General features: G+C 66.3%; 48 protein-coding genes and 1 tRNA gene (2 of these 49 cut by a window edge). 29 read left to right on the plus strand and 20 right to left on the minus strand.

Going from position 1 to position 56,857, the window contains the following annotated elements:
• Positions 1–347 carry the 5' end (the start) of a TonB-dependent siderophore receptor gene (locus tag ACCQ04_RS07125; protein ID WP_039528224.1) on the minus strand. Its footprint begins 1,798 nt before the window's first position, so 347 of the gene's 2,145 nt are visible here — the first part of the coding sequence; the start codon lies at positions 345–347; the stop codon falls past the left edge of the window.
• Between the two features lie 222 nt (positions 348–569).
• A complete protein-coding gene (locus ACCQ04_RS07130; protein ID WP_226426603.1) occupies positions 570–2,972 on the minus strand; it encodes a penicillin acylase family protein in 2,403 nt (800 codons plus the stop codon).
• A gap of 146 nt (positions 2,973–3,118) precedes the next feature.
• Here ACCQ04_RS07130 and bfr point away from each other — a divergent pair, with 146 nt between their 5' ends.
• A complete protein-coding gene (gene bfr / locus ACCQ04_RS07135; protein WP_039511630.1) occupies positions 3,119–3,604 on the plus strand; it encodes a bacterioferritin in 486 nt (161 codons plus the stop codon).
• A gap of 279 nt (positions 3,605–3,883) precedes the next feature.
• Here bfr and ACCQ04_RS07140 read toward each other — a convergent pair whose 3' ends face one another.
• The 3 genes from ACCQ04_RS07140 to ACCQ04_RS07150 all read right to left on the minus strand — a co-directional run bounded on the left by ACCQ04_RS07140 (position 3,884) and on the right by ACCQ04_RS07150 (position 8,293).
• Entirely contained in the window at positions 3,884–4,540 is a 657-nt protein-coding gene (locus ACCQ04_RS07140) for a thiopurine S-methyltransferase (protein ID WP_154831722.1), read from the minus strand.
• Positions 4,541–5,137: 597 nt separating this feature from the next.
• Positions 5,138–7,381, minus strand: a complete 2,244-nt coding sequence (gene parC, locus ACCQ04_RS07145) for a DNA topoisomerase IV subunit A (protein WP_226426602.1) — start codon at positions 7,379–7,381, stop codon at positions 5,138–5,140.
• Positions 7,382–7,441: 60 nt separating this feature from the next.
• Positions 7,442–8,293 (minus strand): AraC family transcriptional regulator, encoded by an 852-nt coding sequence (locus ACCQ04_RS07150; RefSeq protein ID WP_024938904.1) that lies wholly within the window; start codon positions 8,291–8,293, stop codon positions 7,442–7,444.
• Between the two features lie 123 nt (positions 8,294–8,416).
• Between ACCQ04_RS07150 and ACCQ04_RS07155 the strand changes: the two genes are divergently transcribed.
• The 4 genes from ACCQ04_RS07155 to ACCQ04_RS07170 are packed head-to-tail and all read left to right on the plus strand — an operon-like array spanning position 8,417 to position 13,159.
• Complete coding sequence (locus tag ACCQ04_RS07155; RefSeq protein ID WP_016904051.1) at positions 8,417–8,857, plus strand: MarR family winged helix-turn-helix transcriptional regulator; 441 nt, start codon at positions 8,417–8,419, stop codon at positions 8,855–8,857.
• Between the two features lie 23 nt (positions 8,858–8,880).
• Positions 8,881–10,368 (plus strand): AdeC/AdeK/OprM family multidrug efflux complex outer membrane factor, encoded by a 1,488-nt coding sequence (locus tag ACCQ04_RS07160; protein ID WP_311736855.1) that lies wholly within the window; start codon positions 8,881–8,883, stop codon positions 10,366–10,368.
• A gap of 10 nt (positions 10,369–10,378) precedes the next feature.
• On the plus strand, positions 10,379–11,572 hold the full coding sequence (locus ACCQ04_RS07165; RefSeq protein ID WP_024938906.1) for an HlyD family secretion protein: 1,194 nt from the start codon (positions 10,379–10,381) through the stop codon (positions 11,570–11,572).
• Between the two features lie 6 nt (positions 11,573–11,578).
• Complete coding sequence (locus ACCQ04_RS07170; RefSeq protein WP_024938907.1) at positions 11,579–13,159, plus strand: DHA2 family efflux MFS transporter permease subunit; 1,581 nt, start codon at positions 11,579–11,581, stop codon at positions 13,157–13,159.
• Positions 13,160–13,638: 479 nt separating this feature from the next.
• On the opposite strand, the gene ACCQ04_RS07175 is transcribed toward ACCQ04_RS07170, so the two are convergent.
• From ACCQ04_RS07175 to ACCQ04_RS07190, 4 genes are all read right to left on the minus strand, one after another.
• Positions 13,639–14,511, minus strand: coding sequence for a DUF2884 family protein (locus ACCQ04_RS07175; RefSeq protein WP_372358718.1), 873 nt, complete (start codon positions 14,509–14,511; stop codon positions 13,639–13,641).
• A gap of 203 nt (positions 14,512–14,714) precedes the next feature.
• A tRNA-Leu gene (locus ACCQ04_RS07180) sits at positions 14,715–14,801 on the minus strand.
• A gap of 142 nt (positions 14,802–14,943) precedes the next feature.
• Positions 14,944–17,181 (minus strand): beta-glucosidase family protein, encoded by a 2,238-nt coding sequence (locus tag ACCQ04_RS07185; protein ID WP_226426600.1) that lies wholly within the window; start codon positions 17,179–17,181, stop codon positions 14,944–14,946.
• A gap of 121 nt (positions 17,182–17,302) precedes the next feature.
• The gene (locus ACCQ04_RS07190) at positions 17,303–19,072 is read right to left on the minus strand and encodes a M14 family metallopeptidase (RefSeq protein ID WP_226426599.1); all 1,770 of its coding nucleotides are present in this window, start codon (positions 19,070–19,072) and stop codon (positions 17,303–17,305) included.
• 291 nt (positions 19,073–19,363) lie between these two features.
• On the opposite strand from ACCQ04_RS07190, the gene ACCQ04_RS07195 reads away from it, so the two are divergent.
• Both ACCQ04_RS07195 and ACCQ04_RS07200 read left to right on the plus strand, forming a co-directional pair.
• A complete protein-coding gene (locus tag ACCQ04_RS07195) occupies positions 19,364–20,929 on the plus strand; it encodes a POT-type proton-dependent oligopeptide transporter (protein ID WP_226426598.1) in 1,566 nt (521 codons plus the stop codon).
• A 7-nt stretch (positions 20,930–20,936) separates the two neighbouring features.
• Positions 20,937–21,545, plus strand: coding sequence for a rhomboid family intramembrane serine protease (locus ACCQ04_RS07200; RefSeq protein ID WP_046342189.1), 609 nt, complete (start codon positions 20,937–20,939; stop codon positions 21,543–21,545).
• 143 nt (positions 21,546–21,688) lie between these two features.
• Here the strand turns inward: ACCQ04_RS07200 and ACCQ04_RS07205 are convergent, their stop codons facing one another.
• Positions 21,689–21,889 carry a hypothetical protein gene (locus ACCQ04_RS07205; RefSeq protein WP_046342190.1) on the minus strand — a complete coding sequence of 67 codons (201 nt, stop codon included), beginning with the start codon at positions 21,887–21,889 and terminating at the stop codon, positions 21,689–21,691.
• A 216-nt stretch (positions 21,890–22,105) separates the two neighbouring features.
• Here ACCQ04_RS07205 and ACCQ04_RS07210 point away from each other — a divergent pair, with 216 nt between their 5' ends.
• The 3 genes from ACCQ04_RS07210 (at position 22,106) to ACCQ04_RS07220 (ending at position 23,851) form a co-directional block, all read left to right on the plus strand.
• A complete protein-coding gene (locus tag ACCQ04_RS07210; protein WP_024938914.1) occupies positions 22,106–22,390 on the plus strand; it encodes a GNAT family N-acetyltransferase in 285 nt (94 codons plus the stop codon).
• A 48-nt stretch (positions 22,391–22,438) separates the two neighbouring features.
• Positions 22,439–23,284 (plus strand): DUF3298 and DUF4163 domain-containing protein, encoded by an 846-nt coding sequence (locus ACCQ04_RS07215; protein ID WP_226426597.1) that lies wholly within the window; start codon positions 22,439–22,441, stop codon positions 23,282–23,284.
• A 66-nt stretch (positions 23,285–23,350) separates the two neighbouring features.
• On the plus strand, positions 23,351–23,851 hold the full coding sequence (locus ACCQ04_RS07220; RefSeq protein WP_024938916.1) for a MarR family winged helix-turn-helix transcriptional regulator: 501 nt from the start codon (positions 23,351–23,353) through the stop codon (positions 23,849–23,851).
• A gap of 97 nt (positions 23,852–23,948) precedes the next feature.
• Here the strand turns inward: ACCQ04_RS07220 and ACCQ04_RS07225 are convergent, their stop codons facing one another.
• The gene (locus tag ACCQ04_RS07225; RefSeq protein WP_226426596.1) at positions 23,949–26,147 is read right to left on the minus strand and encodes a M3 family metallopeptidase; all 2,199 of its coding nucleotides are present in this window, start codon (positions 26,145–26,147) and stop codon (positions 23,949–23,951) included.
• Positions 26,148–26,587: 440 nt separating this feature from the next.
• Here ACCQ04_RS07225 and ACCQ04_RS07230 point away from each other — a divergent pair, with 440 nt between their 5' ends.
• Positions 26,588–27,076, plus strand: a complete 489-nt coding sequence (locus ACCQ04_RS07230; protein ID WP_226426595.1) for a glutathione peroxidase — start codon at positions 26,588–26,590, stop codon at positions 27,074–27,076.
• A gap of 131 nt (positions 27,077–27,207) precedes the next feature.
• Here ACCQ04_RS07230 and ACCQ04_RS07235 read toward each other — a convergent pair whose 3' ends face one another.
• A complete protein-coding gene (locus ACCQ04_RS07235; protein WP_024938919.1) occupies positions 27,208–27,987 on the minus strand; it encodes a ferredoxin--NADP reductase in 780 nt (259 codons plus the stop codon).
• Positions 27,988–28,186: 199 nt separating this feature from the next.
• Positions 28,187–30,067, minus strand: a complete 1,881-nt coding sequence (locus ACCQ04_RS07240) for an ABC transporter ATP-binding protein (protein WP_226426594.1) — start codon at positions 30,065–30,067, stop codon at positions 28,187–28,189.
• Between the two features lie 252 nt (positions 30,068–30,319).
• Between ACCQ04_RS07240 and ACCQ04_RS07245 the strand changes: the two genes are divergently transcribed.
• From ACCQ04_RS07245 to ACCQ04_RS07255, 3 genes are all read left to right on the plus strand, one after another.
• Entirely contained in the window at positions 30,320–31,837 is a 1,518-nt protein-coding gene (locus ACCQ04_RS07245) for a fumarate hydratase (protein WP_039809645.1), read from the plus strand.
• A 262-nt stretch (positions 31,838–32,099) separates the two neighbouring features.
• The gene (locus ACCQ04_RS07250; RefSeq protein WP_226426593.1) at positions 32,100–32,735 is read left to right on the plus strand and encodes a glutathione S-transferase family protein; all 636 of its coding nucleotides are present in this window, start codon (positions 32,100–32,102) and stop codon (positions 32,733–32,735) included.
• Between the two features lie 187 nt (positions 32,736–32,922).
• A complete protein-coding gene (locus tag ACCQ04_RS07255; RefSeq protein WP_180969661.1) occupies positions 32,923–33,561 on the plus strand; it encodes a carbonic anhydrase in 639 nt (212 codons plus the stop codon).
• Between the two features lie 347 nt (positions 33,562–33,908).
• On the opposite strand, the gene ACCQ04_RS07260 is transcribed toward ACCQ04_RS07255, so the two are convergent.
• Together ACCQ04_RS07260 and ACCQ04_RS07265 are read right to left on the minus strand one after the other, a co-directional pair.
• Entirely contained in the window at positions 33,909–35,042 is a 1,134-nt protein-coding gene (locus ACCQ04_RS07260) for a phospholipase A (RefSeq protein ID WP_016902704.1), read from the minus strand.
• 206 nt (positions 35,043–35,248) lie between these two features.
• Positions 35,249–35,734: a DUF456 domain-containing protein gene (locus ACCQ04_RS07265; RefSeq protein WP_046342196.1), complete on the minus strand. Its 486-nt coding sequence runs from the start codon at positions 35,732–35,734 to the stop codon at positions 35,249–35,251.
• A gap of 227 nt (positions 35,735–35,961) precedes the next feature.
• Between ACCQ04_RS07265 and ACCQ04_RS07270 the strand changes: the two genes are divergently transcribed.
• On the plus strand, positions 35,962–36,177 hold the full coding sequence (locus ACCQ04_RS07270) for a cold-shock protein (protein ID WP_003483561.1): 216 nt from the start codon (positions 35,962–35,964) through the stop codon (positions 36,175–36,177).
• 220 nt (positions 36,178–36,397) lie between these two features.
• Here ACCQ04_RS07270 and ACCQ04_RS07275 read toward each other — a convergent pair whose 3' ends face one another.
• Positions 36,398–36,880, minus strand: coding sequence for a glycine zipper 2TM domain-containing protein (locus ACCQ04_RS07275; RefSeq protein ID WP_016902706.1), 483 nt, complete (start codon positions 36,878–36,880; stop codon positions 36,398–36,400).
• 167 nt (positions 36,881–37,047) lie between these two features.
• Complete coding sequence (locus ACCQ04_RS07280; RefSeq protein WP_226426592.1) at positions 37,048–37,476, minus strand: cytochrome c; 429 nt, start codon at positions 37,474–37,476, stop codon at positions 37,048–37,050.
• 74 nt (positions 37,477–37,550) lie between these two features.
• Here ACCQ04_RS07280 and ACCQ04_RS07285 point away from each other — a divergent pair, with 74 nt between their 5' ends.
• A complete protein-coding gene (locus ACCQ04_RS07285; protein WP_226426591.1) occupies positions 37,551–38,381 on the plus strand; it encodes a tRNA threonylcarbamoyladenosine dehydratase in 831 nt (276 codons plus the stop codon).
• A 40-nt stretch (positions 38,382–38,421) separates the two neighbouring features.
• On the opposite strand, the gene ACCQ04_RS07290 is transcribed toward ACCQ04_RS07285, so the two are convergent.
• Positions 38,422–39,189, minus strand: a complete 768-nt coding sequence (locus tag ACCQ04_RS07290; protein ID WP_226426590.1) for a TatD family hydrolase — start codon at positions 39,187–39,189, stop codon at positions 38,422–38,424.
• Positions 39,189–39,404 (minus strand): DUF6116 family protein, encoded by a 216-nt coding sequence (locus tag ACCQ04_RS07295; RefSeq protein WP_039528164.1) that lies wholly within the window; start codon positions 39,402–39,404, stop codon positions 39,189–39,191. Before ACCQ04_RS07295 ends, ACCQ04_RS07290 begins: the two co-directional genes overlap by 1 nt.
• 145 nt (positions 39,405–39,549) lie before the next feature.
• Between ACCQ04_RS07295 and ACCQ04_RS07300 the strand changes: the two genes are divergently transcribed.
• From ACCQ04_RS07300 to ACCQ04_RS07340, 9 genes are all read left to right on the plus strand, one after another.
• Positions 39,550–40,341, plus strand: a complete 792-nt coding sequence (locus ACCQ04_RS07300) for a glycine zipper 2TM domain-containing protein (RefSeq protein WP_006451921.1) — start codon at positions 39,550–39,552, stop codon at positions 40,339–40,341.
• A gap of 159 nt (positions 40,342–40,500) precedes the next feature.
• Positions 40,501–41,676 carry an acyl-CoA dehydrogenase family protein gene (locus tag ACCQ04_RS07305; protein ID WP_226426589.1) on the plus strand — a complete coding sequence of 392 codons (1,176 nt, stop codon included), beginning with the start codon at positions 40,501–40,503 and terminating at the stop codon, positions 41,674–41,676.
• 58 nt (positions 41,677–41,734) lie between these two features.
• A complete protein-coding gene (locus ACCQ04_RS07310) occupies positions 41,735–44,305 on the plus strand; it encodes a DUF3857 domain-containing protein (RefSeq protein WP_226427122.1) in 2,571 nt (856 codons plus the stop codon).
• Between the two features lie 124 nt (positions 44,306–44,429).
• Complete coding sequence (locus ACCQ04_RS07315; protein ID WP_054591584.1) at positions 44,430–45,074, plus strand: glutathione S-transferase family protein; 645 nt, start codon at positions 44,430–44,432, stop codon at positions 45,072–45,074.
• A gap of 31 nt (positions 45,075–45,105) precedes the next feature.
• On the plus strand, positions 45,106–47,046 hold the full coding sequence (gene asnB / locus ACCQ04_RS07320; protein WP_054591583.1) for an asparagine synthase (glutamine-hydrolyzing): 1,941 nt from the start codon (positions 45,106–45,108) through the stop codon (positions 47,044–47,046).
• Between the two features lie 76 nt (positions 47,047–47,122).
• Positions 47,123–47,677 (plus strand): NADPH-dependent FMN reductase, encoded by a 555-nt coding sequence (locus tag ACCQ04_RS07325; protein ID WP_226426588.1) that lies wholly within the window; start codon positions 47,123–47,125, stop codon positions 47,675–47,677.
• A 222-nt stretch (positions 47,678–47,899) separates the two neighbouring features.
• Positions 47,900–49,330, plus strand: coding sequence for a replicative DNA helicase (locus ACCQ04_RS07330; protein WP_047130779.1), 1,431 nt, complete (start codon positions 47,900–47,902; stop codon positions 49,328–49,330).
• A 102-nt stretch (positions 49,331–49,432) separates the two neighbouring features.
• Positions 49,433–50,851 (plus strand): cryptochrome/photolyase family protein, encoded by a 1,419-nt coding sequence (locus ACCQ04_RS07335; RefSeq protein ID WP_226426587.1) that lies wholly within the window; start codon positions 49,433–49,435, stop codon positions 50,849–50,851.
• Between the two features lie 290 nt (positions 50,852–51,141).
• Positions 51,142–51,867, plus strand: coding sequence for a YiaD family glycine zipper/OmpA-like lipoprotein (locus ACCQ04_RS07340; RefSeq protein WP_016902719.1), 726 nt, complete (start codon positions 51,142–51,144; stop codon positions 51,865–51,867).
• 889 nt (positions 51,868–52,756) lie between these two features.
• On the opposite strand, the gene ACCQ04_RS07345 is transcribed toward ACCQ04_RS07340, so the two are convergent.
• Positions 52,757–53,791 (minus strand): XC_2801 family transcriptional regulator, encoded by a 1,035-nt coding sequence (locus tag ACCQ04_RS07345; protein WP_054592674.1) that lies wholly within the window; start codon positions 53,789–53,791, stop codon positions 52,757–52,759.
• A gap of 130 nt (positions 53,792–53,921) precedes the next feature.
• Between ACCQ04_RS07345 and ACCQ04_RS07350 the strand changes: the two genes are divergently transcribed.
• The 4 genes from ACCQ04_RS07350 to ACCQ04_RS07365 form a co-directional block, all read left to right on the plus strand.
• Positions 53,922–54,149 carry a hypothetical protein gene (locus ACCQ04_RS07350; RefSeq protein WP_081008617.1) on the plus strand — a complete coding sequence of 76 codons (228 nt, stop codon included), beginning with the start codon at positions 53,922–53,924 and terminating at the stop codon, positions 54,147–54,149.
• Positions 54,146–54,919: an SDR family NAD(P)-dependent oxidoreductase gene (locus ACCQ04_RS07355; RefSeq protein ID WP_046342206.1), complete on the plus strand. Its 774-nt coding sequence runs from the start codon at positions 54,146–54,148 to the stop codon at positions 54,917–54,919. The genes ACCQ04_RS07350 and ACCQ04_RS07355 overlap by 4 nt, the downstream gene beginning before the upstream one ends.
• Positions 54,916–56,106, plus strand: coding sequence for an efflux RND transporter periplasmic adaptor subunit (locus ACCQ04_RS07360; RefSeq protein WP_024938934.1), 1,191 nt, complete (start codon positions 54,916–54,918; stop codon positions 56,104–56,106). The genes ACCQ04_RS07355 and ACCQ04_RS07360 overlap by 4 nt, the downstream gene beginning before the upstream one ends.
• Before the next feature lie 105 nt (positions 56,107–56,211).
• Positions 56,212–56,857: the 5' end (the start) of an efflux RND transporter permease subunit gene (locus tag ACCQ04_RS07365; RefSeq protein WP_184614184.1), read on the plus strand. Its footprint extends 2,525 nt past the window's final position; only the first 646 of its 3,171 coding nucleotides appear in the window; it begins with the start codon at positions 56,212–56,214; its stop codon lies off the right edge, out of view.

Below are 56,857 nucleotides of genomic sequence, written 5' to 3' on the forward strand. Positions count from 1 at the left end.
AGCACGTTTTCCTGGCGGAATCCGCGCAGGGTGACGCCGGCATAGCTGAAGAAACTGATGCCGCTGATGCTGCGATACAGATCGGTGATCTGGCGCGCGGCCTGGTCGTCGATCAGTTCGCGCGGCAGCACCTGCACTGACTGCGGCACCAGCGACAACGGCGTATCGGTGCGTGTGGCCACCGCGGCGTCGTCGGATTTGTACAGCGTCTGCGCACGGCCGACGACGTCGACGCCATCGAGGTCGGTGACGGCTGCCGAGGTGCTGGTGTGTTGTTGGGCGAAGGCGCGGGGCGAGGGCAAAGCCAAGACAGCGGCGAGCGCGGTGACAAGGAGCGTGGGGCGCATTGGTCACTAATGGGAATGGTTATCAAATGCATCTTAGCATGTTGTGCTCGCTTGATTGGGCAGATCGGTGGCCGGGCGTGGTTGCGGATACTTGGTTATCCAGATGTGCCAGGTGCAAGGTGCGGGGTGCGATCTGCAGAACGCAGACACCGATTTTGCGTTCGTCCAGCCCCCAACGACTGTCGAAACCTGTATCGACAGACGAGACAGCAATGACCACGCCTATTTCGGCTGCAACTGCAGCGTGTAGCGGGTTGCGGTCGGCAGGAACGGGGTCGGCCGGCCGTGCACCCAGTCGTCGTGGCCTGCGCCCCAGAACGGCGACAAGGGGTGTCCGCTCTGGCCGCCCGGCATGTGCACGATGCCGTCCTGTTCGTGGCCGGGCGACACCACCATGCGTTCGGAGGCGCCGAAGGCCGGGCCTTGCACGCGCGGCATGTCGCGATCGCCTGGCAGTTGGTCGGGCGGCATGCACAGCCAGCGCTTGGCAAGCGCAGGCAATGCCCGCGCGATCGGGTGACAGATGGTGGCGGTGTTACGTTCGCCCCAGGTGCGTTCGCTCAAGGCGCCGTCCTGCGCAGCGAGATCCGTCTGCGCCTTGCGTGCAGCCTCGGCAAGCAGCTGATCCCAGTTTGCATAGGCGGGCGGCAGCAGATGCGCCGGGCGCTGCTGCAGCAACGGCCAGACGATGCCTTCCAGCTGCGCGCGACGCGGCGGCAGGAAGTCCTTGCCAAGCGCGGCTTTTGCCGGCGCCAGCAGGCCGGCTTCCACTGCGTCGATGGTCATGCCGCGAAAGCCGCGCACGATGCGATAGCTGGCCGAGCGGGTGGATGCGTGCCCATCCCACTGCCGGGTGGCGGCTTCGATCTGCTGCAAGGCCGGGTCCTTGCTGTGCTCGACCACGCTGCGCAACAACTGCCACCACCGCGTGAGCAGCACGGCGCGATCGTCGAGCTGGATGGCGAGCAGGTCCAGCTCGTTGAAACGTTGCCTGGCGAACAAGTCGTCGCGGATCTGCTGCGCACGCGCACCCAGGTCGTAGCCGGCATTGCCGAGCGTGGCCAACTGCTGCGCATCGACGACGCGGCTGTTGGCGGTCCAGAGCCGGTGCGAGGGAGGATCGATCAGGGCGGGGGCAGCGTCGCTGCGCACCGGCCAGGGCAGGCAGCCGCCCTGCGCCGATGCCGCCGTTGCCGCAACCGAAGGCGATGCCGCGTCCGCACCCTGCGCCGAGCTTGCCAGTTCGGCGATGCCGCTCGGGCCACAGCCGGCATTGCGTACCGGGCGCGCACCGATCAAGCGCCAGGCGATGCGCCCGCTGCGATCGGCCAGCAACAGGTTCTGTGCCGGAATGCCCGAGCGATCGGCCACTGCAAAGGCGGCCTGCACGTCGGCCGCCGTACTCATCTGCGCAAAGTCCAGCCGGATCGCGCCGGGCAGCTGCGCGGCCCAGCGTAGCGCGAGCAGGCTGCCATCGGCGTTGTCGTGCAGGACCGGGCCCCAGGCGCTTTCGCGCACCGCAAAGCGCACCGGCGCGGCGCCGGCCACGCGAATGGTCTCGATATGGGTGGTGAGCGCTTGCGGATGACCCGGCGTGGCCGGCGCAATCCGCGCAAAGTCGGCGGTGTCGATGTAGCTGTTGGTAAAGGCCCAGGCCACATGCCCGTTGCTGCCGACCACCACCGCTGGCAAGCCGGGCAGGGTGAAACCGGTGACGTCCACCTTGCCGTCGGGCGCACTGGTGTCCGGGTAACGCAGGCGTGCGCGGAACCAGATGTTGGGCGCGCGCAGGCCCAGGTGCATGTCGTCGGCGACGATGGCGCGGCCGTCGCTGGTGAGGCTGCCGTCCACGGCGAAGTTGTTGCTGCCCGGCGTCGGCGGCTCGGCGCCTGCGGTGGCGGCTGGATGCGGCAGGCGGCGCAGATCCAGCGTGGCGGCGTCGGGCAGCACGGCGTCGCCTTGCGCGGGGCCGAACAGCGGCGCATCCCAGCTGGAGCCTTGATGGTCGAGCAATGCCGCCAGCGCCGCCGGCACCACCGCACGGATGCGGGCGGCAGCCAGTTCGGTCTGGTTGTCGTTGTCCTGCAGGTCGGCATACATCGCCATGCCGGTGAGGATGGAGTCGTCCAGCGTCCACGCGCGCGGTGTCTGCCGCAGCAACAGGTACGGCCAAGGGCGCACGCGCAGTGCAGCCAGCCCGGCATTGACGCCCTCGGTATAGGCCAGCAGCGCGGCGCGCTGGCTGCCGGCGGCGACATCCAGGCTGGCATGCACGCGGGCGCGCAGCCGGTGCACGCGATTGCGTTTGTCCAGGTCCAGCGCTGCGGCGCCGAACAGCTCGGACAACTCGCCGGCCGGTGCGCGGCGCATCAGGTCCATCTCGAAGTAGCGCTCCTGCGCGTGCACATAGCCGAGTGCGCGCATGGCATCGACCTGGCTGGCCGCATCGATGGTGACCACACCACGCCGGTCGCGTTGCACGCTGACCGGTGCCGCCAGGCCCTGCAATGCGCTGTTGCCATCCAGCTGCGGCAGACTGCCACGCATCAGCAGATACACGGCCAGCACGGCCGCCACGATCAACACCACGATTGCCAGCAGCAGCCGGCCCAGCCATTTGCGCATTGTCGAGTCCTTGAGTTCGGTCACAGTGTGGCGGCCGCTCATGACCATGGCGGGTCTGGCCGCAAGCGCAACTGAAAGTGATTCCGATTAGATCATTGCGCCGCGGCTTAGGGCACCATGCGCGCATTGCGTCGCTGGAGCACATCATGAAAGGCCATCCCGAAGTCGTCGACTACCTCAAGCAGCTGCTGCGCGGCGAACTGGCGGCACGCGACCAGTATTTCCTGCACTCGCGCCGTTACGAGGACCAGGGCCTGATGGCGCTGTACGAGCGCATCAACCACGAAATGGAAGAGGAGACCGAGCACGCTGATGCGCTGCTGCGGCGCATCCTGTTCCTGGAAGGCGACCCGGACATGCGGCCGGCCGAGTTTGCGCCAGGCAAGACCGTGGTGGAGATGCTCGAGCGCGATCTGGTGGTGGAATACGAAGTGCGCGCCAATCTCGCCGCCGGCATGAAGCTGTGCGAAGAGCACGGCGATTACGTCAGCCGCGACATCCTGCTCAAGCAGCTGCAGGACACCGAAGAAGACCACGCCTGGTGGCTGGAGCAGCAGCTTGGCCTGATCAAGCGGATCGGCCTGGAGCTGTACCAGACCTCGAAGATCGACAAGGGCCACGTCGCCGGCTGAGCCCGGTGACTGGGCGCTGCGCAGCCGCCGAACAGGCGCAGCGCAGGTTTTGCAATCGGCAGGTGCCGCCCGGTGCGTTGCCTTGCTGCGTGGTCTGCGTCAGCTGCCGGCGGTCTGCGGCGGTGTTGCTCGGCGCCTTGCGCTGTTGTGCGAACCATCATTGCGTGGCGCAACGCCGCGCGGTCCTGATCGGCGCGCGCTGCGCTGCCTGTGCAACGCCTGCGTCGCCCGACTGGGGCGTCGGCAGCGATCGCCGATGACAAAGTTCGCCCGCGACCGTCAGTTGCGTTGCAGACGATAGACGCCGGTCGACAGGGCGGTGACGCCATCGGCACGGAAGCGCGGCTCCTGATCGAGGATGTCGCGGCGTTCCAGTGGCTGCACCCGCCATTGCGTGTCGAACAGTGCGTGCACCGCGTCAGCGTCCACCGAAAACGGCGGCCCGGCCTTTTCGGCCTGCGGGTATTCCAGGGTGATCAACAGCCCGCGGCATCCCGCAGGCAGGCGCGCGTACGTGGTGTGCAGATACTGCTGGCGCAAGCCGGCCGGCAGGGCGATCAATGCGGCGCGGTCGTAGACGGCGCTGCAATCGGCCAGCACGCTTGGCTCCAGTGCAAACGCGTCGCCGCAGATGATTTCGATCGGGCCGGCGATAAAGTGCTCGCCCGCGCGGCTGCTGTGGCGCTGCGGTTGCAGGCCGGCATCAGCGAAGAATTGCGTCACCGCCAGCGGCGATATCTCCACGCCCAGCACGCGATGGCCTTGTGCGGCCAACCAGTGCAGGTCCAGCGTCTTGCCGCATAACGGCACCAGCACGCGGGCAGCCTGCGGCAACTGCAACGCCGGCCAGTGCTTTTGCAGCAACGGCATCACCTGGTCCTGATGGAAGCCGGTCTGACCGTTCTGCCAACGCTGCAGCCAGAAATCTGTGTCCATGATGTTGTCTTGTTAGTTTGCGTTGACGAGTGCCGTGATGCAGCCAATGGCACTGACACTGCAGATCGAAAGGAACCGCTCACACCGCACCGCCGCGCGACATGCACTGCGCACAACCACGCACGCCGCGCTCGCAACCACCCATACCGACCATCTCGACCGGTCCTTGTCCGCCCACTGTCGCGGGACCTTACGCGGCATGGATGCCGCGTAAGAGCCTACAGGGATGTACTTGCGGCGTGTCCTGCGATGGCGGGCGGACAAGGGCCCTGCAGCAAGGCCGCAGATCTCTCGCTCTACAGCCGACGCATCCGCACCGTTCGATTACCTCTCAAGGCAATGCAGAGCTTGAGCCTCAGCGTAGCCTCGCCGTTGCAAGCCAACCTGGCCGAGGGCGCGATGCCGTAACGCCGGCAGCGTCCAGCTGGCGGTAGTTTTGTGGGTCGCTCAAGACCGCACGGCCAGCGCGCCATCGCGCGGCGCGTCAGCGAATCACCGTTACTGCACTCCAGCCCGTCGACCTTCTGCCGCGCCTCAGTAAATCGAGGCAGCGGCAGCGTCGAACGCGCCGCTGCGCGCCACGTCGGTGAACAGCCGTTACTGCACTTCCAGCCCGTCCACCTTTTGCCACCCTCGCGGCAGCAATGCACCGCGACTCGCACGCGCGCCCACATAGCTATCCAGATCCTTGAACGACAGGCTCATGGTGCGTGCACCGCTGCGCACCAGCAGCGTGTTGCCCGGAGCCACCGCCACCACCGCGACCACGCGCTCGGTGCCGAGCTTGGCCTTGGGGATGTCGATGATCTTGTTGCCTTTGCCCTTGTCCAGCTCGGGCACATCGCTGGCGGTCACCGCCAGCAGATTGCCGGCACTGGTGACGGCGACGATGCGGTCGCTCTGCGGGTTGGTCACCTGCGCAGGCGTCAGCACATGCGCGCCGGTGGTCAGGTTGAGCATCGCCTTGCCGGCCTTGTTGCGGCCGGTGAGGTTTTCGAAGCGGGTGACGAAGCCATAGCCGTGCGATGACGCCAGCACGAAGCGGGTGGCGTTGTCGGCGCTGGCCATGACCTGGAACGCCGCGCCCGAGGCCGGCGAGAAACGTCCGGTCAACGGTTCGCCATTGCCGCGTGCCGAGGGCAGGGTATGCACCGCGGTCGAATAGGCGCGGCCTTCCGAATCCAGGAACGCCACCTGATGGGTGCTGCGGCTGCGCACCGCCGCCAGCAGGCTGTCGCCTTCGCGGTAGGACATGCCGGCCGGGTCGACCTCGTGGCCCTTGGCCGCGCGTACCCAGCCCTTCTCCGACAGCACCACGGTCATCGGTTCGCTGGCGACCATCTCGGTTTCGTCGATCGCCTGCGCGGCGCCACGCTGCACCAGCGGCGAGCGACGTGCGTCGCCGAACTTCTTGGCGTCGGCGGTCAGCTCGTCCTTGATCAACTTCTTCAGCTTGGTCTTGCTTTCCAGGATGGCCAGGATCTGCGCGCGTTCCTTGGCCAGTGCTTCCTGCTCGCCGCGGATCTTCATTTCTTCCAGGCGCGCCAGCTGGCGCAGCTTGGTTTCCAGGATGTATTCGGCCTGTTCCTCGCTGAGCGCGAAGCGCGCGATCAACACCGGCTTGGGTTCGTCCTCGCTGCGGACGATGCGAATCACTTCGTCCAGGTTGAGGAAGGCGATCAGCAAGCCTTCCAACAGGTGCAGGCGGCGCTCGACCTTCTGCAGGCGATGGTTGAGGCGGCGAGTGACGGTGTCGCTGCGGAAGCTCAGCCACTCGCTCAGCAAATGCCTGAGGTTCTTGACCTGCGGGCGGCCATCCAGGCCGATCACGTTGAGATTGACGCGGTAGCTGCGCTCAAGGTCGGTGGTGACGAACAGGTGCCCCATCAGCTGCTCGGCATCGACACGGTTGGAGCGGGGCACCAGCACCACCCGCACCGGGCTGGTGTGGTCGGACTCGTCGCGGATGTCTTCCAGCCATGGCAGCTTCTTGGCGCGCATCTGCTGGGCGATCTGCTCGATCACCTTGGACGGCGAGACCTGGTACGGCAACGCATCGATGACGATGTTGGCGTGTTCTTTCTTGTAGGTGGCGCGTGCGCGCACGCTGCCGTGGCCGGTCTCGTAGATTGCGCGCAGATCGGCCGCCGGGGTGATGATCTCGGCGGTGGTCGGGTAGTCCGGGCCGAGCACGTGTTCGCACAGCTCGGCGACCGTGGCATCGGGGTTGTCGAGCAGGCGCAGCAGCGCGCTGACGATCTCGTTGAGGTTATGCGGCGGCACGTCGGTGGCCATGCCCACCGCGATGCCGGTGGTGCCGTTGAGCAGCAGGTGCGGCAGGCGCGCCGGCAGCCAGGTCGGCTCTTCCAGGGTGCCGTCGAAGTTGGGCGCCCAATCGGTGGTGCCCTGGCCAATTTCGCCCAGCAGTACCTCGGCGATCGGGGTCAGCTTGGATTCGGTGTAGCGCATCGCCGCGAACGACTTGGGGTCGTCGGTGGAGCCGAAGTTGCCCTGGCCCTCGATCAGCGGGTAGCGATACGAGAACGGCTGCGCCATCAGCACCAGTGCTTCGTAGCAGGCGCTGTCGCCGTGCGGATGGTACTTACCGATCACATCGCCCACGGTGCGCGCGGATTTCTTCGGCTTGGCAGCGGCATTCAGGCCCAGCTCGCTCATCGCGAAGATGATGCGCCGCTGCACCGGCTTCAGGCCGTCACCCAGGAACGGCAGGGCGCGGTCGAGCACCACGTACATCGAATAGTCGAGATAGGCGCGTTCGGCGTAGTCGCGCAGCGGCAGCTGCTCGAAGCCGTGGAAGGTGGGGCGGGTCAGATCGGTCATGTAAAGCCAGGTCCTACGAAAGAGGAGCCCGCGCCGTGGCGCGAGCTCGAAGAGCGCCGATTATCCGGATGCGGCGGGGGATGCCAAGCCGCGCGCATGCGTGCCGGCCAGATAACGCGTGGGTGGGGCGCCGAAATGGCGGTGGAACACACTGACGAAGGCGCTGGGGCTGCTGTATCCGAGCTGGTCGGCGACCTGGGCGACCGGGCTGCCCTGGCTGAGCCGCCGCAGCGCCTCTGCCAGCCGCGCCTGCTGCCGCCACTGCGCGAAACTCAGCCCGGTCTCGCTGCGGAAATGCCGGCTCAGGCTGCGCGCCGACAGCCCGCCCCAGTCGGCCCAGGCGTCCAGCGGGCGCGGGTCGGCCGGGGTATCGAGCAACTGCCGGGCGATGCGCAGCAGCCGCCGGTCGGCCGGCATCGGCAGGTGCAGGTGGTCGATCTGCACCTGGTGCAGTTCGTCCAGCAGCACCGCGGCCAGGCGTTGCCGGGCGGGGTCGAGCGGCTGGCCCAGTGGCCAGTCGGCCGCGCGCATGATCACCTCGCGGGCGAGCCCGGTCAGGCGGATCACCCCGCCTTGCGCGGGCAACGCGGCGCAGGCGTCCGGCCGGACCACCACGCCCCAGCCGCGCAGCGGCCCGGCCAGTTCCACGGTGTGCTGCTGGCCGGGCGGCATCCAGCCGGCGCAGCCCGGCGGCAGCGACAGGGTTCCCTGCTCGGTGTGCACCGTCAGCACGCCGTGCTCCACATACATCAGCTGCCCGCGGACATGCGCATGCCGAACCGTCTCCGGCGCCCATACCGCGCGCAGGTCGGCCAGGAACGCGATCACCTCCGGTCCGTCGGCCCACTCGAAGCTGTCGCGCACGCCGGGCGGCAGGGCATCGCGTGTGGTTGGCGGATTTTCGACAGTCATTGGCGCAATTGTATTACCAGGCCAGCGCCACAGGCGCGTAAGGTGACGATCCTTGCTGGCGGTTTAATCCCGTTAGAAATATTTGCGTTGACAAATATATTTTTCGGAAGAAAATAGCCCGCCATGAATGACCTCTCCACCGCCTCGCCGTCGTTCGGCCTGCTGTTGCGCCAGGTGCGCGATGCGCTGATGCGTCAGCTCGATGCCGAAATGAAGGGCGAGCTGCCGGACTTCGGCTTCAGCCACTACGTCGGCCTGAAGATCCTGGCGGTGCGCTCGCCCTGCACGGCCAACGAACTGGCGCTGGCGCTGGACCAGACCCCGAGCGCGGTCACCCGCCTGCTCGACAAGCTCGAAGCGCTCGGTGCGGTGCGACGCGAGCCACACGCGCAGGACCGGCGCGCGCTGCAGATCGTCATGACCGAACAGGGCGTGGCGCTGTGGGAGCGCCTGAAGCTGCGCGGCGAGCGCGCCATCGAGCATGGCTTGCGCGATCTGGCCCCGCCCGAGCGCGAGCAACTCACCTCTCTTCTCATCCGTGTCCGCGATGCACTCAACTCATGAACGCTGCTAGTTCCCCGATCCAGATACTGCGCCTGCGGTCCACGCAGCTTGCGCGGCCGCTCGTCCTCACTGCGCTGACGCTGGCGCTGGCCGCCTGCGCCAGCAGCCGCGGGCTTGCCCCGCAGGGCACCATGCTGGAGCCGGGCGCAGTGCATGCCGAGCGCACCCTCGCGCAGGCCAACCTGAGCCCGGCCGCCTGGCCGGCCAGCGACTGGTGGCGCGCCCTGGGCGATGCGCAATTGAACGTGCTGATTGCCGAAGGCCTGCAGCACAGTCCCAGCCTGGCGGCGGCCGATGCGCGCCTGCGTCAGGCGCAGGCACGCATCGGTAGCGCGCAGGCCGATCGCGGCCCCAGCCTGTCGGTGTCCGGTGGCTATGCGGGCGTGCAGTTGCCCGAATCGATGGTGGGCGATGAGCGCGGCGGCAAGTTCGGCGGCAACGGCCAACTGGTGCTGGACTTCCGCTATGGTGTGGACCTGTGGGGCGGCAAGCGCGCCACCTGGGAAGCGGCGGTGGACCAGGCGCATGCGGCCGAGGTGGACGCACAGGCGGCACGCCTGAACCTGTCGGCGGCGATCGCCGAAGCCTATGCGCAGCTCGACTACGCATGGCGCCTGCACGACGTGGCCAACGATGAGTTGACCCGCGTGCAGAAGACCCTGGAGCTCACCCGGCAACGCCGCGGCGCCGGCATCGACAGCGATCTGCAGGTGCGCCAGGCGCAGGCCCGCGTACCGTCGGCGCAGCAGCAGCTGCAGTCCGCGCAGCAGCAGATCGACGAGGCCCGCAACGCACTGGCCGCGCTGGCCGGGCAGGGCCCGGATCGCGGGCTGGAGATCGCGCGCCCGACGCTGGGGGCGGCCATCGCCACGCAGCTGCCGAGCAACCTGCCTGCCGACCTGCTGGGCCGCCGCCCCGACGTGGTCGCCGCGCGCTGGCGCGTGGAGGCCGCCGATCAGGATATCGCCGCCGCCAAGACCCGCTTCTACCCCAGTTTCAACATCACGGCGCTGGGCGGTGTGGTGAATCGCGATGTCGGCCAGTTGCTGGAAAGCGCCTCGGTGTTCGGCGTGGTTGCGCCGGCGCTGAGCCTGCCGATCTTCGATGGCGGCAAGCTGCGCGCCAATCTGGCCGGCAGCGATGCGCAATACGACCTGGCGGTGGCTGATTACAACCAGAAGGTGATCGACGCCCTGCGCGAGGTAGCCGACCAGGTCAACGCCGTGCGTTCGCTGGAGCAGCGTGCGCGCGCGCAGGACGACGCCGTGCAGACCGTGACCGCCGCCTTCGAACTGGCGCAGCAGCGCTACCGCGCCGGCATCGGCAGCTACCTGGAAGTGCTCAGCGTGCAGGAGCAATTGCTGCTCGCACGCCAGCGCATGGCCAGCCTGCAATCGCAACAACTGTTGGCCTCGGTGAGGTTGCAGCGTGCCCTGGGCGGCGGATTCACGCCGGAACCTGCGCGCGATACCGCACACGCCGCGACCACTTCCGCACAACCGAATTCCTGAGACAGCGACGATGAGCCAGACGACTCCAACTTCTTCCCAACCTGCGCCGGCCGCGCCCAGCAAGCGCCGTGCGGCGCTGCGCATCGTGGCCATTGTGGTGATCCTGGCGATCATCGGTCTTGTGGTGTGGTACTTCCTGGTCGGCCGCTGGCACGAGGACACCGACGACGCCTACGTGCAGGGCAATCAGGTGCAGATCACCCCGATGGTCGGCGGCACCGTGGTCAGCATTGGCGCCGAAGACGGCATGCGCGTGGAGCGCGGCCAGTTGCTGGTACAGCTGGACCCGGCCGACACCGCAGTCGCATTGCAGCAGGCCGAGGCCAATCTGGCCAAGACCGTGCGCCAGGTGCGTGGTCTGTACCGCAGCGTGGAAGGCGCGCAGGCCGAACTGTCCTCGCGCGAGGTGAGTCTGCGCAGCGCACGTGCTGACTTCGCACGCCGCAAGGATCTGGCCGCCAGCGGCGCGATCTCCAACGAAGAACTGGCGCATGCCCGCGAGGAACTGGCCGCGGCCGAAGCGGCGGTGAGCGGTTCGCGCGAGAGCTTCGAACGCAACCGCGCGCTGGTGGACGACAGTGCGGTGGCCAACCAGCCGGACGTGCAGACTGCCGCCGCGCAGCTGCGTCAGGCCTATCTCAACCATGCGCGCACCGGTGTGATCGCGCCGGTGTCCGGCTACGTGGCGCGTCGTTCGGCGCAGCTGGGCCAGCGTGTGCAGCCCGGTAGCGTGCTGATGGCAGTGGTGCCGCTGGAGCAGGTGTGGGTGGAAGCCAACTTCAAGGAAACCCAGCTCAAGCACATGCGCCTGGGCCAGGAAGTGGAACTGCATTCGGATCTGTACGGCGGCGGCGTGGACTACACCGGCCGCATCGAAAGCCTGGGCCTGGGCACCGGCAGCGCGTTCTCGCTGTTGCCGGCGCAAAACGCCAGCGGCAACTGGATCAAGATCGTGCAGCGCGTGCCGGTGCGCATTGCGGTCGATGCCAAGCAACTGGCCGGCAATCCGCTGCGCATCGGTTTGTCGATGAAGGTCGACGTCAACCTGCACGACCAGCAGGGCAGCGTGCTGCCGACCAAGTTCGCCAATGGCGCGGTGTTCTCCACCGACGTGTATGCGCAGCAGTTGCAGGCCGCCGACGCGGACATCCAACGCATCATCCAGGACAACCTGCCTGCGCAGGCTGCGTCCAAGGCGGGCTAAGCCAGCATGTCTTCGCAAGCTCCCACCGCGCCAGGCGGTCCCTCGGCACCTGCGCCCGCCGCCGGCTTTCGTCCGGCGAGCGTGGCGCTGTGCACCGTGGGCCTGGCGATGGCCTCGTTCATGCAGGTGCTGGACACCACGATCGCCAACGTCTCGTTGCCGACCATCGCCGGCAATCTCGGCGCCAGCTCGCAGCAGGCCACCTGGGTCATCACCTCGTTCGCGGTCAGCACCGCGATCGCCCTGCCGCTGACCGGCTGGCTGAGCCGCCGCTTCGGTGAGACCAAGTTGTTCGTGTGGTCGACGCTGGCCTTTACCGTGGCCTCATTGCTGTGCGGCCTGGCCCAGAGCATGGGCATGCTGGTGGTGTCGCGCGCGCTGCAGGGGTTTGTTGCCGGGCCGATGTACCCGATCACCCAGAGCCTGCTGGTGTCGATCTACCCGCGCGAAAAACGCGGGCAGGCGCTCGCCCTGTTGGCGATGATCACCGTGGTGGCACCGATCGCCGGTCCGATCCTGGGCGGCTGGATCACCGACAACTACAGCTGGGAATGGATCTTCCTGATCAATGTGCCGTTGGGCATCATCGCCAGCAGTATTGTGGGTTCGCAGTTGCGCCATCGCCCCGAGCAGCTGGAAAAGCCGCGCATGGACTACATCGGCTTGATCCTGCTGGTGGTCGGCGTCGGTGCGCTGCAGCTGGTGCTGGACCTGGGCAACGACGAGGACTGGTTCTCTTCCGACAAGATCGTGGTGCTGGCTTGCGTCGCTGCCGTAGCGCTGGTGGTGTTCGTGATCTGGGAACTCACCGACAAGGATCCCATCGTCGATCTCAAGCTGTTCCGGCATCGCAACTTCCGCGCCGGCACGCTGGCGATGGTGGTGGCCTATGCGGCGTTTTTCAGCGTGAGCCTGCTGATTCCGCAATGGCTGCAACGCGACATGGGCTACACCGCGATCTGGGCCGGCCTTGCCACCGCGCCGATCGGCATCCTGCCGGTGCTGATGACGCCATTCGTGGGCAAGTACGCGCTGCGTTTCGACCTGCGCATGCTCGCCACCGTCGCCTTTATCTTCCTGTCGTTCACCAGCTTCCTGCGCTCCAACTTCAACCTGCAGGTGGACTTCAGCCATGTGGCCACCGTGCAGCTGGTGATGGGCGTAGGTGTGGCCTTGTTCTTCATGCCGGTGCTGCAGATTCTGCTCTCGGACCTGGATGGTCGCGAGATCGCGGCAGGTTCCGGCCTGGCCACCTTCCTGCGTACCCTGGGCGGTAGCTTTGCCGCATCGTTGACCACCTATCTGTGGGCACGCCGCACCCAGGTGCACCACGCGCACATCACCGAACACATCTCGGTGTACACCCCGGGCATGCAGGAGCAGGTCACCGCGATGGGGCAGGGCGACCTGCAACGCGGCGCAGCCTCGCTCAACAACATGATCAACCACCAGGCCTCGCAGATGGGCTTCAACGACATCTTCTACCTGCTCGGCTGGACCTTCCTGGCGATCATCTTCTTCCTGTGGCTGGCCAAGCCGCCGTTCGGCGCAGGTGCGGGCGGCGCGGCGGCGGCGGGCGGGCATTGAGCGCGAGTCACAAGGCGCTTGGCCGCTCTAACATCGGCTAAGACAACGACCTCATGCCGGTGGAGTGCAGAGCGGGTGATCTGCGACTTGGCTGCAGGGCCCTTGCCCGCCCACCCTCGCAGGACACGCCGCAAGTACGTCCGTGTAGGCGCTTACGCGGCATCGATGCCGCGTAAGGTCCCGCGACGGTGGGCGGGCAAGAGCCAGTCGGGATGGTCGGTGTGCGTAGTGCTTTTTGAAGCAACCAACGAACCGTTTGGAGCGGTGAGGGCGCTGCGGCTTCGACCGGCGCAGATGCGGCGATTCGTGTGTTCGCGCTCAATGTGTTGCTGTTTCCGGCGTCCCGCAATGCGCTGGACAGCCTTGCCGAGGCGTATGAGGCAAGCGGAGATCTCGCCCGTTCGAGCGCCATCCGGCAGGGTATCAAGGACATGCCCGCCCCGCCCGGGAGACAATGATTCGACCGAGGGCGTGAGGCCTCAGCTGTTTGTTGCTGGTTGCAGCCCGACTGCGCGGTTCGGTGGTGCGTCGCCGTTGTCGGACTTCGGTTCGGCATGTTCGGTGTCATGGCGCGGCGTGTCGTCCTGCAGGGGTGCGAGCAGTTGCAGCCGCTTGCCCTGGTAACGGAACTCGAGCGCGTCCTCTAACTGACGCAGTGCCTGCACCTGGGTGCACAGCGCGTTGGCGCTGGCCTCGATGGTGGACGCCTGGGCATCCAGCCTTGCATCCAGTTGGCCCTCCATCTGTTGGGCGCGTTTGTCGATTCCGTCCGAACGCCCGGTGACGATCTGCCAGAGCATGTGGCGCGCGATGCTGCCCTTGAATTGCTCGGCTTCGTGTTCGACGTAGTTTGCGAAGTTGCCGTCGAAGGCCTTCTGCTCCCAACGCCCCTTGCCCAGGGTGCCGTCGACGTACGCGCGTGCGCGTTTGCGCAGCCGTTCGATCTTGCGGGCGTTGAGCGCACTGCCGGTCATGACCTCGATGACACCGCCGAGTGCGTCGTAACTGAGGTCGATCACCTGATAGGCAATGCCGGCAACCTGCGGCATCAGTGCGCGGGTGCGCTGTTCCATCTCCCCCAGGCGTCGTGCATCGGCCGTGCTGGTCTGCTGCAGCTTGTGGTCAATGCTCAGTTCGCCGCCGTCGAAGAAAATTTCGCGTGGCCAATCGCTGTCGCGGTAAAGCCAGATGCCGCCGCTGTCGGCGAGCACGTTGAACGGCGTGCCCAGACCGCATTGCTGCGAAGACACCTGCGCGCGATGGCGCGGGGCATCGTGTTTGTCGGTCTGCTGTGCCCGTGCATGCGGACTGACAACGGCCGGCAGCAGGGCAAGCCAGAGGAGGATGCGCATGGGGCGTGCTGCCGTCGTGGAGGCGTTGCGCATGGTCGCCACAGCGGCAACAGGTGGTCGCGTGTCGAAAGTCACTGACGCCGCGCCCTTGCGACGCTGCCGATCTGCAGACATCACCGATGCCGCACACCATCGTGCAATCGTATGGCCCAGACGCAAAAAACCCCGCCAGAGCGGGGTTTTTTACGATCTACCGTGAGTCGTGGTGCCCAGGAGAGGACTCGAACCTCCACGAAGTTGCCCCCGCTAGCACCTGAAGCTAGTGCGTCTACCAATTCCGCCACCTGGGCGACTCAGGACGCGAATTGTGCAAGTTGCGCGCGACGCTGTCAACGCATCCGGCACAAATTTTTCGTGGTGGCCGGTGCCTGCCGGCGACGGGAGAAGACAGCGTGGCGGACATGCCCACTGCATGCCCGCCACCACACCGGATTACGGCAGCTGCGCCGCCTGCAAGCTGACCTCCGCACTCTGCACCGGTTCGCCTGCCGAACGCGCCAGCTGCACGCGATAGGTGCCGGCGGCAATCGTCCAATGACGCGCCTTGGCATCGAAGTCGGCCAGCGTCTTGGGTTCGGCGATCACCTGCACGACGCGCTTTTCGCCAGGCTTGAGCGTGAGCTTCTGCCAGCCGATTAAGCGCAGCGGGGTGGCGTGGCCGTCGGGCAGGGTGACGTAGAGCTGCGGCACGGCGGCGCCTTCGCGCTGGCCGATGTTTTCCACCTCGAAGTTCGCCGTGAGCTGGCTGCCGTTGGCTTCCACGCGCAGCCCGCCCATGCGGAACTGCGTGTACGACAGGCCATGGCCGAATGGATAGCGCGGGGTCAGCTTGCGCGCGGCAAACCACTTGTAGCCAACGTTGGCGCCTTCGATGGCGTAGTCGATGCTGTCTTCGCCCGGCTTGGCCGGCTTGAAGCCCAGGCCCGGGATCGAGGGACGCGGCAGCTGCGATTCGTCCACCGGCCAGGTCACCGGCAGATGGCCGGAAGGGTTCACCGCGCCGGTCAGCAGGTTGGCGATCGCCTCACCGCCGCCGATGCCGGGATACCACGCCTGCAATACCGCCGGCACGCGCTCGGCCCAGGGCATGCGCACCGGGCCGTTGGTTTCCAGCACCACGGTGGTCTTGGGGTTGGCCTTGGCCACCGCCTCGATCAAGGCATCCTGGTTGTCGGGCAATTGCATGTCCGGCAGGTCCACCGATTCGGCCGACCATTGGGTGGCGAACACGATCGCCACATCGGCGGCCTTGGCCGTGCGTGCCGCGGCAGCGCGGTCCTTGCCGTCGACATAATCGATCTGCACGTTCGGCAACGCGGCGCGTAGTGCCTGCAGCGGCGAGGACGGATGGATGATCACCGGGCCGGGCCAGGTGGTCGGGTTGAGGCCGGGTACGGCGTTGCCACCGTTGATGGTGTAGTCCACACGCGAGGAACCGCCGCCGGACATCACGCCCTTGTCGGCATACCCACCGATCACCGCGATGCGGCGCACCTCCTTGGATAGCGGCAAGGTGGCGTGCTCGTTACGCAGCAGCACGCTGCCTTCCTCGGCAACATGCTGCGCGGACAGCTGCCCGGCCTTGCCATCGATCGGCTGGCGCTGGGTGGGATGATCGAACGCGCCATGCGCGAACAGGCTGCGCAGCACGCGCTTGACCATGTCGTCAAAGCGCGCGCGCGGCACCACGCCGGCCGACACCGCCATGCGCAACGGCGCGTCGAAGAACACCGCCGCATCGAACACTTCGCCAGCCGATTGCTGATCCAGTCCGGCCAGGGCCGCCTTGGAGCCGCTGTGCACGCCGCCCCAGTCGGACATCACGTAGCCGGGGTATTTCCATTCCTGCTTGAGCACCTGGTTGAGCAGGTAATCGTGCTCGCAGCCGTAGATGCCGTTGATCTTGTTGTAGGAGCACATCACCGAGGCCGGGTCGCCGATCTTCAAGGCGATCTCGAACGCCAGCAGGTCCGATTCGTGCATCGCCTGCTCGCCGATCTCGGCGCTGTGGAAATTGCGTCGCGTCTCCATGTCGTTGAGCGCGTAGTGCTTCATCGTCGACAGCACGTGCTCGCTCTGCACGCCGCGGATCGACTCGCCGACCATGGTGCCGGCCAGCAGCGGGTCTTCGCCGGCATATTCGAAATTGCGTCCGTTGCGCGGGTCGCGCTGCAGGTTGACGCTGCCAGCCAGCAGCACATTGAAGCCCTGCTGCCAGGATTCACGGCCCATGGTCTTGCCGCCGGCATAGGCCAGCTGTGGATTCCAGCTCGACGCGGTCGAGGGGCCGGACGGCATCGCGGTGGCGAAGTCGCCCTTGCGGATACCGCCGGGATTGGTCACGCCCACGCCGGCATCGGCCAGTTGCTGCGCCGGGATGCCCAGCCGTGGGACGCCGGGGACATAGCCGGCCGAGCCCAGCGCGCCCTCGGGCTTGGGAATCTTGTCGGTGCCCAGGCCGAAGTAGCTGCGCAGCATCTGGAATTTTTCGTCCTCGCTCATCTGCGCGAGCAGACGGTCGGCGCGCTGGTCCGCGGTCAGCGCGGTGTCCATCCACGGCTGCGCTGCGGCGGCGGTCTGTGCGCCGAGCGGGGCGGCAGACGCGGTACTGACGCCAAGGGCGATGGCCAGCGCAAGACGGCGTGGACTGGACTGTGTAAACGGTTTCATATCGAGATGTGGCACGGTGGTCCTTGTGGTGCGGTTGCAATCAGGGAGGGCACCGCGGTGCCCGGGTTCGAAAGGCGCGCGTGCGCGCCGAATCAGGTGCTTGCCGGAAGCGGGTGCCGGCTCAGAACTGCGTCTGTGCCGTGCGGAGTACCGGATACAGGCGGTAGCGCTCGTCCCAGGAGGAGTGCAGGCGCGCGAAGAATTCCAGGCGTGCCTTCGGGTCGGCCGCGAAGGCCGCATCGCTGGCCAGACGCTGTTCGAATTGCGCCTTCACTGCCGGGTCGCGCTCGAGCATGTCGCGCGCGACCTCTTCGGCGACGTAGTCCTCCATGTATTCCTTGCGCTCGAATGCGGTGTTGAACAGGCCCCACTGCAGCAGCGAATCCGGCGCCTGCGGTTCCAGCATCGCCATCACCAGGCGCGACCTGGCCTGGGCGATCGGCACGAACAAGGAGCCGGCCGGCACGGTGCGGGTTTCATCGCGCCATTGCCCGGTGATCTCCAGGTTCTGGTGTCCTTCGTTGGAGCGCGCGGCAAAGGTTGCCTTGTCGGCACGGAAGCTCTGCACCGGATGGGCGGCAGTGGTGGCGATGGTGTCGAAGGCGATGCCGTGCAGGCGCAGTTTCTCCGCCACCAGCGCCGCTTGCGCGGCAGGCACCAGGTAGCCGCCACGTGGCGCATCGACCACCACGTCCGGCTTGATCTGATCGCGTAACGGCACCTTCCAGAGTTGTGGCCTGGTCTCGTCGTAGCGCGTCATCAACGCGCCGGAAATCGGCGAGGGCGTCCGCGTGTAGGCGTAACCACGGAAGGCCACGGTGCGTGCGGCCGGGCCGGCAGCGAAGCTCAACGGCTCCATCTCGCCGGCCAGCCTGGTGGCGCGCTGATCGGCCGCCAGCGCATCGGCGCGCCAGCGGGCGCCGTTGCGCGCGGCCTGCTGCAGCACCGACACGATGGCGTTGCGGGTGACGCGTACGCGCACCGGGTAGGTCTTCCACGAGTGCGTTTCCACCAGCATGCCGAAGCGGTTGCGCAGCAGGAAATAGCCATGCGAAAACCGCGGCGGCGACACGTCGTCGGCAAAACCCGAGGTCGGGTCGTCCTCGTGCACGAACGAGGGGTAATACGGCAGCGGCAGCGAGCCCTGTCTGGACAGGTCGGCAATCACCGCATCGCGCCAGCGCGTGCCGTCGCGTTGCAGCGTGGCATCGCCGGCGTGCACGGGCTCCACCTGCACCGATACGTCGTGCTCGAACTTGGCACCATCGGTGACGTGCAGGTCCACGTACATCAACGGATCCCACTGCTGCACCAGTCGCAGCATCGCCTGCATTTCCGGCGCGTCGGCCTTGAGGTAGTCGCGATTGAGATTGAGGTTCTGCGCGGTGGTGCGCCAGCCCATCTGCTCGGGGCCACGTTGATTGGGCCGGTTCCAGGCGCCGAAGCGCTCGTGGCCGTCGACGTTGAACACCGGCACGAACACCCAGACCAGTTTGTCGAGCACACCTTTGCCGGTTTTGCCGTCCAGCAATTCGCGCAGGGCCAGAAAGCCCGCGTCCTTGCCGTCGATCTCGCCGGCATGGATGCCGCCTTGCACCAGCACCACCGGCAACTTGCGCTGCGCAGCGCTGTCGGCATCCAGTGCGCCGCTGGTGGAGACGATCAGCGCCTTCATCGGCCGGCCTTCCGGGGTGGTACCGAACTCGATGCAGCGCACCGCCCGCGGGTAGCGCTGCGCAAAGGCATCGCAGAGCGCGATGACTTCATCGTAGCGTCCGGTTTGCGCAAACCCGCTGCGCTCGGCCTGGGTGGTCAGCGGCTCGGCGGCCAGTGCGGCAGGGGCGGTGGTCAGCAGCAACAGGCTCAGGGCCAGGCGGGTGAAGCGGGGCATCCAGCGGTCCAGTGTTCCAGGAAAACGTTTGCAATGTAGCCGAGCCGGCGCAGCAGGCCAATCTGCACTGCGTCATGACTTGCGTGTGATCGGCGTGGTTGCGGCGTACCGACAGGTTTTTTTGGCACGCCTGGGCCGGACGACGTGTCAGGCGCACCGCAACGGTGGCAACGAGCGCAGCGGCGTCGATGCATGCAGCGCGCATCCAAGGCCTTATCCCATGGTCGCGATGGCGGCCAACCGGCGGCCGCCGGTACGATAGCGCGTGTTTTCTGCTCGACCGGACTGCCATTGACCACTTCCACCTTGCCGGGCCCGACTGCCGGTGCGCGGCTGCCGCGCCAGATTCCCTTCATCATCGGCAACGAAGCCTGCGAGCGTTTCAGCTTCTACGGGATGCGCAACATCCTGGTGCAGTTCCTGATCACCTCGCTGCTGCTGCAGGAGGTCAGCGGACCCGGCCGCGAGGCGGAGGCCAAGCACATCCTGCACAGCTTCATGATCGGGGTGTTTTTCTTCCCGTTGCTCGGCGGTTGGCTGGCCGATCGCTTCTTCGGCAAATACAACACCATTCTGTGGTTCAGCCTGGTGTATTGCGCCGGGCATGCCTGCCTGGCGCTGTTCGAAGGCAGCCGCAACGGCTTCTTCCTCGGGCTGGGCCTGATCGCGCTGGGGGCGGGCGGCATCAAGCCGCTGGTGGCCTCGTTCATGGGCGACCAGTTCGACCAGTCCAACAAGCACCTGGCCAGGGTGGTGTTCGACGGCTTCTACTGGATCATCAACTTCGGCTCGTTGTTCGCCTCGTTGTTGATCCCGCTGGCGCTGAAGAACCTGGGCCCGGCGTGGGCATTTGGCATTCCCGGCATCCTGATGTTCGTGGCCACGCTGGTGTTCTGGCTGGGCCGCAGGCGCTATGTGCGGGTGCCGTTGCCGCCGAAGGACCCGCACGGCTTCGGTGCGGTGGTGCGCACCGCATTGCTGACACAGGCGCCGGGGCAGGGCCGTCCGGGCCTGATGCTTGCAGTGGTCTCGGTGCTGCTGGCGCTGGCCTGCTTTGCGCTGGTCGACCAGCTCGGCATCGTCATCTGCCTGTGCATGGCGCTGGTGCTGTTGCTGGCCGGCATCGGCGGCGGCACCTGGTGGCAGCTGGAGCGCGCGCGCGGCATCCATCCCGATACCGCGGTCGAAGGCGTGCGCGCGCTGCTGCGGGTGCTGGTGATCTTTGCGCTGGTGACGCCGTTCTTTTCGCTGTTCGACCAGAAGGCCTCGACCTGGGTCCTGCAGGGGCGCGAGATGACGATGCCGGCCTGGTTCACCGCCTCGCAGATGCAGGCGCTCAATCCGCTGCTGGTGATGCTGCTGATCCCGTTCAACAATCTGGTGCTGTACCCGCTGCTGCGGCGTGGCGGCTGGGAGCCCACCGCGCTGCGCCGCATGACCTGCGGCATCGCCTTCGGCGGCTTGGCCTGGATCGCGGTCGGTGCCATCCAGATCAGCATGGACGGCGGCGAGCCGATGCATATCGCCTGGCAGATCCTGCCCTATGCGCTGCTGACCTTCGGCGAGGTGCTGGTGTCGGCCACCGGGATCGAGTTCGCCTACAGCCAGGCGCCGCCGTCGATGAAGGGCGTGGTGATGAGCTTCTGGTATCTGACCACCACGGTGGGCAATCTATGGGTGCTGCTGTCGAACGTGGCAGTGCGCAACGCCACGGTGACCTCCCACATCGCCGATACTGGGCTCAGCGAAGCGGCATTTTTGATGTTCTTCTTCGCGGCCTTCGCGTTCCTGGCGGCACTGGCCTTCGGCCTGTACGCGCGCGGGTATCGCATGGTCGACAATTACCGTTCTGCCTGAGGTCCGCATGATTACCCTGATCCTGATCGCCATCACCGGCATCGTCTCGTGGATGGCGTTCAACAACCGCAAGCTGGCCGACCGCCTGATCCTGTGGCCGCCGGCGCTGGACAAGCACAAGCAGTACGACCGCCTGGTCACCTACGGTTTCATCCATGCCGACCTGGGCCACCTGGTCTTCAACATGATCACGCTGTTCTTCTTCGGCCGGGTGATCGAAAACGTGATGACCCAGCTGACCGGCAGCGTGCTGACCTATCCGCTGTTCTATCTGGCGGCGCTGGTGGTCTCGATCCTGCCCAGCTATCTGAAGAACCAGAAGAACCCGAACTATCTCAGCCTGGGCGCCTCCGGCGCGGTGTCGGCGGTGTTGTTCGCCTTCATCCTGCTGCAGCCGTGGACCATCATCCTGGTGCTGTTCATTCCGGCGCCGGCGATCATCTACGCGGTGTTCTATGTCGGCTACAGCCTGTGGATGGACCGCCGCGGCGGCGATCGCATCAACCACAGCGCGCACCTGGCCGGTGCCGCGTTCGGCGTGATGTTCATGCTGATCATGGAGCCGCGCGTGCTGCAGGTATTCCTGGAGCAGCTGTCCCATCCGCGTTTTGGCTGACCGGTTGGCAAACCGACCGCCGGCCGCCGGTGGCACGCGCGGTTAGGTCAAAGGTGTCGGGATGGGCAGGTCGCCTCGGGCGACCGGACCAGGACCATCGCGGCGAGTGCGCGAGCGGTCCTGGCGAGTGATGCGATGCCGGCTCAGGCCGCGTCGCGGTTCTGGTCGCCAGCGACGCTGCCGGTGGGCACCGACCCGTAGGCCTGCTGCAGGCGCTGGTACACCGTGTCGTTGAGCTGCGCGAAGTCGGGGTTGTGGGTGTCGCCCTTGATGGCGAACTGGAACAGGCCTTCCAGCAGCGAGCTATCGCTGTCTGCGCCGTGTCCTGCCGAATCGTTGTGCATGCGGTGACTCCTCGTAGATAAGGCGAAGGCGTCAGCAGTCGCGCCGGCCCGGCTTGCAACGGGCGCCTTCGGTTGAGCTATCGGCGCGGCGCGAGCGAACTTAAGTGCCAGTTCGGCAGGCTGCGCGGGCGGTCACAGCATCGATTCATTTTCACGCAGGCGCGGCGCCGCGCTGGTCACACTGCTCGCCATCGTCACTGCCTCGTGCAGACCACCATGGAGGCAGCGACAGTGCAGGCAGACCACGATTCCACGCAGCAGCGCTTCAGCGTAGACACCGATGGACAGCATGCCGAACTGGCATACCGTCTGGAAGGTGAGCGCATGACCATCACGCATACGCATGTGCCCGACGCGATCGGTGGACGCGGCATTGCCGCAGTGCTGGTCGAGGCTGCCTTGGCGCATGCGCGCCAGCAGGGCTACAAGGTCGTGCCTGCCTGCAGTTATGCCGAGGCGTATGTCCGGCGGCACCAACAGTTTCAGGATCTGCTGGCCTGATCGCCGGCAGCGTGTCTTTGCAGATGTATCGATGGGGAGCAGGTGGGAATGGGGCGGTTGTCAGGAGTGAACGCAGTCCGGGGCTTGCTGGTGCTGGCCGTGTTGGCAGGATGTACGCAGCGCGAGCCGACGACGGCCGAATCGGCACAGCCGGCAGCTGACGCCGCCGCCGCCGCGGCACCGCCGGCCGAGCCCGTGCTGGTGCAAAGCGGCCCGCTGGAGGATGTGATCGAGCACGCGCCCGCCTATATGGTGGGTATCAGTTATCCGCGCGGGCTGGACGCGTTTCCCGAGCTGACCTCACTGATCCGCAGCTATGCGCAGGCAGCACGTACCGAGCTCATGGAAGCGGTCTCCGGGCTCGGCAACGACAAGCCGGCCGCACCCTACGAGTTGTCGCTGGCGTTCGAGACCGTGTTGCGGACACCGGACCTGATCGTCGTATCCGCCGACGGCAGCCGCTATACCGGTGGTGCACATGGCGAGCCGTTGGTGGCGCGCTTCGTCTGGCTGGTCAAGGAGCGCAAGCAATTGACCGCGCAGGCCTTGATTCCGGATCCGGCAGGCTGGGAAAGGATCGGGCGCGAGGTGGCCGTGCAATTGCACAACGCCGCCAGCCAGCGCGTGGAGGCCGATCGTGTGCCGGTCGAAGAACAGGCCGAGCAGCTGGCCTCTGCCGATCGCATGATTGCCGAAGGCACTGCCGCGCAGGTCGACAACTTTGCCCAGTTCGTACCGGTGCTCAATCCGGCAGGGCAGATCACCGCGCTTCGGTTCGTGTTTCCGCCATATCAGGTGGGGCCGTATTCGGATGGGACGCAAACGGCCGAGGTCGCTGCCTCGACAGTGTTGGCCTCGGTCGCGCCGGAATATGTACATCTCTTCGCACGCTGAGGTGTCACCCCACAGATGATGTGATTGAATGGCTTGGCCATTCAGTAATGTAAGCAAACGGGTGATATGAGTAGTTTCGATCCAACCGCAAGTCGCGTGGACCACACCTGTGTGCGCTATCCGGCGTTTCCGCGTGAACCGGCCGTCCTGGTGCGGCTGATCAAGCACCTCTACAAGCGACTGCATACGCAGGGGTGCGCGCGGTTGAAGCCATACGGCATCAGCCCGCCGGAATACGAGATTCTGATGATGCTCTACGGCACCCCGGAGCAGGCGATCACGCCCACCGAAGTGGCCGAAGCCGCCAGCGAAAAGCCGGCCAACATCACCCGGCTCACCGACCAGTTGTGCGAGAAGGGCCTGATCGCGCGTGGCAGCAGCCCGGACGATCGGCGCAAGATCATGCTGACCTTGCAGCCGGCAGGCCTGGCGTTGATCAACAGCCTGCTTCCCGACGCCTGCACGCTGCTCAATGCAGAAACCTCCAGCATCAGTGATGCCGAGCAGGTGCGGCTGGAAAAGCTGTTGAGGAAATTGCTCGACGGCGTGGATTCGGTCGAGCTCTGAGCACAGCGTCTGCGGCTCGCGCAGCCCGCTTCATCGCGACCATCAAAAACGCCGCCCGGATCGCTCCGGGCGGCGTCTTGGTTTCAACGCAGTGCGATTACGGCTTGGACTGCGGCGCTTCCGGCGTGGCGCCATCGCCACCTTGCGCACTCAGGCCGCGCTTCTCGAGCAGGGGCTCGATCTGCGGCGCATGGCCGGCAAAGTTCTGGAACAGTTCCATCGCATCGACGCTGCCGCCGCGCGAGAGCAGGGTCTGACGGAAGCGATCGCCGTTGGCGCGGCTCAGCCCGCCGTGCTGCTTGAACCACTGCTGGGTGTTGGCGTCGAGCACTTCCGACCAGATGTAGGCGTAGTAGCCGGCCGCGTAACCGCCCATGATGTGGCTGAAATACGGGGTCTTGTAGCGCGGCGGCACCGGCGCGTAGGCGATGCCGTCCTGCTGCAGGGCCTTGGCTTCGAATGCCATCACGCCTGCTGCGTCGGGCACCTGGCTGGCGCTGATCTGGTGCCAGTTCTGATCGAGCATGGCCGCACCCAGATACTCGGTGGTGGCAAAGCCCTGGTTGAACTTGGAGGCGGCAATCACCTTGTCCAGCAGCGCCTGCGGCATCGGCGTGCCGTTCTGGTAATGCTTGGCGTAGTTCTTCAGGATCGACGGCTCGTCGGCCCACATCTCGTTGACCTGCGAGGGGAACTCGACGAAGTCGCGCGGCACGCTGGTGCCGGAGAAATACGGGTATTTGACGTCCGAGAACATGCCGTGCAGCGCATGGCCGAACTCATGGAACATGGTGGTCACCTCGTCCCAGGTCAGCAGCGTCGGCTGGCCGGCCGGCGGCTTGGGGATGTTGAGGTGATTGGCGACCACCGGCTTGAAACCGGTCAGCGCCGACTGCGACACGTAGGAGTTCATCCAGGCACCGCCGCGCTTGGATTCGCGTGCATACATGTCGGCGATGAAGATCGCCAGCTGCTTGCCGTCGGCGTCGAACACGTCATAGACGGTGATGTCGTCGCGGTAGGTCGGCAGGTCGGTGCGCTGCTTGAAGGTCAGGCCGTATTCCTGATTGGCCGCATAGAACACGCCGTTTTCCAGCACGTTCTTCAGCTCGAAGTACGGCTTGAGCTGAGATTCGTCGAAGTTGTACTTGGCCTGGCGCACCTTCTCGCTGTAGTAGGCCCAGTCCCAGGCTTCGAGCTTGAACGTCGGCTTGCGCGCGGCCTTCTGCTCCTTGTCGATCATCGCCTGCAGATCGGCCGCCTCGCGCTTGGCATTGGCCACCGCCGCCGGCGCCAGCTTGCCCAGCATCGCGTTGACCGCCTCCGGTGTCTTGGCGGTCTGGTTTTCCAGCGAATAGGCAGCGTAGGTCGGGAAGCCGAGCAGCTTTGCCTTGTCGGCACGCAGCTTCATGATGCGCGCCACCAGTGCGGTGTTGTCGTACTGGCCACCGTGGCTGCCACGCGACACCGAGGCGTCGTAGATCTTCTTACGCAGTTCGCGATTCTTCAGCTGCGTCAGCGGCGGCTGGCCGGTGGTGTTGAGCAGCGCGATCACGTACTTGCCGTCGAGCTTGCGCGCCTTGGCGGCTTCGGCGGCAGCGGCAATCTGCTCTTCGGACAGGCCATCGAGCTGCTTGACGTCATCGACGACAACGGCGGCGGCATTCACTTCCGCCAGCACGTTCTGGCTGAAGGTGGTGCCCAGGTTGGCCAGCTCGGCATTCATCGCCTTGAGCGTGGTCTTGTCGGCATCGGAGAGCTTGGCGCCGTCGCGTACGAAATCGCTGTAGTACTTCTCGACCAGGCGCACGCCCTGGGCGTCCAGGCCCAGCTTGCTGCGTTGGTCGTACAGGGTCTGGATACGCGCGAACAGCTTGCCATGGAGCGAGATCGCATCGCGGTGCGCGGCGAACTTCGCCGAATAGTCGGCCTGCAGTTTCTTGCGCGCGTCGTTGGTGTCGGCACCGACCAGGTTGAAGAACACCGTGGTGGCGCGATCCAGCGTGGCGCCGCTTTTTTCCAGCGCGAGCAGGGTGTTGTCGAAGCTCGGCTTGGCCTTCTGGTTGGCGATCTTTTCCACTTCCTTCAACTGCTCGGTCATGCCGGCGTCGAAGGCGGGTGCGAAATCGCTGTCCTTGATCTTGTCGAACTGCGGGTAGTGCAGCGGCAGCGTGCTGTCGGCAAAGAAGGGGTTGGCTTGGGTGGCGGCCTGCGTGGTGGCGGGTGCGGCGATGCTGTAGGACGGCATGGCAAGTCCCAGGGAGGCGGCCAGGGCAAAAGCGAGACGGGTGGTCAAGAGGATGGCTCCAAAGTGCGAACCGCCGAGGCTACCCCAGCCGGGCCGGACAGGCGTGTGACAAAAGGCATGGCTGCACGGTCATTACGATGCCATCAGGCGGGCACGAGCGGCGCTGGTCTTGTGGGCACACGACCGATGACACCATGCGCGTGCCGCCGCCGGGCGGGCGCTGCCTGTCTACGGTGCGGCGTGTCCCACCCGGCTGCATTCCGGCTGCTCGGCGGGCAGCGAGGTCTCGATCGGTCCGCCTGGCGGATGCTGGCCGGTAGCGCGCCGTGGCAGCGGCCGGCAACGGTCGGGACCAGCGGGAAGGGTCAGATGGCTGCGGCGACGCATGCGTTGAAAAACGCCTCTTCCGGATGACGCGCTCGGCGACCGCGATGCGACGCTGCCGGCTGCTGGGTTACGCTGCCCACCTCGCACACTTCAGGGCAGCCATGAGCGATATCTCCACGTTCGCATTCACCGACCTGGAAGGCCGGCCCCGCTCGATGCGCGATTACGCCGGCAAGGTGGTGCTGGTGGTCAATGTCGCTTCCAAATGCGGCTTTACCCCGCAATACGCAGGCCTGCAGGCGCTGTGGCAGCGCTATCGCGAGCGTGGTCTGGTGGTGATCGGGTTTCCCTGCGATCAGTTCGGTCATCAGGAGCCGGGCGATGCCGCGCAGATCCGCCAGTTCTGCTCGCTCGATTACGCGGTGGATTTTCCGCTGGCCGAGAAGGTCGAGGTCAATGGCAGCGGCGCGCATCCGCTGTGGCAATGGCTCAAGCGCGAACAGCGCGGCGTGCTGGGATCGGAGGCGATCAAGTGGAATTTCACCAAGTTCCTGGTCGGCCGCGATGGCACGGTGCTGGAGCGTTACGCCCCGACCACCAAACCGGAAGCGCTGGCTGCGGACATCGAGCGCGCGTTAGTTGAATCGTAGGAGCGCACCTGGGCGCGACGAGGCATTCCCGGGAACGCTTCATCGCGCCCGGGTGCGCTCCTACGATAGTGCATGCCGGCGTCGCGGTCTGCGTAAACGCCGCATCGCGCTGACGTCTCACGCGCGCCGCATCACTTCTCGACGAAGGCGCGCTCGAACACGTAATGCCCCGGCGTGCCGATGCGCGGCGAGGTCTGGAAGCCACGTGCATCCAGCAAGCTGCGCAGGTCGGCCAGCATCTGCGGGCTGCCGCAGATCATGAAGCGGTCGTTGGCCGGATCCAGCGGCGGCAACCCGAGCGTCTGCTGCATGCGGCCATCGGCCATCAGCTCGGTCAGGCGGCCCTGGTTGGCGAACGCCTCACGCGTCACCGCCGGGTAGTACAGCAACTTCTCGCGCAGGATGTCGCCGAGGAATTCGTGCTGCGGCAGCTCGCGCTCGAAGTAGTCGCGATAGGCCAGATCCTGCACGAAGCGCACGCCCTGGGTCAGGATCACCTTGTCGAAACGCTCGTAGGTTTCCGGGTCCTTGATCACCGACAACCACGGCGCCAGGCCGGTACCGGTGCCCAGCAGGTACAGGTTGCGGCCCGGGTGCAGGTCGCTGATCAGCAGCGTCCCGGTGGGTTTCTTGCCGACCAGCACCTTGTCGCCCGGCTGGATGTGCTGCAGCCGCGAGGTCAGCGGGCCGTCCGGCACCTTGATGCTGAAGAACTCCAGATGTTCTTCCCAATTGGCGCTGGCGATCGAGTACGCACGCAGCAGCGGGCGCGTTTCGGTCTCCAGACCGATCATCACGAACTGCCCGTTCTCGAAGCGGAAACCGGCATCGCGGGTGGTGGTGAAGCTGAAGTAGGCATCGGTCCAGTGACGGACCTCAAGCACCGTTTCGGCGCCGAAAGCGGAAGACATACCGGTAAGTGTCGTGGGAAGAGTACCCGGCAATTCTACCTCAAGCCGGCCAAATGAGAGGGGCTCTCATTTGGGTGCCGGGATTGGGGAGTCGGGATTGGGGATTGGTAAGAGCTGCCGGCTCATCCGCGAGCCCGATGCGTCCAGGACCCAGGATCTGCTCTTGCGAATCCCCAATCCCGACTCCCCAATCCCCGCCTCACCGATACCCCGCCGCCTGCAACTCGAACAGCTCCGCATAGCGCCCGCCCTGGGTCATCAGTTCGGCATGGGTGCCGTTGGCCTCGATGCGGCCCGCGGCCAGCACCAGGATGCGGTCGGCCATGCGCACGCTGGAGAAGCGGTGCGAGATCAGCACCGCGGTGCGGTTGTCCGACAGCTCCTTGAAGCGCTGGAACACCTCGAACTCGCTGCGCGCATCCAGGGCGGCGGTGGGTTCGTCCAGGATCATCAGCTGCGCATCGCGCATGTAGGCGCGGGCGATGGCGATCTTCTGCCACTGCCCGCCGGACAGGTCCACGCTGTTCTTGAAGCGGCGCCCGACCAGTTGGTCGTAGCCATCGGGCAGGCTATCGATCAGCTCGCCGGCCATCGCACGCTGCGCAGCGGCGCGGATGCGTGGCGCATCGTCCATCGCATCGACCTGGCCGACACCGATGTTCTCGCCCACGCTCAGGTGATAGCGCACGAAGTCCTGAAAGATCACGCCCAGGTTGGCGCGCACATCGTCCAGGTCGTAGTCGCGCAGGTCGCGGCCATCGAGCAGGATGCGGCCCTCGTCCGGGTCGTACAGCCGCGCCAGCAGCTTGACCAGGGTGGTCTTGCCGGCGCCGTTTTCGCCAACCAGCGCCAGCACTTCGCCGGCACGCAGCTCGAAATCCAGATGCCGCACCGTCCACTGCTCGGCGTCGGGGTAGCGGAAGCCCACGTCCTCGAACACGAAGCCCTGGCGGATCGGTCGCGGCACCAGCAGCGCGTTGGGGCGCGAGCGGATCTCCGGCACGATGTTGAAGAACGAATACAGATCGTCCAGATACAAGGCCTGGCCGGCGACCTGCGAGAACCCGATCAGCAGGCCTTCGAGCAACTGGCGTAGGCGCAGGAAACTGCCGGCCAGGAAGGTCAGATCGCCGATGCTGAAATCGCCGCGCACGGTGCGCCAGGCGATGTAGCCATAGGCCATGTAGTAGCCCAAGGTGCCCAGCGCGGCCAGCAATGCGCCCCACAACGCGCGCTTGCGCGCCAGTGCGCGGTTAGCCTGGAAGAACTTGTCGGCCAGACGGCGATAGCGCGCGATCAGGAAGCGGTGCAGGTTGAGGATCTTGACTTCCTTGGCGGTCTCGACGCTCGCGCCGACCTGGCGCAGGTAGTCGAGCTGGCGCCGCTCCGGTGTCCACTGAAAGTTGAGCGAATAGCCCAGCGCATTGAAATGCGCCTCGCCGATGAAGGCCGGGATCAGCGCGATCGCCAGCAGCAGGATCAACCATGGCGCGTACACCACCAGGCCCACCGCCAGGCTGACCACGGTGATGGCGTCCTGCACCTGGCCGAACAGCTGGCTCATCAGGTTCATGCGGTTCATGGTCTGGCGCCGCGCGCGATCCAGCTTGTCCTGCCGGTCGGGGTCTTCGAAGTCCTCCAGATCCAGCTGCGCGGCATGCTCCATCAGGCGCACGCTGGCGGCGTTGTTGAACAGCTCCGACAACAAGGCATCGGCGTAGCCGACCAGCCGGCCGAGCAGGTCCGAGCCGATCGCCAGGGCCAGTTCCAGCGCCAGCAATTCCAGCAGCCGGTTCAGCCGGCCGCTGCCCAGCGCCTGCGTCAGTGAGTCGAAGGCCGGCGGTTGACCGACCAGGTGGATGGCCTCGTCGATGATCAGTTTGCCGATATATAACGAGGCCACCGGCATCAGCGCGCGCAACACGCGCAGGCCAATGCTGCTGGCGCTCAGCCAGCGGCTGGTCTGCCAGATCTGGCGCAGGAACGGCGGCAGGTTGCGCAGCGCATCCAGGCGCTCGCGCAGGGTGGGGCCGGTACGGGGAGCGGCAGGCGCAGGGGCGCCGGAACGGGAGGCTGACATCCCCTTAGTGTGCAGCGCCACGCGTCGGCGCGGGGTGTTGGTGGTGCGCCGCGCCTACGGCGGACTGCGTGCGCTGCCGACTGCACGCGTGCAAGGCAGCACGGTCGATGGCCTGTAGCGTGCCCGTACCGCGGGGCAGTCCCCGCGCGCGATTGCAGGCCCGATCAATCGCCTCGATTGACGCGACGCCCGGACACGCCGGGAGTTTCGACTAAAATGGCCGGATTGCCCCCGCCAGCCGTAGAGCCAGCCGTGACCTCGATCAAGCAGGAAGACCTCATCCAGTCCGTCGCCGACGCGTTGCAGTACATCAGCTACTACCACCCGGTCGACTACATCAGGAACCTGTCCGCTGCCTACGAGCGCGAAGAGTCGCCGGCGGCCAAGGACGCCATCGCGCAGATCCTGATCAACTCGCGCATGTGCGCCGAAGGCCATCGCCCGATCTGCCAGGACACCGGCATCGTCACCGTGTTCCTGGAGATCGGCATGCAGGTGCGCTGGGACGACGCCACGATGGGCGTGGAAGACATGGTCAACGAAGGCGTGCGCCGCGCCTACAACCACCCCGACAACAAGCTGCGCGCCAGCGTGCTGGCCGATCCGGCCGGCAAGCGCACCAACACCCGCGACAACACGCCGGCGGTGGTCAACACCAAGATCGTGCCTGGCCACCATGTCGAAGTGATCGTCGCGGCCAAGGGCGGCGGTTCGGAGGCCAAGAGCAAGTTCGCCATGCTCAACCCGTCCGACTCCATCGTCGACTGGGTGCTCAAGACCGTGCCGACCATGGGCGCCGGCTGGTGCCCGCCGGGCATGCTCGGCATCGGCATCGGCGGCACTGCCGAAAAGGCCATGCTGCTGGCCAAGGAAGCGCTGATGGAGCCGATCGACATCGTCGACCTGCAGGCGCGCGGCGCCTCCAATCGCGCCGAAGAGCTGCGGCTGGAACTCTACGAAAAGGTCAACGCGCTCGGCATTGGCGCGCAGGGCCTGGGCGGCCTGACCACGGTGCTGGACATCAAGGTCAAGGATTACCCGACCCACGCCGCCAACCTGCCGGTGGCGCTGATTCCCAACTGCGCGGCCACCCGCCATGCGCACTTCACCCTGGATGGCAGCGGCCCGGTGATGCTGGACCCGCCGTCGCTGGAAGACTGGCCCAAGCTCACCTACAACCCGACCAATGCGCGCCGGGTCAACCTGGACACCATCACCAAGGAAGAGGTCGCCAGTTTCAAGCCGGGCGAGGTGGTGCTGCTCAACGGCAAGCTGCTGACCGGCCGCGACGCAGCGCACAAGCGCATGATCGACATGCTCAACAAGGGCGAAACCTTGCCGGTCGACTTCACCAACCGCTTCATCTACTACGTCGGCCCGGTCGACCCGGTGCGCGATGAGGTGGTCGGCCCGGCCGGCCCGACCACCGCCACGCGCATGGACAAGTTCACCCGCCAGATGCTGGAGCAGACCGGCCTGCTGGGCATGGTCGGCAAGTCCGAGCGCGGCGATGCGGCGATCGAGGCGATTCGCGACAACAAGGCCGTGTATCTGATGGCGGTCGGCGGCTCGGCGTACCTGGTGTCCAAGGCGATCAAGGCCGCACGCGTGCTGGCATTCGAAGACCTGGGCATGGAAGCGATCTACGAATTCGAGGTCAAGGACATGCCGGTCACCGTGGCGGTGGATTCCACCGGCGAATCGGTGCACAAGACCGGCCCGCGGCAATGGCAGTCGCGCATCGGCAAGATTCCGGTGGTGGTGGAATAAGGGCACCAGCCAGCGCGCCCGCAGTGGCGGGCTGTTGCATCGCGCAGTGCAACCAGAGTGCCAGGCAATGCCGCGCCGACCGGGCCGGCGAGCGCAGGTGCAGCGCCGCGGTGGCGCCGCGCTGAAACCGCTGCGACGATGTACGGAATCCGTCGCAGCGGGCCAACTGCCCCCGCGCGGGTCTTCGATGGCATCCACCAGGGCGAGGACAATCGCTGTGAACCACGCAAGCTCGCCTGCACCAACCGACTCAGGAACCCGTATGAGCGCCACGCTGTACCACACCCCCAGCACCGCAGCCCTGGTCGTGCATTGGCTGCTGATCGAACTCGACGTACCGCACGTACTGCATCCGCTGGATTTCGAACGTGCCGAACAGAAATCGCCGCAGTATCTGGTGCTCAATCCGGCCGGCGTGGTGCCGACGCTGGTGCTCGACGGACACGTGCTGACCGAGGCGGCCGCGATCGTGCTGCATCTGGCCGACCTGCATCCGCAGGCCGGGCTGGCACCGCCGCTCGGCACTCCCGAGCGTGCGGCGTACTACCAGTGGATGTTCTTCTGCGCCAACACCTTGCAGCCGGCGTACCGGGCCTGGTTCTATCCGGACGAGCCGGCCGGCGCCGCGCACGCCGAAGCCGCGCAATCCCAGGCGCGCGCCAGACTGGAGGCGGCCTGGGCCCGGGTCGATACGCACCTGCAGGCCAACGGCCCGTATCTGCTCGGGCAGACCCTGTCGGCGGCCGATTTCATGCTGACCATGATGATGCGTTGGTCGCGCAACATGCCCCGTCCCAGCGATAGCTGGCCGGCCTTGCAGGCGCATGCGGAGCGAATGAAAGCCCGCCCGGCATTTCAGGAAACCTATCGCCGCGAGGGGCTGACGGACTGGACCTGAACCCGGGGGGCGCGGGCTGCGAAATCGTGTCGACATAAGCTCCAGCCACGCCGTGGTGCCGCGCCTGCCGCGGTGTACGATCGCGCCACAACCAGAGAGCAGGGGCTCGTCCATGTCGCATTCCGCATCCCGTCGAAAACTGCTGCAATGTGCCTGTTGTGCGCCGATCGCGGCCGCCGCCGCGTCACTGCCGTTCGCCGCAGGCGCGGCGCCGTCGAAGAAGACCGATCTCAACGCCGAGCAGGCATTGCAGGTGCTGCGTGACGGCAACGCTGCCTTCGTGGAAAACCGCCCCAAGAAGGTCATTTCCGACAGCAAGCGCCGTCTGGAACTGGCGCTGGGGCAGACCCCGTTCGTGATTCTGGTGTCGTGCTCGGATTCGCGCGTGCCGCCGGAGCTGCTGTTCGGGCGCGGCCTGGGCGAGATGTTCATCGTCCGCAATGCCGGCAATACCGTCGACACCACGGCATTGGGCTCGATCGAATACGCGGTCAGCCAGCTTGGCGTGCCGCTGGTGGTGGTGATGGGCCACGAGAGCTGTGGCGCGGTCGCCGCGGCGGTGTCGGTGGTGGAAAAGAACGCATTCTTCCCAGGCGCAATCGGCGCGATGATCGAGCCGATCGTCCCGGCCGTGCTGACCGCCAAGAGCAAGGGCGGCGACGACCTGCTGGCGGCCTCGGTCAAGGCCAACGTCAAGCGCACCGTCGACCGCCTGCGCGGCGCGTCCGAGCCGGCGCTGCTCGAACCGCTGCGCGCGGGCAATGTCCGCGTCGTCGGTGCGTACTACACCTTGAAGGACGGCAAGGTCGATTTCTTCGACGTCTGATCGCTGCCAAAACCGTTTCATGAAGACAGCGCAGGATGATCTCCTGCGCTGTCTTTTTTATATGTGCGGAGGGTGCGGAGCAGCCTATATATGCGCGGGGCAGCGTGATCGTCAGCGCTGCGGAACCAGAAGCGGCTATCAAGCTGCTGCTTTCACCGCCAGGCAGGCGTGGGCCGTGTCCGGAACCTGCATGCCATGCATGCGCTGCAATTCCTGCGCGCCGAGCTGACGACTGCCTGCCACCTCTACCGCTCCAGGCCTGCAATCCGGACGCAAAAAAGCCGGCATGCGCGCATGCCGGCTTTTTCAATGGTCTCGACGTTGCTCAGCGCAGCGGTGCGATGTGCTTAGAACCACTCCAGCAACGACACGCCCAGGCCGATGTAGGTGGCCTTGTGGTTGTAGTCGATCAGGCTTTCGCCGTAGCCGTCGAACACCTGCACGTGGCCGCGCAGCAGGTTGGTGATCGGGAAGCCGTAATCCAGCTGCACCGAGCCATGCGAGCGGTCGCCGCCGCGCAGCGAATGCCGCGCAATCAACGCCACTTCATGCCCGTCCTTGTTGTAGACCAGGGTGGCGTCGCCACGGCCCATGTAATCCTCGATATCGGGATTATTGTCGTCGGCGCGGTCTTCCTTGATGCGGAACCACGGGCGCAGCGTCAGTGCCCAGTTCTCGCGATCCAGCCCGATGTTGAGGATGACCCGGTTCCAGGAGCGCGACAGCGGATCTTCGCGGCCGTTGGACATGTGGTTGATGCTGATGCCGCTCATGCGGCCCTTCCAGCCGAACAGGCTGTAGTTGTTGCGGAACACCAGCATCGCTTCCGGCTCGTAATTGGTTTCGCGGAACGGGCGCGAGGCATCGGTGTTGTAGGCCTGCCAGCGCGAGCTCTGGGTGTAGCCCATCCAGATGTCGCCGTTGTCGCCGAACAGATCCTCGACCACCTTGGTCTTGAAGCTGAGCTGGAACTTCAGTTCGGTGCTGTCCAGTTGCTGCGGGGTGGACACCGAGTTGGCCGGGTTCGGCGACTGCGGGGTGCGGTTGGAGTCGCTGGTCCAGAATGCCGGCAGCAGGTAGACCGGCTTGTAGCCGCGCAACTGGAAGGTGCCCAGCTTGGAGTCCTTGGCCAGCTCCCAGCGGCGGTCCAGCAACGAACCGCGGCCAGCGTTGGCGACCGCCTCGGCCTTGGGCTGATCCTGGCCGTCGGCACGGAAGAAGTCGCCGACGCGGCTGATGGCGCGTTCGTCCTGCGGTTTGGACTCTTTCTGCTTGGCGATCTGCGCGGCGGCATCGGCCTCGGCGGTCAGCTGCGGGGTATAGCCCAGCGCCTGGTCGTAGCAGGCCAGGCGTGCTGCGTCCGAGGTGACGGAGGTGCAGGCCTGCGGCGAGGCGGGGGTGGGGGCGATTTCCTGTGCGTGCGCCAATGGCGCCGCCGCCAGGGCAATCAGCATCAAGGGACGGGTGCGGTGCTTGGACATGGGCAGTCTGGCCGAATAAAGGCGCCAGGCAGGCGCGTCAGATGCGAAGCTTAACGGTCGCGCCTGCATACGCGGTGTGTACACGGTGGCATAACATCCGGGCGATGCCTGCAATCGGCTGCTGTCTGCGACCGTGTGGGCGGCTGGGCCGTCATCGTCCAGGCGATCAACCGACACAATCAGCCTCGGTGAACGCTGGAAATCCGCTAGAAAAACCAGGCGATGGCGAACACGCCCAGCATGCACAGGCCCAGTGCCAGCTTGGTCGCGGTGCCGAACACGATGCCCAGCCAGGTGCCGAAGCCGACCTTGGTGGCCTGGTCGGATTTGCGGGTCTGCCAATACTCGCCGAGCCACGCGCCGGCGAACGGCCCGACGAACAAGCCGATCGGCATGAAGAAGATGCCGACGACCGAGCCGATCACCGAGCCCCACAGTGCCGCCTTGCTGGCACCGACCCGCTGGGCGCCATACACGGTGGCGAGGAAGTCGATCGCAAACGACAACGCCGTCATCAGGCCCAGGATCACCAGCGCCACCCAACCGACGTGGGCAAAGCCATCGGCCCAGGCCGCCACCAGCAGTCCCGCGAACACCAGTGGCAGGCCTGGCAGCGCCGGCAGGACGACCCCGGCAAGGCCGATCAGGACCAGCACGCCAGCCAGGATGTAGTAGACGACGGTGATGTCCATGATGTTTAAAAATGTCCTGTTTCAGGCTTGACAAAATTGCGCAAGAGGTGCTTGAAAATTCGTTTGGTGCGGGTTAAGTTGCCAGCGCTGCTGTTTGCAACGGTCACCGTGAATCGTGGCCTGATGCGGTAGATCGTTCGATCCGCTACATCCTTGTACCTCGCTTCCTCCTTGCAATCACAGCCACCACCGTCAGTCCATCACAGTGTCGTAGGGAGTCAGTCGAGATGTCCAATATCGAACGCGAGAATGGTGTCGTGAAGTGGTTCAACGATGCCAAGGGTTTTGGCTTCATCAGTCGCGAAAACGGCGAGGACGTCTTCGTCCACTTCCGTGCGATCCAGATCCAGGGCTTCAAGAGTCTCAAGGAAGGCCAGAAGGTCAGCTTCACCGTGGTGCAGGGACAGAAGGGCCTGCAGGCCGATGCGGTGCAGGTGGTCTGAGCGCGGCGCAACACCGCGGCCATCGTGCAGACAGCAGAAAGGCCCGTCGCCGGGCCTTTCTGTCATTCGCCAACACTGGCGAATCGAACGTAGCGAGCAGTGGTCAGGCGGCACGAAGAAATCGAAGTACACGTGGATGCATGTCGATTCCGGGCACCGACTGCGCGGTCCTAGCGGTGAGCGCAGTGGTTTTCCTGACTGCTACTGGTAAGCGCGCCGATCAGCGCAGCACGACCTTTCCGTTGACCACGCGCACATAGGCGTTTTCGCGCACGCCAGCCAGATCGCGCTGGTTCACCACGATCACGCGGCCGTCGTCCATGCGCACCTGCACATCGAAGCTGTCGCTGGTGACGTTGTTCTGGATCGCATTGCCCGCCAGCGCGCCGGCGGCGGCACCGGCCACGGCCGAGACGTTCTTGTTGCCCTTGCTGCCACCGGTCTCCTTGGAGATCTGGCGACCGGCCACCGCGCCGACGATGCCGCCGAGCACCGCACCGGTGCCGGTGGGAGCGCTGCGGGTCGGGCCGACTTCATCGATGCGGGTCACGATCCCGCAATCCACGCAGCGTGCCTGCGGCTGCGAATAGCCCTGGTCGTAGCCGCGGTCGCCGCGGTAGCTGCCGTACTGGGGCTGGGAGGTGGCGCAGCCAACCAGCGTCGCGGTTGCAGCCAGGCCAATGACGAGCAGTCGGGTCTTCATGAGGTCTCTCCGGGGTGGTTCGAAAAAGCGGTCAGGGCCGCGGCGACGTCATCCTGGGTTGGTCAGGGTGAACGGTCTGCCAACTGGATCACTCCAGGCTTAACGAAACCCGAGCGTCCTGTTCACCGCCGCCGCCGTGCGCATGGATGCGGCGGTGCGATGGCGGGTCAGCGGAAGTCGCGATGACAGGCCTCGCAGGCGTCATTGATCTGTGGCCTGAGTGCGGCAAGCGCGGCGCAATCCGCTGGCGGCGTGCGCTGTGCCTGGTCCAGGAAGGTGCGCAGGGCGCTGGCATGCTCGCCGAAGCGGCGGTCCTCGCCGATGTCCGGGAAGGCCGGCTCCAGTTCGCCGGCAAGCAGGCGCAACGATTGCAGTCGCGCTCGCTGGCGTGTGGAGTTGCAGCCACCATCGGTATCGGCTTGCAGGGCGCGCACTTGGTAAGCCATCACCTGCATCAGGCTGTCCGGCACCGGGTTGCGTCTGGCCTGCAGTACGCGCGCCACCATCACCGTGCACACCAGCCCGATCAGGATGCCCAGCACCAGCAGGAAGGCATAGCGGGATGCGCGCGATTGTTCGGTGGGTGGGGCGGGCATGGACGGAACTCCGGTGGACGCGGGCTTCAATAGGTCGATGGGCGCGCGCTGAGCGGCGCGCGTAAAATAGGCCGATGAAAGCACAATGGCGTGAACGCTTTGCCGGTATCGACCGGCTGTACGGAGTCGGCACGGTGGAGCGGCTGGCCGCCTGCCGCGTGGCGGTGGTGGGGATGGGCGGCGTGGGCTCGTGGGTGGTCGAGGCACTGGCGCGTACCGGCGTTGGCCACATCCGCCTGATCGATGCCGACGACCTGTGCGTGTCCAACACCAACCGGCAACTGCCGGCGCTGGCCGGGCAGTACGGACGCAACAAGGCGCGCGCGATGGCCGAACGCTGCCTGGCGATCAACCCGGAAATCGAAGCCGATGCGGTGGAGTCGTTCCTCACCGCCGGCAATATCGAACAGCTGCTCGGCGATACGTTCGACCTGGTGATCGATGCCTGCGACAGCTTCCGGGTGAAGGTGGAAACCATCGCCTGGTGCCGTCGACGCAAGCTGCCGCTTCTCACCGTGGGCGCCGCTGGCGGGCGCACCGATCCCACCCTGGTGCGGGTACGCGATGTCTCGCGCACCGAACACGACGCGATGCTGGCGCTGATCCGCAAGAAGCTGCGCAGCGAGTTCAACTTCCCCAAGAATCCGCAGCGCTATTTCGGCGTGCCGGCGGTGTACTCGCTGGAGAACGTCAAATACCCGCAGGCCGATGGCAGCGTCTGCGGCATCCGTCCGCAGCTGGATGCCGACGCCACGCTCAAGCTGGATTGCGGAGCCGGGCTGGGCGCAGCCACGCATATCACCGGCACCTTTGCGTTTGTCGCGGTGGGTAAGGCGCTGGAGATGTTGCTCAAGCCGAAGGTCGCTGCTGCCAGACCTGTTGCCGAGGCTGCCTCGGCGGGGTGAGTGCGCGCGTTGCCGCGTCATGCGGCAACGGGCAGTGTAATCAGCCCGGCAACCCGAACAACCGCCGCGCGTTGGCGGTGGTCTGCGCGGCGATGTGCTCGGCCGCCTCGCCGCGTAGCCGTGCGATGCAGTCCAGCACCGTGGGCAGGTAGGCCGGCTCGTTGCGTTGGCCGCGGATGCTGGCGTCGGGCTGATCCGGCGCATCGGTTTCCAGCAGTAGCCAGTCCAGCGGCATCGTTGCAGCCAGGCCGCGCAGGCGATTGGCACGCGGGTAGGTCACCGGGCCGCCCAGGCCGATCATAAAATCCAGCTTCCACAATTGCTGCGCCTGTTCTGGGCTGCCGGCAAAGCTGTGCACCACACCACGCAGGCCGCCCACGGCCTTGATGCGGGCGATGACTTCTTCGGTGGCGCGCCGCGCATGCACGATCAGCGGCAGCTCGAAGCGCTTGGCCAGCTGCAGTTGCCCGTCGAAATAATCGCGCTGCGTCTGCGCGTCCAGCCCGTCCAGATAGAAGTCCAGCCCGCACTCGCCGATGGCGCAGGGCCGCTCGCGCTCGATCCACTCAGCCAGCAGCTCCAGATGCTCGGGGCGGTGCTGATCGAGAAAGATCGGGTGCAGCCCGTAGGCGGGGTGCAACCCGGGGGCCTGGGTGCAGACGGAGCGCAGCGCCGGCCAGCTGGCGGCGGTGATCGCCGGGATCACCTGCTGTACGACACCGGCCGCCCGCGCGCGTGCGATCACCGCGGCGCGGTCGTGGTCGAACTCGCCGGCATCCAGATGGCAGTGACTATCGACCAGCTGCATCAATCGCGGCGCACCGGCGCGGGCAGCGGTGCCTTGCGGGTCTTCCAGTTGGCGAGCAGCAGCGTGGTCAGGCCGAACAGCAGCTCGTCCAGGAACGGGATCGGATCGGGCATCACCAGGTCGACCAGAAACAGCGCCGCCGCCAGCTTGAACAAGGTGGGGTAGCGCAGGGTGCTGGCCCACTCCAGGGCGCGCGAGGTGACGGGATTGCGCATGCGGATGCTCCGGCTGTTAGAAGTGCATGAAATAACCGCTAGCTGAACTTAACTGCGGCGTTCATGAGCGAGGGCGTTTTTGTTCAGGGTTCGCGTGCTGGAATCACGCCGTCAACAACGCGGCGTGTCCGCACGGAGCTGGATCATGAAGAGCAATACGACAACTATACTGGTCGCTGCTGGTGCGTTGCTGGTTGGAGGCGTGGCCACGGCCGCCTTCATGAACAATCGCCCGTCGTCCGGCGATTTCGTCGCCAACGGCGAGCCGGCACCGCGTGGTCTGGAATATGCCGACGTGGTCAAGGTCGCCCCGATCACCGAGCGCGAGCCGCAGTATGCTCAGGTCGTCAACAGCGCTGCCATCCGCGAAACCACCACCAGTTCCTCGCCGCGCGAAGTCTGCCGCGACGTGGTGGTGCAGGAACGTCTGCCCGAGCGCGATGGCAACGTCGGCGGCACCGTCGCCGGTGCGGTGATCGGCGGTCTGCTCGGCAACCAGGTCGGCGGCGGCAACGGCCGCAAGCTGGCCACGGTGGCCGGTGCGGTCGGTGGCGGCATGGTCGGTAATCGCGTGGACCGCAATCATGTCGGCGGCCGCGTGGTGGATCGCACCGAGCGCCAGTGCCATACCGAAAATGCCAATTCGCAGTCCTCGCGCGTGGTCGGCTATGACGTGACCTACCGCAATGCCGACGGCACCACCGGCACCATGCGCATGGACAGCAAGCCGGGCGAGCGCATCTCGCTGGGCGATGCCGACAACGTGGTGGCCTACGACGTGACCTACCGCTACGACGGTTTCGAGAAGACCGTGCGCATGAACGACAAGCCGGCCAGCGATCGCCTGCCGGTGGTCGACGGTCAGCTGGTGACCCAGACCGCTTCGACCGCCGGTGACAGGGGCGTTCGTGTGGATGCGGGCAGCACGCGTCAATAAACCGCTGGCAGCGATCCGCCCAGGATCGCTGGTTGGCAGGAAAGGAGCCGGCATTGCCGGCTCTTTTCGTTTTCAGGCGCTGGTGACGACGTCCGTGCGCTGAACAGGTCGCCGCCATGTTCGGCCGGCAACTGGCTGATAATCGCCACTTCTCCTGGAGTGGAAGCCGACATGCCGGTGCGCCCCGATGATCTGTTCGATGTGCGTGCGCTGCTGACCGACGAAGAGCGGGCAGTGCAGGATGCGGTGGCGCGCTTCACCGATACGCGGGTGCTGCCGGCGATCGGCGATGCCTTCGATGCAGGGCGCTTTCCGCGCGAATGGGTACCGGAACTGGCGGAGCTCGGCCTGCTGGGCGCCAGCCTGCCGGTCCGCGATGGCGGCGCGGGCCTGGGCGCGGTGGCGTACGGATTGATCTGCCAGGAACTGGAGCGCGGCGACAGCGGCCTGCGCAGCTTCGTCAGCGTGCAGTCCTCGCTGTGCATGTACCCGATCCATGCCTACGGCAGCGACGAGCAGCGCCAGCGCTGGTTGCCGGAGATGGCCGCCGGCCGTCTGATCGGCTGTTTCGGGCTGAGCGAAGCACAGGGCGGCTCGGATCCGGCCGCGATGACCACGCGCGCGGTACGGCAGGGCGACGGCTGGCGCTTGAACGGGGCCAAGATGTGGATCACCAATGGCAGCATTGCCGGCCTGGCGATCGTCTGGGCGCATACCGATGACGGCGTGTGCGGCTTTCTGGTGGAGACCGGCAGCGCCGGCTTCAGTGCGCAGGACATCGCGCACAAGATGAGCCTGCGCGCATCGGTGACCTCGGGCTTGTTCCTGGACAACGTCTACGTGCCGGAGCAGATGCGCCTGCCGAACGCGGCCGGTCTGAAGGCGCCGCTGGGGTGTCTCAATCAGGCGCGCTACGGCATCGCCTGGGGCGCGATCGGCGCGGCGGTGGCCTGTCTGCGCGAGGCGCTGGCCTACAGCGGGCAGCGCATCCTGTTCGGCCGGCCGCTGGCGGCCACGCAGAGCGCGCAGATCAAGCTGGCCGACATGGCGCGGCGGATTTCCACCGCGCAGCTGCTGGCGCTGCAGCTCGGGCGGCTGAAGCAGGCCGGCCAGCTGCGGCCGGAACAGATCTCGCTGGCAAAGTGGAATAATTGCCGCATGGCCCTGGATGTGGCGCGCGAGTGCCGCGATCTGCTGGGCGCGGCCGGCATCACCACCGAACATGTGGCGATCCGGCATGCGCTGAACCTGGAATCGGTGATCACCTACGAGGGGACCGAGACCGTGCATCAGTTGGTGGTCGGGCGTGCGCTGACGGGACTCAATGCGTTTTGACGAGGAGTGGGTGTTGATCGACAGGGATGGGAGGCGACGCCTGCGTGGCGTGTTCTGGATGAGTTGCGTGCTGGCGGTGGTGGCGAGCGTGATCGCACCGGCACAGGCCAGCGAGGCGCCGCGCATGGCGCCGCCACCGGACTGGGTCATCGCCGATGCGGTGCCCGACAAGGTGCCCGGTGCCAGCGGGCTGCGCTATGAGCTGGTATCCGACCAGGTCGATCTGACCGGCGCGGCGCCGCAGGCGTATCGCCGCCTCAGTTACACCGTGCAGCGTGCGAAAAGTCTGGACGAGGCCGGGCAGATCTCCATCGATTACCAGCCGCAGTACCAGCAGCTGGCGCTCAACAGCCTGGAGGTCTGGCGCGACGGCAAGCGTATCGACATGCGCAAACAGGCGCACTACGCGCGGTTGCGCCGCGAAAGCGGACTGGAAGACGGTCTGATCGATGGCGCGCTGACGCTGTCGATCACCTTGCCGGACCTACGCGTGGGCGACCGGGTCGATTACGGCGTGACCATCACCGGCAGCAATCCGGTGTTCGGCAAGGGCTATTACGACGTGTTCGATGCGCGCTACGGCGTAGCGCTGGGCGAGCGCCGGGTGCGGGTGCGGCATCCGGCCGACATGGGATTGCAGTGGCGGGTGACTGCGCCCGGCTTCAGCCGCAACGTCAGCCGCACCGGCGATGTGGCGACACTGGACATCGCCGCACGCGACCTGCCCGCCGTGCAGGAAGAAAAGGACACCCCGGAGGATGTCGATCCGTATGGCAGGATCGAAGTCTCCACTGCCGGCAACTGGGCGGCAGTGGCGGCATGGGCAGCGCAGTTGTATCCGCACGCGTTCAAGGACGCGCGCGTTGCCGACGGGATGGTGCAGAACCTGCAGCTGCGCCGCGACGACCCGCAGGGTGCACTGCTGCGTGCAGTGGCCTTCGTGCAGGGCGAGATCCGCTACGTCGGCCTGGACATGGGCGAGAACTCCCACGCGCCGCATACGCCGGAAGTGACGCTGCGCAATCGCTACGGCGACTGCAAGGACAAGGCGACGCTGTTGATCGCGCTGCTGCAGCTGGCCGGCATCCGCGCCGAGCCGGTGCTGGTCAGCAGCGACAAGGGCCACGGGCTGGATCTGCGCTTGCCCAGCCCCTACGCGTTCGACCACGTGGTGGTACGCGCGCACCTGCCGCAGGGCGAGGTATGGGTGGATGCCACGCGCGACCGCGAAGAGGGCCCGCTGGCGCAACGCCGGCCGTTGCCGTTCGTGCGCGGCCTGCCGGTCGTGGCCGGGCAGCGCGATCTGGTGGCGGTGCCATCGCCGATGCCGACGCTGCCGCAGGTCGAGGTGGACGAGGAGGTCGTGATCTCGCTGCGCAAGCCGCAGCGCGTGGCGACCTTCACCGTGGACACCACGTATCGCCAGGGACGCGGCGAGCGCGTGGCGACCAGCTTCGACGACAACGGTGCGCAGGCGGTCGGCGAGCACTATCTGGAATTCATGCAGCAGTACTACACCGCGCTGACGCAGGTCGGCGTGCCGACGATCGACGCGGCCGATGTGTTGAACGTGCGCACGCACGAGGCCTACCGCCTGGAGTGGCCGACCGACGAGGGCGACGAGCTGGGCTTTCCGCTGTTCCAGCTCGGCGAATGGATGGACGCCCTGCCTACGGCGGCGCGCAAGAGCCCGCTGGCGCTGGGCGGCCCGCGGCTGGCGCGGCAAACGGTGCGGGTGCGGGTCGACCCGGCGGTGCGGGTGCAAGCCGATACGCAGGTGGTCGCCAACCCGTGGTTCCGGTTCTCGCGCACGGTCTCCACGCACGAAGGACGCATCGTCATCGTCGGCGAATGGCAACGGCTGTCCGACCGCATTCCCGCCAGCGGCGTGAAGCGTGCAGCCGCCGACATGGAGCGTGCCCGCGACCTGCTGTACTTCAATCACGACCTCAAGCCGCAGCCGCGCAGACAGCCGATGGAGATGCACGTCTTCGTCTATCCGCTGGCCGCGCTGCTGGCGCTGATCGTGCTGGTGCTGGCATGCCTGGCCTGGTGGCGCGGCGGTGGCTTGGGCGGGATGCTGTTCGATCCGCACACCGTTGCGCAGCGCCTGCACACGCAGGCCGGCGCGCGCTGGAGCGCGTGGTGCGTGTTCGGCCTGATCCTGGTGCTCTCGAGCTGGATGTGGGTGTCTCCGCAGCCGTTGTGGGTGCACGCCATCGCCGTGGCGATCATGCTGGCCATTGCGCTGGTGGGCTGCGTGCTGTTGCAGTGGATGCTGCGCTGGATGGGCGGCACTGCAGAGTTTGCGGTGTTGCTGCCGGCGCTGCTGGGCAGTGCCTTGCCATGGCTGGTCTGCTTGCTGGCGGCACTGGCCGCGGTTGGCGGCGATATCGTCCTGTTCGGAACCGGTGTGCATGATCCGGCCGGGCTGGCGCAGGTGACCATGGCGGTGCTGATGTTGCTGCTAGGCGGGCTGTGGTGGTCGATCGCTGCGGTCCAGGCGGTTGCCGGTGCGACCGGCTGCGCACGCGCGCGGGCCTTTGGTGCGCTGGCATTGACGTTGTCGGTGCTGGGCATGCTGGTCGCCGTGCTGGGTGTGCCGGTGGCGCTGGTGGTGATGCGCTGAGCCGCGCTACCGGCAGCGCACGCAACCGCGGCCACGCCTTGCAGCAGAATCGGTGCAGGGCTTTGCAAAGGCCCCCGGGGCTGTGACACTGCCAGCCCCTCGTTGCTGCCGCGGAGCCAGCTTGATGTCGACCGTGCGTCCCCCGTTGACCGTCCATGGCATGTCCAGTTCCGGCAACTGCTACAAGGTGCGCCTGCTGCTGGAGCAACTGGGCAGCCGCTATCACTGGGTCGAGGTCGACAGCGTCGCCGGCGAAACCCGCACGCCCGCGTATCTGGCCAAGAATCCCAACGGCAAGGTGCCGATGGTGGAGCGCGACGACGGCCGCGTGCTGACCGAATCCAACGCGATCCTGTTCTGGCTGGCCGAAGGCACCCCGTATCTGCCCACCGACGCGTGGCAGCGCGCGCAGGCCTTGAGCTGGATGTTCTTCGAGCAATACAGCCATGAGCCGTATGTCGCGGTGGCGCGGTTCATCAGCCTGTGGACGCCGCGCGATGCCGCGCGCCGCGCCGAACTGCCGCAGCTGCGCGCCCGCGGCGAGCAGGCGCTGGCCGTGATGGAGCAGCATCTGCAGCAGCACCGCTGGTTTACCGGCAGCGACTACGGCATCGCCGATATCGCGCTGTTTGCCTACACCCATTGCGCCGAGGACGGCGGCTTCGATCTGGAGCGCTGGCCGGCGATCGGTGCCTGGCTGCAGCGCGTGCAGGCAGTACCCGGTTTTATCGCAATGCCGGCGCCTGCGCCCGGCGCGGTGACGGCATGAGCGGCATGCGCTGCCGGCAGGAGCACTGACGATGTGCGGATTGGCTGGACTGCTGCTGGCCTCGCCACGCATGCATGGCGAACAACTCGATGCGCTGGTGCGGCCGATGGGCGCGGCCTTGCGTCATCGCGGCCCCGACGATGCCGGCACCTGGTGCGATGCGCAGGCCGGCGTGGCGCTGGCGCATCAACGCTTGAGCATCCTGGATCTGTCTCCGCTGGGCCATCAGCCGATGCGCTCGGCCGATGGCCGGTATGTGCTGGCCTACAACGGCGAGATCTACAACTTCGCGCAGCTGCGCGCGGCGCTGTCCGCACTCGGGCACCGCTTCCGCGGTCATTCCGATACCGAAGTGCTGCTGGCGGCGGTGGTGGAGTGGGGGCTGGACGACACCCTGACCCGCTGCAACGGCATGTTCGCGCTGGCGTTGTGGGACGAGCGCGACAACTGCCTGTATTTGGCCCGCGACCGCGTCGGCAAGAAGCCGCTGTACTACGGCTGGGCCGGCGACACCCTGGTGTTCGGCTCCGAACTCAAGGCGCTGTGGCAGCATCCGGACTTCGATAACGGGGTCGATCGCAATGCGCTGACCTTGCTGCTGCGGCTGGGCTACATCCCGGCGCCGGCCTGCATCCACGAGCGCACCTTCAAGTTGATGCCCGGGCGGGTGCTGCGGCTGGATGCGCAGATGGTGGCGGCCGGCGCGGCGGCGCATCGGCCGGACCAGGCGCAGCAGCCGTTCTGGAACGCGCGCGAGGCGATGCAGCGCGCGCTGGCGGCGCCGTTCACCGGCAGCGATGCACAGGCCGAGGAACAGCTCGACGCCGTGCTGCGCGATGCGGTGGCGCTGCGCATGGTGGCCGACGTGCCGGTGGGCGTGTTCCTGTCCGGCGGCACCGATTCGTCGATCGTCACCGCGATGATGCAGGCGCAGAGCGCCCAGCCGGTGCATACCTTCAGCATCGGCTTCGAAGGTTCGCATCACGACGAAGCGCCGCTGGCGCGCGAAGTGGCCACGCATCTGCACACCGACCACACCGAGCTGTATGTCAGCGGCGCCGACGCGCTGGCGGTGGTGCCGACCCTGCCGGACATGTTCGACGAGCCCTTCGCCGATGCTTCGCAGGTGCCGACCGCGCTGGTCGCACGGCTGGCGCGCGGCGGGGTGACGGTGGCGCTGTCCGGCGATGGCGGCGACGAGTTGTTCTTCGGCTACGGCCGTTACCAGCGTGCGCTGCGCAACTGGCGCATGCATGGGCTGGTGCCGGGGCCGCTGCGGCGCTTGATGGCGCTGGCGGCGCGCCGCAACGGCGAGTCTTCGCGCACCGGCGGCCTGGCCGCGCTGGTGGCCGAGGCCGGCGCACGCGGCATCGGCGACATCTACCGCAACCGCATCTCGCGCTGGCGCGATCCGGCCGCGGTGGTGCTGGGCGCGACCGAGCCCGACAGTTTCTACAGCCTGGCCGACCCGCTGCACGGTTCCGGCACGCCGGCCGACGCGATGATGCTGGCCGACTTTGCCGCCTATCTGCCCGACGATCTGCTGTGCAAGGTGGACCGCACCACCATGGCGGTGGGGCTGGAAGCGCGCGCACCGTTGCTGGACTGGCGGGTGGCCGAGTTCGCCTGGTCGCTGCCGCTGTCGCTGAAGTACCGCGACGGGGTCAGCAAGTACCTGCTCAAGCGCGTGCTGTGCCGCTATCTGCCCGACCCGATGGTCTACCGCGGCAAGCGCGGCTTCGGTGCGCCGGTCAGTGCCTGGTTGCGTGGCGACCTGCACGGCTGGGCCGACGATCTGCTGGCGCACGCCACGCTCGAGCGCGACGGCGTGTTCGCCGCCGACACCGTGGCCGGGCTGTGGAGGGACTTCAACGGCGGCGAGCGCAAATGGCATACGCATCTGTGGACGGTGCTGATGTTCCAGGCCTGGCAGGTGCATTGGCGCGCCCAACGCGCCGCGATCGGCCGCTGAGGCAGCCGCGCTTCACCGGGTCTGAGCGCCAGGCTGACTAGAGTCGGGCGCTGATTCCCCCAATGGAGCGTTCCCCATGAGCAAGATCACCATCGCCGTGCTGGTCGGCAGCCTGCGTGCCGCGTCCTACAACCGCCAACTGGCGCATGCGCTGGAGCATCTGGCTGGCGACAAGGCCGTGTTCGAGTATGTGGAGATCGGCGACATCCCGCTGTACAACCAGGACCACGATGGCGATTACCCGGCAGAGGGCACGCGGCTGAAGCAACAGATCCGGTCGGCTGACGCGGTGCTGTTCGTCACCCCGGAGTACAACCGCTCGATTCCCGGCGTGCTCAAGAACGCCCTCGATACCGGCTCGCGCCCCTACGGTGACAGCGCGTTTGTGGGCAAGCCGGCCGCCGTGGTCGGCATCTCGGTCGGGGCGATCGGCACCGCCACCGCGCAGCAGCACCTGCGCAATGTGCTGTCGTATCTGGACATGCGGGTGCTCGGCCAACCGGAAGTCTTCCTGCAGTACAAGGACGGCCTGTTCGGCGCCGACGACCAGGTCGCCAACGCCGACAGCCGCAAGTTCCTGCAGGGCTTCGTCGACGCCTTCCTGGGCCTGGTCGAACAGTCCAAGCGTTGAGTTGACCACAGCGGCGTTGGGCCTGGAGACAGCCGCCAACTGGCATCGGTGACGCGGTGCAAACCCCGGCGCAGCAAGCGTCTCGGCGGTTGCGACAGCGGTCGCGTAGAACGGTGATGCACCGGCTGTCCACCAGTTATCCACAGAGTTGTGCATGGTCGTCGGCGCCGCCGATGACTATGCTTCCTGCCCTCGTCTCCCTCGCGTCAGGTCTGTTTGTCCATGTCCGCTCGTCCTGGTTTCCGTTCCAAGCGCAATCGCGATCGCGACGACGACGATTACGATCGTCCCGAGCCGCGGCTTGACCAGTTGCGGGTACCGCCGCATTCGGTCGAGGCCGAGCAGGCCGTGCTCGGCGGGTTGATGCTGGCACCGGATGCGTTCGACCGGGTCAATGACCAGCTGACCGAAAACGACTTTTACCGCCGCGATCACCGGCTGATCTACCGTGCGATTCGCGAACTGAACGAGAAGGACCGCCCCTTCGATGCGGTGACCCTGGGCGAGTGGTTCGAATCGCAGGGCAAGCTGGAGCAGGTCGGCGATGGCGCCTACCTGATCGAGCTGGCCAGCACCACGCCTTCGGCAGCCAATATCGCCGCATACGCGGAGATCGTGCGTGACAAGGCGGTGTTGCGGCAGCTGATCGAAGTGGGCACCACCATCGTCAACGACGGCTTCCAGCCGGAGGGGCGCGACAGCGTGGAGTTGCTGTCGTCGGCGGAAAAGGCGGTGTTCAAGATCGCCGAGGCCGGCGCGCGCGGGCGCACCGACTTCGTGGCGATGCCGGGCGCGCTGAAGGACGCCTTTGAGGAATTGCGCAGCCGTTTCGAAAACGGCGGCAACATCACCGGCCTGCCGACCGGCTACAACGATTTCGATGCGATGACTTCCGGCCTGCAGCCGACCGACCTGATCATCCTGGCCGCGCGTCCGGCAATGGGCAAGACCACGTTCGCGCTGAATATCGCCGAATATGCTGCGATCAAATCCAAGAAGGGCGTGGCGGTATTCTCGATGGAAATGTCGGCATCGCAGCTGGCGATGCGCCTGATCTCGTCCAATGGCCGCATCAATGCGCAACGCCTGCGTACCGGCGCGCTGGAAGACGAGGACTGGGCGCGCGTGACCGGCGCGATCAAGATGCTGAAGGAAACCAAGATCTTCATCGACGACACGCCGGGCGTGTCGCCGGAAGTGCTGCGCTCCAAGTGCCGCCGACTCAAGCGCGAGCACGACCTGGGCCTGATCGTCATCGACTACCTGCAGCTGATGTCGGTACCGGGTAACAGCGAAAACCGCGCGACCGAAATTTCGGAAATCTCGCGTTCGCTCAAGGGCCTTGCCAAGGAGCTCAACGTGCCGGTGATTGCGTTGTCGCAGCTCAACCGCTCGCTGGAAACACGTACCGACAAGCGCCCGGTGATGGCCGACTTGCGCGAATCCGGCGCGATCGAGCAGGACGCGGACATGATCGTGTTCATCTATCGCGATGACTACTACAACAAGGAAAATTCGCCGGACAAGGGCCTGGCCGAGATCATCATCGGCAAGCACCGCGGTGGACCGACCGGGTCGTGCAAGCTCAAGTTCTTCGGCGAATACACACGGTTCGACAATCTGGCCCACGATTCGGTGGGCAGTTTCGAATAAATCTCCTGCGTGATGCCGGGCGACAATCCGTCGCTGCGGCATCGCGCCATCCTTGCATCTGCTGGCTTATGCTGCGCGCCTCATCGCCGCTGCCGAGCTTGTATGTCCTACGCCATCGTCTGGTTCCGTCGCGATCTGCGCCTGCAGGACAACCCGGCCTTGCAGGCTGCGCTGGATGCAGGGCACCAGCCGATTCCGCTGTATATCGATGCGCCGCACGAAGAGGGCGAGTGGACGCCTGGCGCCGCCTCGCGGAGCTGGCGGCATCGCTCGCTCGCGGCGCTGGATGCGGCCTTGCGCGCACTCGGCAGCGGTCTGGTGCTGCGCGCCGGTGACAGCGCGCAGGTGCTGGATGAGGTGATCGCGCAGACCAAGGCGGTGGCGGTGTACTGGAACCGCAAGTACGAGCCGGCCACGCAGCCGCGCGATGCGCAGATCAAGCGCAGCCTGCGCGAGCGCGGGATCGAAGTGCAGAGCTGCAACTCCGCACTGATGGTCGAACCATGGCAGTTGACGACGCAGCAGGGCGGCCCCTACAAGGTGTTCACCCCGTTCTGGCGCAATGCGCTTACGCAGCTGCAATTGCCGGCTGCCGTGCCGGCACCGCGCAGCCTGCCGCCGTTGCCTGCGCAATTGAAGAGCGCTGCGCTGGACACGCTGGGGCTGCTGCCGGCGCTGGACTGGGACCGAGGCTTCTGGGAGCACTGGCAGCCCGGCGAGGCCGGCGCGCACGAGATGCTGGAAATCTTCATCGATGGCGCGCTGTCCGGGTATCGCGACAACCGCGACCGGCCCGACCGGGTCGGCACCTCGCAGTTGTCGCCGCATCTGCATTTCGGCGAGATTGCGCCGTGGCGGATCGCCAGCACGCTGGAAGCCAATCGCAATGCACGCAACGGTGCCGAGATCGACGGCTACATCCGCCAGCTTGGCTGGCGCGATTTTGCGTATCACTTGCTGCACCATTTTCCCGACACCACCAACCAGAATCTCAACCCGCGCTTCGAAGGCTTTGACTGGGCCAAGCTGGACCCGGTCGCATTGCAGGCCTGGCAGCGGGGCCGCACCGGCATTCCGATCGTCGATGCCGGCATGCGCCAGCTCTGGCACACCGGCTGGATGCACAACCGCGTGCGCATGATCGTGGCGAGCCTGTTGTGCAAGCATCTGCGCGTGCACTGGATCGAAGGCGCGCGCTGGTTCTGGGACACCCTGGTGGATGCGGACCTGGCCAACAACACCCTGGGCTGGCAATGGGTGGCCGGTACCGGCGCCGATGCGGCGCCGTATTTCCGTGTGTTCAATCCGGTCACGCAGGCGGAGAAGTTCGATCCGCAGGCCGCCTACATCACGCGCTGGGTACCTGAGCTCGGCAAGCTTGCGGTCAAGGAACGCTTCGCGCCGTGGCTGCATCCGTTGTCGCTGGCGCGTCTGGCACCGGAGTATCCGCGCACGCCGATTATCGGCCTGGCCGAAGGCCGCGATGCGGCGCTGGCGGCGTATGCAAAAACGCGCGGCTAGGCGCGCGGCAGGGCGAGCAACCTCCTGATTGCGTGGTCAGCTGATGCTCGCTTCTGCGTGTTTTCTTCTGCAAGGCTGACGCGTTGCAGGCACGCGCTGCGACGCTTGTTTCGCATTTCAGCGAATGGGCTACGCGTATGCATGTTGCTGCCCAAGCAGAAAACGGTTTCCTGAATGCAGCACTAGCTAAGCGCGATCGGAGGTCGGTTTCATCATGCGCCAGTCGCGTTGGCCTGTTTATCCTCGCCGACACGATTGAATGCCGGATGGTCCGGCCACAGGAGAACACCATGTCCCCAGCAGCCACCAAGAGCCTTGCCGTTGCCCTGGCCAGCGCCATTGCGTTGTCCGCCTGCGCCACCGGCGGCTCGTATGTGCAGCGCGACCAGTACGGCGAGCAGACCCAACAGCAGAACCGCACCGGCCGCAACGCGCTGATCGGCACCGCGATCGGCGTGGCCGCTGGTCTGCTGACCGGCGACAGCGCCACCGAGCGTCGTCAGCATGCGATGGTCGGCGCCGGCATCGGCGCGCTCAGTGGCGCGGCGGTTGGCCAGTACCAGGATCGCCAGGAGCGCGCACTGCGTGAGCGCACCGCCAACACCGGGATCGAAGTGCAGCGCCAGGGCGACAACATCACCCTGAACCTGCCCGACGGCATTACCTTCGACTTCGGCAAGTCTGCGTTGAAGCCGCAGTTCTACAGCGCGCTCAATGGCGTGGCGTCCACACTGCGCGAGTACAACCAGACCATGGTGGAAGTGGTCGGTCACACCGACAGCGTCGGCAGCGACGCGGTCAACCAGCGTCTGTCCGAAGAACGCGCCGGCGCGGTCGCGCAATATCTGACCGCACAAGGCGTGCAGCGTGAGCGCATGGAAACCATGGGCGCCGGCAAGCGTTACCCGATCGCCGACAACAGCACCGATGCCGGCCGCGCACAGAACCGCCGCGTCGAAATCCGCCTGATCCCGCTGCGCTCGGAGGGTGCCGGGAACAACACGGGCATGCGTTGAGTCTGCCGCACTGAATCGTGGCGAGTCGATTGACGAGCCGCGATGGGTAAGCAAGACAGGCCGCGAAAGCGGCCTGTTTTTTTGCGCTGCGAATTTTCTGATCAGGCGCATCAGGTGCAAAGCTGCCGATCTGAGGGTTTTCTGCAGGGTCCTTGCCCGCCCACCCTCGCGGGACACGCCGCAAGTACGTCCGTGTAGGCTCTTACGCGGCATCCATGCCGCGTAAGGTCCCGCGACGGTGGGCGGGCAAGGACCTGTCGGGATGGTCGGTGTGCGTGGTTGCAAGCAAGGCAAGCCGTAGGTTGCTCGGAGCACTAAGTGTTCGATCAACCTCTCGCCATTTTCCCGTCGCAAACCGAGCAACAAACGGACTTTCAACACGCAAGCTACAAACGTCGCATCTGCTATCGCAAGCCGAGCAACACTCTTTAAAAAAGCAGCCGACCAACTCTCTGGTGCGGTGTCCTTGCCGGTTGCGGGACCCTCGGCGGCATGGATGCCGCCGAGGAGCCTCCATGGACGGATTCACGGCGTGTCCCGCAAGCGGTGAGGGCACCGCGCACTCGACCGACTGGTCTTTTGACTTGCAGCTAGACGTATCGCTAGGCGTTGACCAACGCAGCTTCGGATCTCCAGACCACGCTAAAGCTCGCGCGTTCGGTCGCTTCAAGATTGCATCGGTCGATAGCGGTGTCGGTGATTCGCCGCGACAAGCAGTACCTGCGCCGGATGGAACCGACACCCCTGCAGAAATTCGGGATTCGGGATTCGAGATTTGTAGCCGCCGGGACGTTTTCGCTTGTACGGGCAACGTCTCCCCATCGCCCTTCGGGCACCTTGTCCCGAGGGGGGAAGAGGGTGCTCCGTTAGGCGACTATTCGAGTGCGGACTACGCCGTGACGTTTTCCAGGATGCGCTTGCCTTCTGCACGCAGTTCCGCGTCTGCGCCGACCTCGATCTTTGCATCGTTGTCGGCCTTTTGCGCGGCCAGACGCGCGGGGCATTGCGCCATCATGTAGTCCGCATCGAAGTTCATCCGCGTCACCAGGAAGTCCACGAAGGCGCGCACTTTCGGCGAGACCAGGCGGCCGCCGGCGAACACCGCGTTGAAGTCCACCTCCGGCCCGGTCCAACCCGCGAGCACCCGGCGCACCAGACCCGATTGCACGAAGGGCTTGGCCATCACATCGCCGGTCAACAGCAAGCCTTCGCCGCATAACACCGCGCCATTGAGCGCAGCCGGATCGTTGGCCACCATCAACGGATTGACCGGGAAATCGCGCACATCGCTGCCGTCGCTGAGCGACCAGAAAAAGCGGTTGTTGTGCACGTTGCGGTTCTTGCGCAGCGCCAGCGTGCGATGGAACTGCAGCTCGTCCGGATGCAGCGGCTCGCCATAGCGCTCGATGTAGGACGGGCTGGCGAAGACCTGCGTGCGCAGGCTGCCGAGCTTGCGCGCCACCAGATTGGAATCGGGCAGCGCGCCGACGCGCAGTGCCAGATCGGCTTCGCCGCCGATCAGGTCCAGCTTCTCGTTGCCCAGATGCATGTCCAGCTGGATTTCCGGGTATTGCGCATGGAACTCGCCCAGCAACGGCGCGATCCAGGTGATGCCCAGCGAGTAGGGCACGGTGAAGCGCAGCCAGCCACGCGGGCCGGACTGCAATTGCCCGACGGCGCTCTCGGCTTCTTCCAGTTCGCGTGCGATGCGCTGGCAATGTTCGTGATAGACCGAGCCGGCTTCGGTCAGGCCGATGCGGCGCGTGGTCCGGTGCAGCAGGCGGGCACCCAGGCGGGTTTCCAGTTCCTGCACCTTGCGGCTGACGGTGGTCTTGGGCAGGCCAAGCGCATTGGCGGCGGCGATGAAGCTGCCTTGTTCGACCACCTTGACGAAGATCAGGGTGTCGTTGAGATCGTGAGTCATGGGGACTGCCTTCCGGGGGTCAGGAGGGATTAGACCGCTTACGGGACGATTATTCCCCTAAATCCGGACTAATCAAGTGCTGGTTTGGGGCCTAACTTATGCGGCATCCCCTCCATGCAGGAGCACGGCCATGTGGTTGTGCAATGTTTTCGGCTTGTCGTCGACATCGCGTAGCGCCATCGAAGGTGCCTTCGATCCAGTGGTTTCCACGGCGAGAAGCCCGCGTACCGGCGTTTCGCGCGCTTTTTCGGCATCGCCCCGGCGTCAGGCCGGCGGCGCGCCGACACAGCGGACTGGACTGTCGGCGCGTCTGGCGCAGCGCGGAATTGTCCCGATGTCGGGAGTGAAAGTCCCATGACCGGGATGGTCCAATCCGAGACGGCCGTCATTGGCGGCGCGGGCAATGTCGGCGCCGGTATCGTCGCCGCCTTGCTCGATGCCCGGATGCCGGTGCTGGTGATTGGACGCGACGCCGCCAAGCTCGACGCGCTGCGCGCGCAGCATGGCAATACACCGCTGCTGGAAACCTTGCAGGGCTCGGTCGCCGACGACGCTTCGGCGCAGGCGCTGGCCGGCGAACTGGCCCAGCGCCCGCGTCCGCTGGCGGCGGTGATCGCCAGCGTGGGCAGCCCGCTCAAGGCCGGCCGCCTGCTGGACCGCCCGGTCACTGCGCTGCGTCGCCGCATCGAGCGCGATGTGCTGCCGCACCTGGCGGCCGCGCGGCATCTGCTGCCGCTGCTGGCCGAGGCCGAGGGCGGTGGCCGCTACCTGTTGCTGGGCAGCCCCTGCGCGCTGCGTGCCTGGGCCGCGCACGGCGATACCTCGATTGCTGCTGCCGCCACCCGCATGCTCGCCCAGGTCCTGCACGAGGAAGCCAAGCCGCTCGGCGTCCGCGTGCACCTGCTGTCGGTCGAGCAGCCGGTGTGTACGCCGGGCCGCGCCAAGGACGCGTGTCCGGAATGGATCCGCGCCGTGGATGTCGGCCGTGCCGCAGTTTCACTGATCGCCGGGCCTGGCCAGCCCGGGCAAGCCATCGTGACCGTCAGCCGTCGCCTGCACGCCGCTCCTTCGGCCGACCGGCTCGCCGGTCTGCATTTTCCCATCCCCACCCGAGAGATTTCCCCATGACCCCGAACGCCACCCCGTTCCGTTTTCCCTTGCGTACTGTATTGACGGGCGCCGTACTCGCGGTTGTGCTGGCCGGTTGCGGCAGCAAGGCTGCCGAGACCGGCGCGCCGCCGCCGCCCAGCGTCAGCGTCGCCCCGGTGTTGCTGAAGGAGATCAGCCAGTGGGACGAATTCAGCGGCCGCATCGAGCCGGTGGAAAGCGTCGAGCTGCGTCCGCGCGTGTCCGGCTACATCGACAAGGTCAACTACGTCGAAGGCGCCGAAGTGAAGAAGGGCGATGTGCTCTTCAGCATCGACGACCGCAGCTACCGTGCCGAATTCGCGCGCGCCAACGCGGCGCTGGTGCGTGCACGCACGCAGTCCACGCTTGCCCGCAGCGAAGCGGCACGCGCCCGCAAATTGTCGGACCAGCAGGCCATTTCGACCGAGACCTGGGAGCAGCGCCGCGCTGCCGCCGATCAGGCCGACGCCGATCTGTTGGCCGCGCAGGCCGCGCTGGATACCGCCAAGCTCAACCTGGACTGGACCCGCGTGCGTGCGCCGATCGATGGCCGCGCCGGGCGTGCGATGGTCACCGCCGGCAATCTGGTCACCGCCAGCGACAGCGCCAGCGTGCTGACCACGCTGGTGTCGCTGGACAAGGTGTTCGTGTACTTCGATGCCGACGAAGGCACCTTCCTGCGTTATTCGCAGATGGCCCGCAACGGCGAGCGTCCGGATGCGCGCGGCGGCGAGTTGCCGGTGCGCATCGGCCTGGTCGGCGAGCAGGGCTTTCCGCACACCGGGCGTGTGGATTTCCTGGATAACCAGGTGACCCGCAGCACCGGCACCATCCGCGTGCGCGCGGTGCTGGACAACGCGCAGCGCCAGTTCACGCCGGGCCTGTATGCACACGTGCAGTTGCTGGGCAGCGGCCAGTTCAAGGCCATGCTGGTCGACGAAAAGGCCGTGCTGACCGATCAGGACCGCAAGTACGTGTACGTGGTCGACAAGGACGGCAAGGCGCAACGGCGCGACATCGAGCTGGGCCGCAATGCCGACGGCCTGCGCATCGTGCGCAAGGGACTGGCCGCCGGCGACCGCGTGGTGGTCGATGGCGTGCAGAAGATCTTCATGCCCGGCATGCCGGTCGATGCCAAGACCGTGGCCATGGCCACCGCACCGGACAAGCGCACCGCGTCGAACTGATTCATCGCTGCATCGCACCCGTGACCACCGGCCTTGAAACAAGGCCGGTCCGGGGCCGCTGTGCCGCGCCGCCATCCGGCGGCAACCTCTTTCAGGACCACCCCAATGGACTTTTCCCGTTTTTTCATCGACCGGCCGATCTTTGCCGCGGTGCTGTCGATCATCATCTTCGCTGCCGGCCTGATCGCCATGCCGCTGCTGCCCATCAGCGAGTACCCGGAAGTGGTACCGCCGAGCGTGCAGGTGCGTGCGGTGTATCCGGGCGCCAATCCCAAGGTCATCGCCGAGACCGTCGCCACGCCGCTTGAGGAAGCCATCAACGGCGTGGAAGACATGATGTACATGAAGTCGGTCGCCGGCTCCGATGGCGTGCTGGTGGTCACCGTGACCTTCAAGCCGGGCACCGATCCGGACCAGGCGCAGGTGCAGGTGCAGAACCGCGTCAGTCAGGCGCAGGCGCGTCTGCCCGAGGACGTACGGCGCCAGGGCGTGACCACGCAGAAGCAGTCGCCAACGCTGACCATGGTCGTGCATCTGACCTCGCCCAAGGGCAAGTACGACTCGCTGTACCTGAGCAACTACGCCACCTTGAAGGTCAAGGACGAACTGTCGCGCCTGCCGGGCGTGGGCCAGATCCAGATCTTCGGTGCCGGCGATTACGCCATGCGCATCTGGCTGGATCCGGACAAGGTCGCCGCGCGCGGGCTGACCGCCAGCGACGTTGTGGCGGCCATCCGCGAGCAGAACGTGC

The organism is Xanthomonas sp. NCPPB 2866, assembly GCF_041475745.2.
GTDB classification, from domain to species: Bacteria; Pseudomonadota; Gammaproteobacteria; order Xanthomonadales; family Xanthomonadaceae; genus Xanthomonas; species Xanthomonas arboricola.

What these genes read in the sequence shown, in the direction of transcription:
- ACCQ04_RS07230 (WP_226426595.1), top strand. Translation starts at nt 26,588, where the DNA reads ATGAGCGATATCTCCACGTTCGCATTCACCGACCTGGAAGGCCGGCCC.
- ACCQ04_RS07355 (WP_046342206.1), top strand. Translation starts at nt 54,146, where the DNA reads ATGACCGGGATGGTCCAATCCGAGACGGCCGTCATTGGCGGCGCGGGC.
- ACCQ04_RS07270 (WP_003483561.1), top strand. Translation starts at nt 35,962, where the DNA reads ATGTCCAATATCGAACGCGAGAATGGTGTCGTGAAGTGGTTCAACGAT.
- bfr (WP_039511630.1), top strand. Translation starts at nt 3,119, where the DNA reads ATGAAAGGCCATCCCGAAGTCGTCGACTACCTCAAGCAGCTGCTGCGC.
- ACCQ04_RS07265 (WP_046342196.1), bottom strand. Translation starts at nt 35,734, where the DNA reads ATGGACATCACCGTCGTCTACTACATCCTGGCTGGCGTGCTGGTCCTG.
- ACCQ04_RS07300 (WP_006451921.1), top strand. Translation starts at nt 39,550, where the DNA reads ATGAAGAGCAATACGACAACTATACTGGTCGCTGCTGGTGCGTTGCTG.
- ACCQ04_RS07295 (WP_039528164.1), bottom strand. Translation starts at nt 39,404, where the DNA reads ATGCGCAATCCCGTCACCTCGCGCGCCCTGGAGTGGGCCAGCACCCTG.
- ACCQ04_RS07155 (WP_016904051.1), top strand. Translation starts at nt 8,417, where the DNA reads ATGAATGACCTCTCCACCGCCTCGCCGTCGTTCGGCCTGCTGTTGCGC.
- ACCQ04_RS07240 (WP_226426594.1), bottom strand. Translation starts at nt 30,067, where the DNA reads ATGTCAGCCTCCCGTTCCGGCGCCCCTGCGCCTGCCGCTCCCCGTACC.
- ACCQ04_RS07315 (WP_054591584.1), top strand. Translation starts at nt 44,430, where the DNA reads ATGTCGACCGTGCGTCCCCCGTTGACCGTCCATGGCATGTCCAGTTCC.
- ACCQ04_RS07235 (WP_024938919.1), bottom strand. Translation starts at nt 27,987, where the DNA reads ATGTCTTCCGCTTTCGGCGCCGAAACGGTGCTTGAGGTCCGTCACTGG.
- ACCQ04_RS07200 (WP_046342189.1), top strand. Translation starts at nt 20,937, where the DNA reads ATGATTACCCTGATCCTGATCGCCATCACCGGCATCGTCTCGTGGATG.
- asnB (WP_054591583.1), top strand. Translation starts at nt 45,106, where the DNA reads ATGTGCGGATTGGCTGGACTGCTGCTGGCCTCGCCACGCATGCATGGC.
- ACCQ04_RS07280 (WP_226426592.1), bottom strand. Translation starts at nt 37,476, where the DNA reads ATGCCCGCCCCACCCACCGAACAATCGCGCGCATCCCGCTATGCCTTC.
- ACCQ04_RS07210 (WP_024938914.1), top strand. Translation starts at nt 22,106, where the DNA reads ATGGAGGCAGCGACAGTGCAGGCAGACCACGATTCCACGCAGCAGCGC.
- ACCQ04_RS07330 (WP_047130779.1), top strand. Translation starts at nt 47,900, where the DNA reads ATGTCCGCTCGTCCTGGTTTCCGTTCCAAGCGCAATCGCGATCGCGAC.
- ACCQ04_RS07170 (WP_024938907.1), top strand. Translation starts at nt 11,579, where the DNA reads ATGTCTTCGCAAGCTCCCACCGCGCCAGGCGGTCCCTCGGCACCTGCG.
- ACCQ04_RS07275 (WP_016902706.1), bottom strand. Translation starts at nt 36,880, where the DNA reads ATGAAGACCCGACTGCTCGTCATTGGCCTGGCTGCAACCGCGACGCTG.
- ACCQ04_RS07215 (WP_226426597.1), top strand. Translation starts at nt 22,439, where the DNA reads ATGGGGCGGTTGTCAGGAGTGAACGCAGTCCGGGGCTTGCTGGTGCTG.
- ACCQ04_RS07290 (WP_226426590.1), bottom strand. Translation starts at nt 39,189, where the DNA reads ATGCAGCTGGTCGATAGTCACTGCCATCTGGATGCCGGCGAGTTCGAC.
- parC (WP_226426602.1), bottom strand. Translation starts at nt 7,381, where the DNA reads ATGACCGATCTGACCCGCCCCACCTTCCACGGCTTCGAGCAGCTGCCG.
- ACCQ04_RS07325 (WP_226426588.1), top strand. Translation starts at nt 47,123, where the DNA reads ATGAGCAAGATCACCATCGCCGTGCTGGTCGGCAGCCTGCGTGCCGCG.
- ACCQ04_RS07285 (WP_226426591.1), top strand. Translation starts at nt 37,551, where the DNA reads ATGAAAGCACAATGGCGTGAACGCTTTGCCGGTATCGACCGGCTGTAC.
- ACCQ04_RS07150 (WP_024938904.1), bottom strand. Translation starts at nt 8,293, where the DNA reads ATGACTGTCGAAAATCCGCCAACCACACGCGATGCCCTGCCGCCCGGC.
- ACCQ04_RS07220 (WP_024938916.1), top strand. Translation starts at nt 23,351, where the DNA reads ATGAGTAGTTTCGATCCAACCGCAAGTCGCGTGGACCACACCTGTGTG.
- ACCQ04_RS07165 (WP_024938906.1), top strand. Translation starts at nt 10,379, where the DNA reads ATGAGCCAGACGACTCCAACTTCTTCCCAACCTGCGCCGGCCGCGCCC.
- ACCQ04_RS07205 (WP_046342190.1), bottom strand. Translation starts at nt 21,889, where the DNA reads ATGCACAACGATTCGGCAGGACACGGCGCAGACAGCGATAGCTCGCTG.
- ACCQ04_RS07335 (WP_226426587.1), top strand. Translation starts at nt 49,433, where the DNA reads ATGTCCTACGCCATCGTCTGGTTCCGTCGCGATCTGCGCCTGCAGGAC.
- ACCQ04_RS07140 (WP_154831722.1), bottom strand. Translation starts at nt 4,540, where the DNA reads ATGGACACAGATTTCTGGCTGCAGCGTTGGCAGAACGGTCAGACCGGC.
- ACCQ04_RS07130 (WP_226426603.1), bottom strand. Translation starts at nt 2,972, where the DNA reads ATGCGCAAATGGCTGGGCCGGCTGCTGCTGGCAATCGTGGTGTTGATC.
- ACCQ04_RS07175 (WP_372358718.1), bottom strand. Translation starts at nt 14,511, where the DNA reads ATGCGCATCCTCCTCTGGCTTGCCCTGCTGCCGGCCGTTGTCAGTCCG.
- ACCQ04_RS07340 (WP_016902719.1), top strand. Translation starts at nt 51,142, where the DNA reads ATGTCCCCAGCAGCCACCAAGAGCCTTGCCGTTGCCCTGGCCAGCGCC.
- ACCQ04_RS07310 (WP_226427122.1), top strand. Translation starts at nt 41,735, where the DNA reads ATGAGTTGCGTGCTGGCGGTGGTGGCGAGCGTGATCGCACCGGCACAG.
- ACCQ04_RS07345 (WP_054592674.1), bottom strand. Translation starts at nt 53,791, where the DNA reads ATGACTCACGATCTCAACGACACCCTGATCTTCGTCAAGGTGGTCGAA.
- ACCQ04_RS07260 (WP_016902704.1), bottom strand. Translation starts at nt 35,042, where the DNA reads ATGTCCAAGCACCGCACCCGTCCCTTGATGCTGATTGCCCTGGCGGCG.
- ACCQ04_RS07190 (WP_226426599.1), bottom strand. Translation starts at nt 19,072, where the DNA reads ATGCCCCGCTTCACCCGCCTGGCCCTGAGCCTGTTGCTGCTGACCACC.
- ACCQ04_RS07360 (WP_024938934.1), top strand. Translation starts at nt 54,916, where the DNA reads ATGACCCCGAACGCCACCCCGTTCCGTTTTCCCTTGCGTACTGTATTG.
- ACCQ04_RS07350 (WP_081008617.1), top strand. Translation starts at nt 53,922, where the DNA reads ATGTGGTTGTGCAATGTTTTCGGCTTGTCGTCGACATCGCGTAGCGCC.
- ACCQ04_RS07250 (WP_226426593.1), top strand. Translation starts at nt 32,100, where the DNA reads ATGAGCGCCACGCTGTACCACACCCCCAGCACCGCAGCCCTGGTCGTG.
- ACCQ04_RS07185 (WP_226426600.1), bottom strand. Translation starts at nt 17,181, where the DNA reads ATGAAACCGTTTACACAGTCCAGTCCACGCCGTCTTGCGCTGGCCATC.